This window comes from Deltaproteobacteria bacterium, from assembly GCA_005879535.1.
Lineage (GTDB): Bacteria > Myxococcota > Myxococcia > Myxococcales > 40CM-4-68-19 > 40CM-4-68-19.
In genome coordinates this window covers 105847-163517 of record VBKI01000070.1, presented here as the reverse complement: position 1 = coordinate 163517, position 57671 = coordinate 105847, and the positions used below count along the sequence as shown (strand labels likewise).

Below are 57671 nucleotides of genomic sequence, written 5' to 3'. Positions count from 1 at the left end.
GTGCTGGATGTCCGCGGCCGGCATGAACCCGGCCTTCATCGTGTAGCGGTCGTGCAGCGCCGCGGAAGGATCGTAGAGCACGCAACGGGTCTGCGGCCCGAAGCCGATGCAGCGGACGAAGAGGTCGAATCCTTCCACCGCGGCTTGCGCGTGCATCACCGCCGTGCCGCTGTCTTCGTAAGCCTTCCAGGCGGCCTTCTCGTCGGCGACGCGGTTCACGCCGCGCCAGCCGCCGCCGTCGTAGGGCTTGAGGAAGAACGGCCAGCCGACCGCGTCGCCCACTTTCTTCAGGTCGAACAGCTTGGCGTAGCGGATGAGCGTCGGCTTCAGATCGGGCGTGGGATCGTAGCTCTTGGGCGGAAGCATCCACGTCTCGGGAATCGGCATCCCCAGCCGCATCATCGCGCAGTAGGAGGTGTGCTTCTCGTTGGCCTGGACACTCCACGGATTGTTGAAGACGTAGAGGTCATTCAGGACGATGCACTTCTTAATCCACTCGCGGCTGGTGTGATACCAGTGCGTCAGCCGATCGACGACCACGTCGTACTTGCAGGGTTGGCGCAGCTCGAACGGCTCGATGGTGACGCGCTCGACGTCGAAGAGCAGCGTGTCGCCCTGCCAGGGAATGCGAAGGTCGAGCCGCTTGAGCATGTGCTCGAAGCAGAGAGGCCAGCAGAGGTCGGCCCCGAGCGACAATCCGATGCGACGCGTGACCTCGGCCATGCGATCCTCACTCGTAAATGAAGCTCAACGGCCCGGGGAAGAGCCAGGAGAGACCTTCCCGGAGGCGGTCGCGCCAGTTCTCCCAGTTGTGGCCGTCGCGGGACTCCACGAAGCGGACTTCCATGCCCGTGGCCGCGAGCAAAGGCACCATCGAGCGGTTTTCGTAGATCAGCGATTCGTAGACGCCGCAGCTGAGGAAGACCCGCTCGCTCACCGCCTTCGGCTCCTCCCGATAGCTGTTGACGAACTCGACCACCCGGTCGAAGAGCGGCCCGCGGCGGTTGCGCTTGCCGATGTCCGTGAAGGCGAAGGAGCCGGACTGCAAGAGCAGCCGCCCCCAATGCCCGGGATATCGCCAGGCGGTAGAGAACGCGGCCACCGCGCCGAAGCTGGCGCCCATCAGGCAGCGAGACTGCGCGCGATTGAGCAGCGGGAACGTGCTCGCCAGCTGCGGATGGAGCTCTTCGGTGAGAAACCGCGCGTGGCGCTCGTCGTTGGCGTATTCGGTCAGCCGCTCCGGCGAGTCGGTGAAGGCGACGATCAGCTCCGGGATCTCGCGGGCGTGGATGAGGTTGTCGAGTACCGTCTTCATGCCCGCGTAGTTCAGGTAATCGCTGCCGTCGTGGACCACGAGGAGAGGGTACTGGCGGCTCTTGCGAAATCGCGCGGGCAGGTAGAGGACGCCACCTCTCTTGCCCAGAAAGGCGCTCTCGATCGAGAGCGGCTCGAGCGCGCCCGGCCGCGCATGCGGATCGGGGCGAGTCCAGGAAGGCGCCTCGTACCCTTCGGTCTGGAGCACTGAATTGGCGCCGAACGGATCGCGGGCGCGGTTGGGATTGAGGGGATCCTCCACCCATTCACTGCCGCCGCCGCGGTGGATCTCCAGCTTGTACTCGACGCGCGAAGCAGGCGGGATCTCGAGGGTCAGGTACCAGAGGTCGGTGCCCGGCACGCGCGCGAGCGCGGTGGACGACTCGAGGCCGTAGATCCAGTGGCGGAGGCTCACGCCATCTGCCTGCCCCACCCAGATGACGGTGACGTGGGTTCCCTCGACCAAGGGAAAGCGGTGGGTCTCGAGGAAGCGGCCCGCCTGCTGCGGATCGGCGAGGACCTCTTCGATGGCGAGCTTCCCGCTCATCGGAGCGCCTCCTGCGGCTCGAAAGGAACCGTCTCGCCGTCCGCTCGAAGCCATTGCACTCCGCGGCTGGAGTCGAATCGACCTGCTCGCCAGGTGATCCGCGAGCGCGCCGGCAACGCCAGGCAGAAGCAGGGCGAGAATCGGCGGGCCATCCGCGCGACGAGATCCTTCCGGTCGAGGCGGAGGCGCTTCTCCGGCTCGGGGAAGACCACCGCGCCCCGGCAGATGCCCAGGCCCGTGTCGAGCACTTCGCTGGCGCCGGGACCTTGCGGGGGATCGTCGTGGAAGAGGACCACCTGCTCGCTGACGGCCATCGCTCCGCCCGACCAGGCGAAGACGACCCGCCCGCCGGCCAGCTCGCCGATCCCGAAGAGCTTCATCCGGTTGATCAGCGTGACGACGTGGCCTCCAGCGACGGCAATGGCGGCGCAGTCGGCGACGATCTGGGAGATCTCCTTGCGGTGCCGCGCCACGGTGGGGCGATCGCGCAGGTGCAAGCGGTGCTCGAACGCCTCGTGTTCCCGGGCGCACTGCGCCAGGTGCCAGCGGTCGAGGTCGCGGATGGAGTCGATCGACGCTTCGGTCTGCTCGGCGAGGATCTCCGGCGGGGCGACGCGCTGGCGGATCACGTGGTCGGCATCGAGCTGGTGTTCCAGGCGGATGCGATAGAAGTCCTGGCGATGCCGGAGCGCTTCCTGGCGTTCGCGGTGTGCCGCGCGCAGCTCGGGATCGGCGGCGAACAGCTCCTCGCCGCGGGTGTGCAGCCGCAGGTTCACCGTCTTCCTTCCCAGGTGCTCCGAAAGCTCCTCGTCCTCGAGCTCGCGCTCCTGCCATCCGGCGGTGATGGTGGCGATGCGGCCGGTCACGCCCAGCTCGGCCACCGCCGCTCCCAGCGTGGGATCGAAGCGCTGCGCGCCGAGGAGAACGACTGCGGAGGGGCCCTTCGGGGTCACCGGGCCCGCACCTTGGCGGTCCGGCCGACGAAGTCGAGCATGCCGCGCAGCTCGTCATAGTCGGGGTGCTTGAGGCGCATCCATGCGTTCGCCATGTAACCGATCGCCGAAGCGTCGGTGGACGTCGTCGACGCCCTCGTAACCGGCGATCACGCCGTCCCGGTCGGGCCGCAGCGCAATCAAACCGGCGGCGAAGCGTCGCGACGGTGGCTGGCTCGGCTTGCCGTGCACGACGGCCATCGCCCACTCGCGGTAGAGGTCGAACTCGTTCGCGGCGCAATACAGGTCCCAGGTGCCGACGCCCGGCGGGCGGCAGCCGATCTCGCTGAACTTGAGTCCCTTGGGTCCGGCGAACCACTCCATGTGCGTGGCCGACGTCTCGATGCCGAGCGCCGCGAGCACCTTGCGGCCCATCTGCTTCAGCTCGGTGTATCCCTCGGCGCCGAGGCGGTTGGTGGTTACGAACTGCGGCGAGATCCACCGCGTCCGCATCGCCTCCAGCACCGTCGGGTAGTAGTGCGTGATGAATTCCTGGACGACCCGTCCGCCGATGGCGACGGTGTCGTAGAAGCCTTCGTGGCCCTCGATGAACTCCTCCACGGCGGCGCTCCGCCCGCGACCGACCCCGAACGAAGCCATCGCCTGTTCGAGCTCGGGGGGATTGTCGACCCGCGCTGTGCCGGAGGCGCCCGCCGCGTCACGCGGCTTGATCACCAGCGGAAAGCCGACGCGGGCGGCGAAGCCGCGAATCTCGTCCGGGCTCCCGGAGCCGATCGACTGGGCGCAGGGGATTCCAGCCTGTCTGAGGGCGTCCTTCATCGCAGGCTTGTCGCGGCAGAGAAATGTCGTCCGCACGCTGGTCCCGGGGATTCCGCACATCTCCCGGACCCGCGCCGCGCACATCACGTGCGCCTCGACCACTGCCTCCAGCCGGTCGACGCGCACCTTCGACTGGACGAAGCGGACGGCGCGTTCCACCTGGGCCTCGTCGGTGACGTTGCCGACCTGCTCGTAGTGGGTGAGCCAGTGGCGCAGCTCCGGGTCGAGCCATTCCTTCGGACGCTCGCCGATTCCGGTCACCCGTGCGCCGACGGCGTGCAGCGCGCGGACGAACTCGCGCTGGTTCCGGGGGAAGGACGGCTCGAGGAAGATGACGTCTGCGGGCATTCGAGGAAGCCTATCAGAACCGGGGTCGGGGTAACGCCGCTGGCGCTAAGCTTTGCACGACGACCATCAGGCGTAATGCACCTCGACGGTCTCGATGATCCTCTTCAGCGCCTGCTGGACGACGTCGGTGCTTTCGTCCCGGACGATCACGTAACCGTCCCCTTCGTATCCGTCGCTCTTCAGAGCGCCGACGGAGGGTAGCTTCGCTTCCACGACCAGCCTTCCGACCGCCTGGTGGACCTCGTGGACGCCACCCACGTGAGCCACGCGCCCGTGCCCCATCCCGCGCAAAAAAGCAGAGCCGACCGCGTACTTCCGGTCCCAGGTGCCCTCCAATTCGCCGTCGACCACGGCGCGGACCCAGGCGCGAAAGGCGTCCACTCCGTGCGCCAGTCCGGTCATGGTCGTGATGTTGGCGCCCGGGGGCCTTTGCGCGATCTCGCCAATCACCAGACTGCCATCCGGGCGCTGGAACCATTCCATGTGCGTCATCCCGTCGGTCAGGCCCAGCGCCGCGATCGCCCCGCGCGCCATCTTCCGTGCGCCGTCGTACTGAGCGCCCGAGATGTCGCGGGGGAGCACGCAGCACCACTGGATCCAGGGGTTCTCCAGCACTTCCAGGCAGGTGGGCTGGTACTGCGAGATGGATTCGATCCGGGGAACGCCACCGAGCGTGATGGTCTCGAAGCTGAATTCGCGCCCGCGGAGGAACTCTTCGGCCAGCACCGGTCTCGCTTCGCTGGCGCCCATTCCTGCGCTCCCACGCAGCAGCTCGTCCAGCGAGCTCACCCGCCAGGTGGACTTGGCGCCCATTCCCGCCGGCGGCTTGAGGACCAGCGGAAAGCCGACTTCGTCGGCGAAGCTGCGCGCATCGCCCGGACCGCCGATGAGGCGGCTCCTTGCCACCGGGAGCCCGGCTTCGCGCAGCGCTGTCTTCATCCGCGCCTTGTCGCGGAACAGCTCGGCGATCTTCGGCTGGGTCCCCGGGACGCCGAAGTGCGCGCGGGTCTGCGCGAGCTGCACCATCATCGCCTCGAGAATCCCGATGATGCGGTCGGGATGGCCGTGGCGGCGCCGCAGGATCTCGGTGGCCTCGATCAAGTCCTGCGTCGAGAGCGGGTCGGTGACCCGGACCAGGTCGCGATAGACGGCCGCATCCTCTCCCTCAGGAGGCGTGTGCACGATCCCCAGCAGCCGCACCTCCGGCAGTCGTGCGGCGGCGCGAACGAATCGCATGGTGATGTCGGTGGGGAAGGGCGCCGCGAAGATCACGTTTCGGGGCATGGCGGCGGGAGAATGGCGATCCGCGGCGACTCCGTCAAACCGCTCCGGGTGCTAAGCTGCCCTCGATGCGCGCGGTCTTCCTCTCGCCTGCGTTTCCGCCCGAGATGATCCAGTACACGCGCGGGCTTTCCGAGGTGGGCGCGGAGGTGCTCGGCATCGGCGACACGCGTCGCGCGGCGCTGCCCGCCGAAGTGCGGCCGCACCTGCACGATTACCTGGAGGTGCCGCGCATCCTCGACGAGGACGACGTGATGGCGCGCGCCACTGCCTGGCTGCGTGGCAAGAGTGTCGATCGGGTCCTCGCCAACTGGGAGGTGCTGGTGATGCTGGCCGCCCGGATGCGCGACCGCTGGGGGTTGCCCGGCATGAGCCCGGATACGGTGCGCGGCTTCCGCGACAAGGAGCTGATGAAGGAGCGCGTGCGCGCCGCGGGCCTTCGCGTGCCACGGTCGCGCCGCGTGCGCACCAAGCGCGAGGTGTACGAAGCCGCCGAGGCAATTGGACTGCCGCTGATCCTCAAGCCGATCGCCGGGGCGGGCAGCGCCGATACGTACGCGGTCCGGACCAGGGCGGAGCTGGAGGCGGCCCTGGAGGCGACGCGCGGTGTGCCGGAGGCGAGCTGCGAAGAGTACGTGCAGGGCGAAGAGTTCACGTTCGATACCGTCTGCATCGACGGCAAGCCGGCCTTCGAGAACGTCGCCGCCTACCTGCCCAAGCCGCTCGAGGCGCGCTCGCAGGAGTGGGTGAGCCCGGTGATCATCACCGTGCGCGACATGTACCAGGAGCGCCTCGCCCCTGGCGTCGAGCTCGGCCGCAAGGTTCTCACCGCCCTGGGGATGGGCGACGGCTTCACGCACATGGAGTGGTTCCTCACTCCCAGGGGCGAGGCCATCTTCGGCGAGATCGGTTGCCGCCCCGGCGGCGCGCACCTGGTCGATCAGATGAATTACACCTGCGACATCGACCTCTTTCGCGAATGGGCGCGCGTGGCGACCTGGCAGAAGTTCGAGGCGCCGACCGCGCGGAAGTACAACGTCGGCATCGTCTTCAAGCGCGCAGCCGGCCGGGGCCGCATCGCGCGCATCGACGGGCTCCGCGAATGGCTGCGCGAGGCCGGTCCCTGGGCGGTGGAGGAGAAGCTCCTGCGCGAGGGCACACCGCGGCGGAACTGGAAGCAGACGTTGCTCTCCGACGGCCACGTGATCGTGCGCCACCCGGAGTGGGCCGAGGCGCAGCGGCTTTCCTTCGCCGCCGCGACTGGCATCAAGATCTACGCGGAGTAGGCGATCTGTCCTTGATGTCAGTCAGCCTGTGCGTGTTGCAGGCCTGGCCATCGCCTGAACGTGCTCACCGGGCAGCAGCGGCGGCATCGGACAACCGAGAGAGTCGGAGATGGCGCGGAGCATCTCGCCCTCGGCGATGGTCACTTTCCCGTCCGTCGCCACGGCGGCGACGCAGGCGCCGAGGATCTCGCCGCGGAGCCGCGGCGCCGTCTCGACGAGCCGGTCGAGGGCCCGATCCAGCGCATGCAGGTCGCAATCGCTCCGCGGCAGCAGGGTGAGCTGGAAGCGGCCCGGCGACAACTCCGCCCGTGCCGCCTCGAAGGCTCGCGCAACCTCGCCGGGATCCGTGGCCCCCGCATAGGCGAGCATCGAGAGCAGGAGGGACGACGCTTCGCGGACCTCGACCTGCGGACCCCCGGGCGGTCGTCTCGGCCCGAAGTGCGCGGCCAGATGGCGGAGCAGGACACGCTGCAGAGTGTATTCGAACAAGCCGATGCGCGAGTCGGCGCGGATCAGCCGGCCGACGGCGGCGCGAAGATCGCCGCACTGCGCGCGGGACAACCGCCTCAAAGCCGGCAGCGCGAGGTCGACGACCGGCAGCCGCGCTTCCACTGGACAGGTCCTCAGGGCGCCGGCCACGCGGGACACCTCCTCGGCGAGCTTTGCATCGCCGATCGCGAGCAGGGCTTTCAACTGCGCCGTCCGGATCTCCGGCTTGCCGTCGAGGAGCAGCGCCAGTACGACGGCCCTCGCGACCCACGGCTCCCGGATGGAATCGCGGAGGCGCTGCGGAATTTGCGCCAGCAAGGATTGCGCGTAGGCGATGTGCTGATCTCCGAGCGCTCCGATGCTGGCGACCGCCACGGTGGGCCGCAGCGAGAGTCGCTGTGCGACAGGGACGGCGGCGGCGACGCCTGGAATCTCATCCTCCAGCGCAACAGCTTCGAGCTGCCCTTCCGGCAGCTCTCCGGCAAATTGCGGATCGAGGAGTCGGATGCGCTCCGGCAGCGGAGGATGGGTCGACATCAGCGCGGTGAAACGCGCCATTCCCTCGCTGAAGTAGAAGTGGCTCGCCTCCTCCGCGCGGGGAGCGAGAAGGCGGGAGCCCCGCGAGAGACGGCCGATCTTCTTCAGCGCGCCCGCGAGCCCCGCCGGGTTGCGGGTGAACTGCACTCCCGCCGCATCGGCGAGCAGCTCGCGTTGCCGGCTGACCGCGGCCTTGATGAGCCGCGCGAAGAAGACGCCGATGGATCCAATCACGTACAGCGAGACCCCGACGAAAATCACGGCGCTCAAGCCGCCGACATTGCCCTTGCGGCGGCTTCCGTCGCTCGACCGGCCAAACGACCTCAGGATCGCAGAGCCAATGAGGCCGATCACCAGGATGCCGTGGACCAATCCCAGGAGGCGAACGTTCATCCTCGCGTCGCCGTTCAGAAGGTGGCTGAACTCGTGGGCCACGACGCCCTGCAGCTCGTCACGCGAGAGCAGCCTGAGGCATCCGTCGGTCACCGCGATCGCCGAGCGGGAGGCGTCGAGGCCAACGGCGAACGCGTTGATTCCCGCCTCTTGCGGCAACAGATGCACGGCAGGCACCGGGAGCCCGGACGCGATGGACATCTCCTCCACGACGTCGAGAAGCCGGCGCTCGTGCGGGTCGACCGTGTTCGGATCCAACAGGCGCCCACCGAGGCCGAGAGCAATGGCATCCGCCGAGGCGCTCACCGCCCGCGTCTTGTAGATGCTGACCCCGACGATCAAGATCAGGGTGTTGGCCGCGATCCTCCAGAACAGGTTGGGGTCCCAGAATTGCGTCGGCAGATTGGTCAACAGACGCAGGCCAAGCAAATGCAGGGCGCCCATTGCCACGGCATACACCGCCATCACCGTTCCGCAGACGGCGAGGCTGAACAGCACGACCAGCCATCCCGTCCGGCGTTTCGCCCGTTCCTGCGCCTCAAAGAAGTCCATCTGTCCGTGGCTCAGGCGAAGGAGACTTTCACCGGCTCGCGCTCGACCGTGCGCTCGATCTCGAAGAGCCGCGCCTCGACGAAGCCGGTCGCTCCGGCGATGATCGAGACCGGAAAGATCTCCCGGCCGGTGTTGTAGGACATCACCGCGTCGTTGTAGGCCTGCCGGGCGAAGGCGACCTTGTTCTCGGTCGACGAGAGCTCCTCCGAGAGCTGGTTCATGGTCGTATTCGACTTCAGATCCGGGTACGCCTCGGCCAACGCGAACATGCGACCCAGGGCGCCGCCCAGCGCTGCCTCCGCGCCCGCAAGGTCCCGCATCGCCGTGGCCTCGCCCGGAGTGGCGGCAGCGCGCTGTGCGGCGAGGCTGGCCTGGTTCCTCGCCAGGATCACCGCTTCCAGCGTCTGGCGCTCGTGCTTGAGGTAGCCCTTTGCCGTCTCGACCAGGTTGGGAACCAGGTCATACCGACGCTTGAGCTGGACGTCGATTTGCGAGTACGCGTTCTTGTAGCGGTTGCGCAGCTCGACCAGACGATTGTAGGCGCTCACCAGGAGCACGACGGCGAGAAGCAGAACGGCAAGGACGATCCAGCCCATCATCGATTTCCCCCTGGGTTGAACGACCGGAGACCGGCTCTGCGCACGGTATCGGTGGCCGCAGCGCGCGTCCAAATCTCGTGGCGGAACAGGGCGCATCGAAGTGGCGGCGGATGCGCGGCATCGCCCGTTTCGCGCGCCGCGACCACCCCGCAATACATCCTTGCGGCACGCGAGGACCTGCAAACTTTGACGGGACGCGCGGCTGCAGGATGCTCGTCCTGGTGCGGAGCGAGGCGCGATGCTTCCCAGCGATCTCCTTCAGGCCTTCTTCATTCTCTTCGTCGCGGCGCCGATCGTCGCCGCGATTCTCGCGTTCAAGGGGCCGCCTTTCCTCCGCCAGATCGCGCGCATCGTCCTGCTCTGCGCATGGCTGGCTCAGGCAGCCGCCACGATCGCGTGCGTCCGGTACGCGTTTGCAAAGCCGTCGTCGGGCATCGGCAACGGGGTCTTCCTGCTCGTCGCCATCTTCACCGCCCTGTTCGCCGTCATCTGGTTCGGGATCTGGCGGGGTGCCAGACGGCACGAGTACGTGCAGTCGTTGCCGCCGGACCTCCGCCGGGTCGAGGAGCTGGCGGACATCGAGCGCGCCCTCGAGGCAGCCAACGAGAGCCTGGCGAGCATGGCGCGCAGGGTCAAGAGTTGGTGGATCAGCAGTGACGAGCGCAGCCGCCTGCGGCTGGACATCGCGACATTGGAGGGCGCGATCGCAACGCTGGAGCAGGAGCGGGCAAAGCGGATGTGACCAGGCTCATTTCTTCTTTCGGCCATGCTTTCGATCCAGATGATCGGCGAGAGCATCAAGTCGGGCATTGAAGAAGACCTCGAACTCGTCGATCCAGCTCACCACCTCTTTCAAGGGCATCGGATGAAGCCGGTAGATCCTCTGCCGCCCTTCGCGTCGCTCCGAGACCAGATCGGCATCTTTGAGGACCTTGAGATGCTGTGAGACGGCTGCGAACGAGACCCCAAAGGACTCAGCCAGCTTCCCCGCCGGCTTTTGCCCGCCTTTCAGCAGCCTGAGAATCGTTCGTCGCGCCGGGTGCGCAATCGCGTGAAACACGTCGTTCTGCTGCAAGGGTCGCATGCGTCACTTCGTCCAGGCCGGATATTGGCTGAGAAGCTCGTTGAATCGACCGGTCCAGTCCGGCAGCGGTTTCTTGTCGAGTTGAGCTTCGAGCCGGTCAAGGAACGCATGGGTTCCAGGCAGAAAGCCTGGAGCGGTCTGCTTCGTGATCCGACGGTAGGTGACCGTCAGAAGAGTCGAGCCTCCTCGTGGGGTCAACTCGTAACGAAAGATGGCATTCTGTCCGAGAGGCATCTCGGCGACCGGAGCCACGTTCCATTCGTACTCGAACGCACGCGGCGGATCCCAACTCAGGATCTTTCCCTTCGAGCGGTATCGAGGCGGGCCGGAGACCATCTCGATGGTGCCGCCCGTTCGTCCATCGATCCTGGCCTCGGAGCACATCAGCCATTCCTTCAGACCCTCGGGCGTGGCGATCGCATCCCAGACGTGCTCCGGCGCATGACGGAGAATCCTCCTGAAGATCAGGGTCGCGGTGTCGCCTTCGACGACCACTTGCCCTTTGCGAGACGGGTCATCGTTGCCCATGGGTGGCCTCATGCCTTTGGTTCGTAGACCAGGAAGGCCTTTCCGTTGCGGAACGTGCGCGACTTCGTCAGCGTCAGGTTCAACATCCTGGTGCCTTCGAACATGGTCTTGCCTTCGCCGAGAACCACGGGAATGACTACGAACTGGTATTCGTCGATCAAACCCGCCGGCATCAGCTGCGACACGATGGTGCCGCTTCCCATGATCACCATCTGCTCTCCCGGCTCGTTCTTCATCCTTCGCACTTCCGCCACCGGGTCGCCCTTCGCCAGTCTGGTGTTGTTCCACGACACCTTTTTCAGGGTTCTCGAGAACACGACCTTGGGAAGGCTGTTCATCTGCTTCGCCACGACCGGGAACTGCTCCGCCGCGGCCGGAGTCGGCCAGAAACTGGCCATCATCTCGTAGGTCGTCCTGCCGAAGAGCAGCGCGCCTCCGCCCCGGGCATTGGAGGCGGTGAATTCGTTGAACTCCGCATCGTCGTCCTGCTGGTGCATCCAGGCGGAGTCGCCACCCGCCGTCCTGAAGTAACCGTCGACCGAGATCTGATTGAACACGGTGAGCTTTCGCATGCCGTCGACACTATTAAGTACTAACTTAAATGTCAACCCGACGATCCGCATCCGGGCAGTCGCGAGCGTCGAGTCCCGGACGTCGGTGGCGATGCCGCAGTTGCCCCGGGCCATGGCCATGGCCACCGCGCTGGCATGGCGACGACAGCATCCGGAATCAGGCGGGCCCGGCCTCGGGATCGCCAGGAATTCGCGCCCTGGAACGAGGAGATGGTGCGCCGGTTCGATCCGGATGCGTACCACACGAGATCCGCGCTGCTGATTCGCGCCGTCGAACAGCTGCGGGTCCGGGCCATCCGCCGGCTTCTCGACGCGACGCCGTCCTCGCGCGTGCTCGAGGTGGGCGTCGGCGGCGGGAACGTGCTCGAGCGTATCGGCGGCGTGCAATTCGGCATCGATCTGTCCCCGTTCATCCTGCGCAAGGCGCGCGTCCGCCTCGGCGCTCGCGCAAGCCTCGTGCGCAGCGACGCGATGGCGCTCCCGTTCCGCGACGGCGCGTTCGATCGCGTCTACTGCTCCGAAGTCCTCGAGCATGTCCTCGACCCGGAATCCGTCATCCGCGAGATGCATCGCGTCCTGGCTCCGGGCGGCATCGCGGTCATTTCGGTTCCGAACGAGGTGCTGATCAACCGCATCAAGAGGATCCTCTTCGGACTCCCGCTCGGCAGCCGGCTGGTGGCCGGCGAGTACAGGATGTCCAGGGCAATGGACGAGGAATGGCACCTGCACGCTTTCGGGCGCGCGCGCCTGGAGCAGGCGCTCGCCGGTCGGTTCGGCATCGAGACGCTGGTCGGTGTGCCTTCGCGGCTGATGCCGTTGCGTCTGGTCGCGCGATTGTCGTCGCCTGCCTGTGCGAGGACAGCGGTCTGAGCGAGCGCTAGAGTCGGCTCCGAAGGGAGCCGACCCATGCATGCTTTGACGAGGCGCGATCTCGGACGATGGTTGGGTGCGGGTGTAGCGGCTGCCGCGGTGCGGCCGCTGCTCGCGGAAGCAGTTCCGGCCGCCGTCCGCCTCAGCGCCAACGAGAATCCATATGGGCCTTCGCCGGCGGCGCTGGATGCCATGCGCGCGGCGTGCGCCCGCGCATGGCGATACCCCGACGAGGCCGCCGGCCAGCTGATCGACGACCTGTCACGGCTGCATGGCCTGCCCCGCGAGTGGTTCCTGCTGGGCGACGGATCGAGCGAGATCCTCAAGCTGGCCGCCAGCGCATATCCGGGCAAGCTGGTGATGGCGGAGCCGACGTTCGAGGCGATCGCCGCTTACGCAAAGGCGCGCGGGTCGCCGGTGGTGACCGTCCCGCTCGATTCCGCGTTTGCGCACGACCTCGTTCGGATGCAGGGGGAAGGCGCGGCTCTCGTCTACGTCTGCAATCCCAACAACCCCACGGCGAGCGTGACGCCGAAGGCCCGGATGGGCGCGTTCCTCCAGGCATCGTCGAGCGCGGTGCTGGTCGACGAGGCCTACCACCATTACGCGGACGGTCCGGACTACGAGAGCGTCCTGCCGCTGGTGAAGACGCGCCCCGGCCTGATCGTGACGCGCACGTTCTCGAAGATCTACGGCATGGCCGGAGTCCGGCTCGGATATGCGGTCGCGCAGCCAGCGGTGATCGCGAAGCTCGCAGCGCAGGCGGCGTGGGATTCGGTCAACGTGATCGCCCTGGCCGCGGGGCGGGCGAGCGTGGCCGACGCAGCCTGGGCGGAGCAGGGCCGCAGGCGAAACGCAGCCACCCGCGCTCAGGTCGTTGCGGAGCTGGGCCGTCGCGGGTTCACCATGATCCCCTCGCAGGCGAACTTCGTGATGATCGACACGCGGCGCGAGGTGAAACCGCTGATCGCGGCGTTGCGCCAGCGCGGCGTCGAGGTCGGCCGGCTGTTCCCGGCAATGCCCAAACACCTGCGCGTCACTCTGGGAAGACCGGAGGAAATGGATCGGTTCCTGCGCGAGTTCGCTGCGTTGACGGCCTGAGACGAACGTCCGGCGTCGCGACATTTTGCGTCCCGCTGTCGATCCGGGCCATGTCCCGTTCGACTACAGGGCAAGGAGGAAACACCACCATGAAGTACCTGTTGCTCATCTACGAGAACGAGAAGCGCTGGGAGACGAGCGGCTACGACCCGAAGGAGATGGCCGAGTACCGGGCGTTCGGGAAGGAGTTCGCCAAGGCCATCCTCGGCGGGAACGCGCTCAAGCCGACCGCGACCGCCACCACCGTCACCGTCCGCGACGGCAAGCGGCTCACCACGGATGGACCGTTCGCCGAGACGAAGGAGCAGTTGGGCGGCTTTTACCTGATCGAGGCGAAGGATCTGGACGAAGCCATCCACGTGGCCGGCAAGATCCCCGGGGCTCGCTTCGGATCGATCGAGGTCAGGCCGATCATGACGTTCGATTCATGATCGAGCAGCTGCACCGTGAAGAATGGGGCCGGCTGCTCTCGGCCCTGATTCGCGCAGTGGGCGACTTCGACGTCGCCGAGGAAGCCTTGCAGGACGCGTTCGCGGCCGCCGTCGTCGAATGGACGGCGGCCGCGCCGCGCAACCCGCGCGCCTGGCTGTACGGGACCGCGAGGCACAAGGCGATCGACCGGCTGCGGCGGAGTTCCCGGCTGAGCGCGATGGCGGCCGCGCTTTCGGAGCAGGAGGAACCGCAGATGCCGGCGTTTTCGGACGACGAGGACGTTCCGGACGAACGGCTGCGGCTGATCTTCACCTGCTGTCACCCCGCGCTCGCTCCGGAAGCGCAGGTGGCGCTGACCCTGTGGACCCTGTGCGGTCTCACCACCGACGAGATCGCGCGCGCCTTCCTGACCACCCCCGCCACCATGGCGCAGCGACTGGTGCGAGCGAAAGGGAAGATTCGAGGAGCGGGGATCCCGTACCAGGTTCCGTCGCTGGAGGAGCTGCCGGAGCGGGCGCCGCGGGTAATGGCGGTCCTGTATCTCGTCTTCAACGAAGGGTACTCGGCGGCGCGCGGAGATGCGCTGATCCGGCGCGAGCTCTGCGCCGAGGCCATCCGGCTGGCGAGGCTGTTGCGGGCGCTGCCGCCGGTGGTGGTCCCGGAGCTCGACGCGCTCCTGGCGCTCATGCTCCTGCACGACGCACGGCGCGGCGCCCGCGTCGATGCCCAGGGCGAGTTGGTGGCCTTGGCCGACCAGGACCGCTCGAAATGGGATCGCGCGGAGATCGAAGAAGGGTGCGCTCTCGTTCAGAGAGCGCTGGTGCTCGCGCCGCCTGGCCCATATGCGCTCGAGGCGGCAATCGCCGCCGTTCACGCAGAGGCGACGCGAGCCGAGGAGACGGATTGGGGGCAGATCGCATTGCTCTACGATCGGCTACAGGTGCTGCACCCGTCGCCGGTGGTGGCGCTCAATCGCGCGGTCGCAGTCTCGATGGCATCGGGTGCCGAGAAGGCGCTGCCGATGGTCGACGAGCTGGCCGGTGCCCTCGGCGCATACCACCTCTGGCATTCGACGCGCGCCGACCTGTTGCGGCGCCTCGGCCGCCGCGCAGAGGCAAGGGCCGCCTACCGGAAGGCGCTCGAGCTTGCGCAGAACGAGGCGGAGCGTCGCTACCTGACGCGCCGCCTCGTTGAGCTCAATCAATCCTCGTCGTCGTCCTGATTGCCGTCGTCGCCCTTCTGGCTGGGCTTGCGGCAGTCGAAATTCGCCGCGTCGTCCGTGCTGCCGCTGCCCTTGTAGACCGCCGTCCTCGGATACGCGCAGAGCGGGCGGGTGCGGAGGATGCCCGACGCAGGCTGATCGTTGACGTACTTCACCGCCACGATCCGTGTCGGTGCGACGCCCTTCTCGACCCAGCGCTCGAGCGCGCTGAGGATGTCGTTCTCCGGCGCATTGTTGAGCGGCTTCGCTTGCGCCAGCGACTGGCCGAACGAATTCGGTCCCGGCCCGCCACCGCAGTGCACCATGCCGGGAACCATGAAGAGCCGGTAGAAGTCGGACGCCTCCTCGTTGGCGGCAACCACTTCCCGGTAGTAGTTGATCGAGGTGAGCGCCGAGATCGCGGGATCCTCCCAGCCGTGCCAATGGATGATCTTGCCGTTGTGGTTGGCATGCCGGAAGTCGCCGAGCTCCGGGTCGGTGGAGTTCATCGTCAGAGCGCCGCCCACCGCCTTGCGATCCGCGTTCGTCATGTCGCTGTCGAAGTTGAACGTCGAGAAGTCCCATACCCCGGGGGCCGGGATTTCGTTGATGATGCGGCCGAAGTATGAATTTCCGAAGAATGCCTGGATGGATGCGCCAGGTGTGGCAGGACCCGTGATCCACGCTCCCCAGGACCCTGCCGCTGCTGCTGCGCTCGTGAACCAGCCGGGGAAGATCTGCTTCCCCGTACGCGGATTGCGGGCACCGGACATGATTTTCCGTACCGCACCAACTTGCGCCGGCGTGAGACAGGCATCGCCGTCAGTGCCGGAGGGACAGGCGATGCTGGCCGGATCGAACGTGCAGCGGCGCGGGTCCTCGACCACGCCGTCGCTGACGCCGTCGAGCGCGTCGCAGGTCGCGAGCGTCGCGCTCTGGATCGCGGCAAGCTTGCTGGTTTTCAGGTACGCGCCAGGCGTGTTCCACAGCGCTTGTTCGTTCCAGATGAAACCCGCAAAGAGATGGGACCAGTCGTTAGCCGGCGCGCCGACCAGCACTCCATCGTAGTCCTCCGGAAACCGCTGGATCTCCATCAACGCCTGACGGCCGCCGTTGGAGCACGAGCTGAAATACGAGTGGGAGATCGACTGGCGATAGAAGGCGCGAATGATGTCCTTCGAACGCGCGGCCTGTAGATGCTTCCCGCGCCAGCCGAAGTCCGTGACCTTCTCGGGATGGCCCGGCGCGAAGTCCGCGGTGCCGCCGACGTGTCCGGTATCCGTCGAACCGCCGGCGTAGCCGCGCCGGAGCGCATCTGCGATGCCGCCGTAGTTGATCGCGCCGGCGTAGCCCCCTTCACCTGCCGAGAGGAACTTTCCGTTCCACCCGGTCGCCGGCATCCAGACTTCGAACTGGATGTTGGAGTCGCTGGTCGGGTTGATGGATCCCGCGACGCGGCAGGCGGCGGTATCGATGGGCGGCGTCGCGCCGGGCGGATCGAACGCCCCCCGCGCAACCATCGTGGCGATGGTGATGGTCGTATCTTTCGGCCACTTCAGATCCTTCAGGCTTTCGCAGGTGCGCTGAGCGGCTCCTGCGCTGCGCGACGGCAGGGCCGCCGCGACGAACAACGCGAGTACAGACACTGCTCTTCCAAGGAGCTTCATGATTTTCCTCGTTGATTTCGGTTGCGGGGGTGCGAACCGGCTCCGCGTTTACGCGATTACCCTCGCCGGAGTCAAAAACTGTCGTGCGGACAGCTTTTTACAGATTGGCATCCTGACGACAATCATCGACCGAAACTGCGCAAGGCATCGAGATCGAGAACGGTGATGTGACCGTACTCGGCCTCGAGAATTCCGGCCTTCGCCAGCACCTGCAGCGCCTGGTTCGCTCGCTGGCGGGAGAGGCCGCAGAGGTGGCCGATCTCTTCCTGTGAGAGCTGCAGCCGCTGATGGATGCCGGGATAGAGGTATTCGTTGAACAGGCCTGCCAGACAACGCGCCACGCGCGTATCCGGATCGAGGAGGCGATCCGTCTCAATCATCCCGATGAAGAGCCCAAGCCTCTCGTTGAGCTGGTGCAGCAGGAACCGGTTGAACCCGATGTTGTCGTCCAGGAGCCACTCGAAAGTTTCCCTCGGGACGTAGGCGATCCGGCTCCTGCGCAGCGCGACGGCGTCGAACCGCCACACCCGATCTTTCAATACCGATCCTTCGCCGAACCACCCGCCCGCGGTCACGCACGTGAACGCCGCCGACTTCCCCGCCTGCGAAGCCGGGCAGAGCTTCACGAGTCCTTCGATGACGCCGATCCACGCATCAACGGGCTGGCCGGTGCGGCAAACGTACCCGTCGACAGGCACCGTGCGCTCGATGACCGTGGCTTCCACGCGCGCAAGTTCTTCCGGCGTCAGCGAATGCGCCCAGCGGCTGGAACGAATCGCTTCGCTCACGGTGGGCATGACGGACAGTTCCTTCAAAAATCGTGGCACGGAGCAAGCCGGCGAACAAGGGGGCTCCCGGCTACGGAGGTCGGGTGGCCCGCACCTGTCCGCCGAGAATCGTCAGGTCGACGCGCGCAGATGGAATGTCGTCCTCGGGGATGGCGAGGATGTTCTTCGAAAGCACGACGATGTCCGCGAGCTTCCCCACCGAGAGTGAGCCTTTTTCCTTCTCCTCGAACGCGGCGTAAGCATTGCCGAGCGTATAGGCGCGCAGCGCCTCCTCGCGGGACACGCGCTGCTCCGGCACGAACACCGTGCCGTCCTTCGACTTGCGCGACACCGCGCCATGAAAGCTCGGGATCGGATCGACGTCCTCGACCGGCGTGTCGGTGCCGTTGGTGACCACGGCGCCGGCATCGATTAGCGACCGCCAGGGATACGACGTGCGCCGCGCGCGCTCCTCCCCCAGGCGCTTTGGGACCCAGGGGGCGTCGGAGACGATATGCATTCCCTGCATCGACGCGATCACGCCCAGCTTCTTGAAGCGCGGAACGTCGGCGGGCTCGACGTGCTGCGCGTGCTCGATGCGCCAGCGCAGGTCGCGTTTGCCGGGGAAGTCGCGGAAGATCCTCTCGTAGACGTCGAGGACCTCGCGGTTGGCACGGTCCCCGATGGCGTGGGTATTCACCTGAAACCCGTGCCGGATGGCGATGCGGGCGGTCTTCTCGAAGTCGGGCATCGGCTTGAGCACGAGGCCGGTGCTCGAAGGCAGATCCGCGTATGGCGCGAGCAGCCAGGCGCCGTGGCTCCCGAGCGCGCCGTCGATCTGCTCCTTGATTGCGCGCACCGTGAGGATCCCGTGCCCGTACCCGATCAGGCGGTGTCGATCGAGGTTCGCCTCGAGCGAGGGATCGGACTCGAACCGCACCATCACGTAGAGGCGCAGCGGGAGCTTTCCTTCGTCGGCGAGCTTCTTGTAGCCGTCGATGGTGGCGAAGCTCGCCCCGGCGTCGTGAAAGGTGGTGACGCCTTTGGAGAGCGCATCGGCGCCGGCGAGCTCCACCACCTTGCGGAAACGCGCCTCATCTTCCGCTGGAGAATTCCGCGGCTGATTCGCGATTCCCGCGCGCACCAGTCCCTGCGCCGTCTCCTTGAGCAGCCCGGTGGGCTCCCCGCTGGCGTCCTTCACGATCTCGCCGCCCGGAGGATCGGGCGTCTCGCGGGTCACCCCGGCAAGCTTCAGCGCCTGGGCGTTGACGAACGCCGCATGACCGCTGGCGTGCTCGAGGACCACCGGGTTCGACGGGCTCACACGATCGAGCGAGGCGTGAAGGGGCACCCCTTCGACATTGGGCTGCGGCGGCCGCGCCCATTTCTCCTGATGCCACCCCCGTCCCTCGATGTCCGCCACCTGCGCAACGATGTCGTCCCAGGTCTTTGCCTTCGTTAGGTCGAGGATGAGCTTCGATTCGCCGAGCGCCGTGTAGTGACCGTGGCCCTCGATGAAGCCGGGAATCGCCAGCCGGCCGCGCAGATCGATCACTTTCGTGCCGACGCCCGCGAGCTTCTGGATCTCCGCGTCGCTGCCCACCGCGACGATGCGATCTCCGCGCACGGCGACGGCCTGAGCGCGGGGCCGCTGCGGGTCGACGGTGAACACTTCGCCGTGGAGGAGCACGAGGTCTGCAGGGCGTTGCTGACCGGCCGCCGGTCGGCAAGCCACGGCGGCGAGAAGCGCGACGATGCAGGACTGGAGCGCGCCGCGGGGCGTACGACGTCGCCCGACCGATGAGCGAGGGGCCGCTCGCCTGATCAGCTTCAAAGTAGTATGCTGAACCCGCTTGGGGGTGTGCATGCCCGCTGCGGCCCGTCTCGGGGACAAAGCGCAAGTCGATGCGGATGCGCACGGCTGTCCGGCCTGCCCGCATCCAGCCGTGGGCCCGATCGTCACCGGCTCGCCCGACGTCCTCATCAACAGCAAGCCGGCGGCGCGACAGGACGATCTGGGGATCCATGCCGCCTGCTGCGGCCCGAATACCTTCACGATCAAGAAGGGGTCGCCCACCGTGTACGTGAACGGCAAGCCGTTCGCACGGATGAACGATCAGACGAAGCACTGCGGCGCGTCGGGGCCCATCATCGAGGGCTCGCCGGACGTCAACATCGACGATGGAGCCAGCGCGCAGGGACTTGGATCGTACTTGATGAATGCGCTGCAGATCCTGCTGCAGAGCACGACGGCGGCGAAGCCGCCGAAGCAAAAGAAGAAGAGCGATACGCACACGAGCTCCGCGGGACAGCAGCAGAACCTCGCCGCCACACCTGTCCAGGGCCAGGTGAAGTCGGCGCGGTGGTCGGTCCAGCGCGCCCGCAAGGACCAGGAGGTCCATCTCTGGATCGAGTGCACCGCCAACCTGACCGGTTCCCTCACCATCGAGATCTGGGCGCTCGACGCCGACGGCGCCCAGGGTCAGAAGGCGCAATCGCTGCAGGAAAACGCCGCGCCGAGCGTGAAGCCCAAGTGGAAGGTCGCCATCCCGCCAGCTGCGGCGGGCCGCAACGAAGTCGAGTTCCAGTTCGTGGTCAAGGACGCCCAAGGCGCCCGGGTCACCTCGGACACGCTGTTCGTCGAGCGGCCCCGGTTCCGCTTCTCGCTCTGATCTGCCGTGCCCGCCTCACCGCGCCACATCCCGAATTGCCACGTCTTCGTGGACGGGACCCGCCTCGCGCTCGACGAGGAAGCGCGGCTCGTCTCCGTCGACGTGGATCTCGACGGCGAGCTGTTCGGCCGCTGCGAGGTATCCTTCCACGATCCCTCGCTGAAGCTGATCGACGGGAGACAGTTCCAGAGCGGGACGGCGGTCCAGATCGATCTCGGCTTCGGGTCGCGGCTCAGCCGCATCTTCGACGGCGAGGTGGTTTGCCTCGAGCCGCGCTTCCGCCGCGACGTTCCGCCGGCGCTGCACGTCATCTGCTACGAACGCCTGCACCGACTCGCCCTCTCTCCGGCGACGCGAGCGTTCAACAACGTCGACGACGACGAGATCGTGAAGAACGTCGCGCGCGATCATGGCCTCACCGGAGAGGCTCCGACGGGCAGCAAGAGTCACATCCTCCAGTCCAACGTCACCGACGCCGTCCTGCTGCGTCGGATCGCGCAGAAGGACGGCAACCGGGTCCGGCTCGACGGCAAGAAGATCGTCGTCGCCGCCCCGTCCACCAGCTCTCAGGTGGTGATCGCGCCGGGCGACGGGCTCAAGAAGGTCAAGGTCCGGATCAACGCACTCTCCCAGGTCGAGGAAGTCACGGTGCACGGGTGGGATCCGCAGGCGCGCCAGGAGATCGTTGGCAAAGCGAAGGCCGCAGGAGGGCAGCGCGACGAGGGGGCCAAGAAGTACGGCGCCGGCAAGACGCTCTCCATCGCGGGACATGAGCACGCCCCCACGGACACGGCGACCGCCGACCGGATGGCGAAGGGCCGGCTGCAGAAGATCGCCGACGGATTCGTGACGGCGGAAATGGAGTTGATCGGCGACCCGCGCCTGCGGCCCGAGGTCCAGGTCGAGCTGCAGAAGGTGGGGACGCAGATCGACGGCATCTACCGCGTGGATCGGGCGCGGCATCGCTTCAGCAAGCACGGCTACCTGGTGAGCCTGAAGGCCGTGCGGATTTCGACGCCGCCGCCGCCCGCGCAGGCGCAACAAGCTCCGCCGCCCCAGCAGCCGCAGAGCGCACCGGCGCAACCTGGCGCGGCTGCACCTCCTGCCGCGCTGGCCGCGCCGGCGCCGCAGTCCGCTCCGAAGCCTGCTCCAAAGGCGAAGGTCGATCCGGTCATCACTCCTGCGAAACTCGACGTCGTGGTGAAGAAGTTCTTCAAGGATTCGACGGGAGCGACGAAGCCGTACACGAAGCCCAAGCGGCAAAAGGTCGTCCTCTCCACGAGCGAGTCCTTCGAGGCAGCGGGCAGCGGCACGTTCACGCGCTCGAACGACAGCATCAAGTTTTTCAAGAGCGCCGACAAGGACGACGAGATCAAGTTCGACGGCAAGGACAACGTCTTCAAGGGGTCGCAGCTCAGCGGCGGCGTCGCACTCTACGCCGAGGGGGCAAAGCCCAGCGCCGCGCTCGACGACGTGAAGCTCACGCTCAAGCTCGCTGGAGGATCGAAGACCATCGGCCCCGATGCCGTCTGCAAGGCGACCTCGGTCGAGGTCACGCTCGACATCTGCAAGGGGCGGCCGTCACCGGCCGGCGATCCGCCGCCGCTGTCGCAGGACGACAAGATCGCGGTCGGCCGGAATCTTCTCGTGCAGGACGCTGCGGGTCACTTCGAGCGCGCGCAGCTCATCGTCCGGCAGGTGAAGCCGGCGGCGTTCTCGGGCAGCCTCGTGATCTCCGCGAAGGGCGGCGTCACCGCGTTCACGAACGAAAAGCCGACCCAGGGCGAAAAGGCGGCGCTTCCGTACACGATCGCGGATGCGAGCAAGATCCCGGCCAAGGGCGACAGGACTCTGTGGGCCGAGGGCAAGGCGCCCAGCGTGGACATGCTGGACGCCGGCTTCATCCTCGCCCTCAAGGGTGTCGAAGACGACGCCGACCACGTCGTCGCGACCGCCGTGCAGATCCAGCTCGACATCTGCCAGAGCCGGAAGAAGGCGGACGCCGATCCCGACGCGATGTCGGCGGAGAACAAGGTCAAGGTCGGGCGCTTCGTCCACGAACAGGACACGGGCGCCCACCACGGCCGCGCGCTCCTCGTCGTGCGGAAGGTGAAACCGGAGAAGTTCAAGGGAACGCTCGTGCTCGAGGGGAACAACACCGCGAGGATCGAGCTGTTCCCCAACGAGTTGAAGACGGGCGGCGAGGCGGCCACCGCCGTGCCTCACGAGATCGGGTTCGATCCGAAGGATGCGACGAAGAAGAACGAGGACAAGAAGCTCTGGGTGCAGGGCAAGACGGTGAGCGGCGCGTTGCGCGACGTGTCGCTGTGGATCCACCTCAAGGACGACAACCCGACCAATGCCGACACCGTTCTCATCACGGTGGTCAAGTTCAAGAAGCTGACTGCGGACATTCCGTCCACGCCCGCGATCACGAATCGCGCCGGCAACTCGCCGGTCAATCGCCACGCCTGGAAGATCGCCGATCCGACGCCGGCGGCGAACGACTTCAACGAGGACTATGCCGTCAACAAGCCCATCGTGCTGCTCGAGAACTCGATTCTCGACAAGGACCGGATCAAGCTGTCGGTCGCGATCGATCCCGCCGGCGTTCCGGTGCGCTGGGCCGTCATCCGCGACCGCCGGCCCGCGCCCGACGGCGATCACAAGGACGTGATCGCGCTCAAGGACAATCCCGAGGCTCCCACCCTGGGCAGCGACGCCGAAGGGCTCACGAACACGCTCCTCGCCGGCGCGGTGGGCAGCTTCCACATCTGCCCCTTCGTGAACTGCAACGAAGGCAAGACGTTCGAGTTCATGGCCAAGGACGGCACGAGGATCGACCGTGAGCCGTTCATCATGATGAACCTCGTGCTGGTCCGGGTGCAGGGGGTCAGCAACGACAGCAAGGGTCAGAAGGTCAACTGCAGCCCGTCCCCCGCGGCCGGGCAGACCGCCGCGAACTTCGCGGGCTTCACGACGTCGTCGTCGGGCGGGGGCGCGTGGACCGGAGCGAACAGCGGCTGGCACGCCGACGCGAAGGTCGACGTGATTGGCGGAGGGCAGGACGGGAAGCGCGGCCTGGACAAGGTCTTCGGCGGTTGGATCCAGCACATCTTCCTGAACAACATCAGCTCTGCGTACAACCTGCCGCCCGTCGGCGGCGTGACTCCTCCTGCGAGAAACCACAAGTACGCGTTCATCTCGCACCTGCCCGACAACACGCATTACGGGAAGTATCATTACATCGGTGCCACCGAGGCGCCCGTCAGCGCGGCGGACGCCGCGATGTGCGTCAAAACCGCTCCGGTTGTCGACGCATCGTTCATTCTGGACGTGTCGCCGTTCGGGGGCGAGGGAACCGGAGGAGACTCGGCCGTGGGTTCGACCGGCTTCCAGGGAGGCACAACCGGCAATCACGGCGGCGGCTATCCGGCGCCGACAGCACGCCCCATCGGACAACGCTGGCAGCGAGAGATGTGGGACGCGCCGGGAATCGGCTGCCGCCGCGGACACATCAGCGCCGGCGGCACGCTGGCGCACTTCCGGTTCAACCTCGGTTTCCGCACGGACCTTTGCTTCTGGACCAACACGGACGCCAAGCCAGATCCCACGGCGAACGGAGTCGCGAACCGATTGTACGTCTCCGTATACAAATGCACCTGGACGCCGGACTTCGAGATCAACTTCCACGCGACGACGGGCGTCGGCACGATCGCCACGGCGGCAAAGATCACCGTCACCAAGGACAAGTCCGCGCCCAACGGTCGCGCCGTCGCCGTGGACGGGTTCGGCCTGGAAACGCGCAGTCCATTCGCCCTCGCCTGGTATGCCGTCGATGCCCGCACTTGAGAGAATCGAACGCGACAGATGCCTCCAGCGCGGTTCACGCCGGTCGTGGTCACCGTTCTTGCGTTGGGATTCGTGGCTTGCGCACGGCCAGCGCGCAGATCGAGTCTTCCAAGTGGTGATCGCGCCATGACGCAGTCGACGTCGCGATCGGTCGTCGTGCGCTCGAGCCACATCCTGCTGGTGAAGGTCGTTGCCGCCAAGCCGGGTCCGTGGGTGCCCTTCAAGCCCGGCCTGAAGTCGCGGAAGGTGCAGTTGTCGATAGCGCTCGCGGAAACGCTCCGTGGAAAGGTCGATCCGGCGCCCGACGGACCGGTGGACGTCATCGTCGAACAGACCGATTACGACGGCGAGTTGATGATGCAGCCGCTGCAGGGAAGCTGGTCGCGGGTCCCGCTCGACCCGGGCGCGGAACTGGTGACGTTCTCGGACAGCGCATCCCGGCGCGCGGAGCGCGTGCTGGAAGAACCTGCCTGCAAGCTGGTGGTGCCGGCGGAGCAGGTGCTGCCGGGACTGCGCATCGCGGCGCAAACACTGGTCCGGGATCTTCCGTTGAAACAGACGCTCGATCTCGCCGCGCCGGTCACGGGGAGGCTCGATCCGATCTTCGCCGAGTTCCTGTGGGAGCAGTACGCGGATGAAACGATGGCTTCGCAGCCCGCCTTCGATTCGCTGGCGGAATTTTCCGAGCGCAAGGAACTGACGCCGAAGACGCGGCAGGCGCTCATCGATGGCGCGTACAACCTGGTCTCACTGCGTGGAGACGAGACGCCAACGCGCGGGCAGCGCCTCGCGCTGACCATGTGGCGGGTGCTGCTGATGCCGGACGCCGCCGACCTCCACGAGAACCTGATCGGAACGTACCTTCCAAATCTGCTGGGGATCACGAGCGGCCTGCCGCCGCAGCCGGCATCCAGGGTGTTCGAGAATCGCGAGCCGGAGCGCAACGCGGTGGAGGCGTTCCTGCGCCGCCAGGGGACCGATGTCGATGCCTCGCCGCTGCTCGAGTGGATCCGCATCAAGTGAGCGTCACGGCGGACGTGACCGCGATGTCACAGTCCATCGGGGGAAGTCGTGGATGCTGATACGCCAATCAAGGACGAGAAGGACCTCGACAAGCTCGCGAGCGCCAGCGAGACGGATACCGAAGGGTTTTTTCCAATTGGGAAGAACCGCTTTTGGCACGGGGGACTCCACCTTCACACCGTGAAGCCAGTCGTCGCTGTGCGCGACGGAACGCTCATCGCATATCGAATCGACAAGCAGTTGCAGACGGTCGATCTTCCTGACGGGAAGTACGAGTTCTCGGCGGGGTTCGCGCTCTTGCACCACGAGACGGCCACTCCGCTGGGGCAGAAGATCGGGTTCTGGTCGTTGGCCATGCACCTGATTCCTTGGCAACCATACCGCGATGATCCGACTCGGGAGCCGCCTGTCTTCCTCCGCGCGAGGCGGCCGGAAAAAGTGAAGACGTCCGGCTCCGGGAAAGGCCTCCGCCTTGCGGGCGATGCAGGAGCGGCCTCGTCGGTGGGAGTCGTGCCGCGGGACGCGAGGATCGTGCTCACCGGAGAAGCGCCGCCGGAGGGCCATTGGGCGAAGACGGCGCACGGCTTTGCCAAAGTGAAGTGGCAGGCGCTCGAGGGTTGGCTCAAGATCGACGATGCGACGTCGTCGGCGGAACCGGACTGCACGCGGTTCCTCTCCACGGCGGCGGTCAAGGTGCTCTCGGCGACGGATCCGTCCAAGTTGGAGGGAGAGATCCCGGCGGGAACGATTTTCGAGATCGACGTGGCGATCCCGACAGCGGCCGCCTGGAAGAAACACGCGAAGCGCAGCAAGGCGCGAGGGGTCAATCACGGCGATCTGCACGGCTTCGTGCTCCTGGACGGCGTCGCGACCGCAATCGAGCGGCGGGTGAAGGTCGAGGTCGACGATCCCGGGCCCGACAAGCGTGGCGTCGTCATCCGCGCAGAAGGGAAAGCGACGTCGCCCGTGATCGGGATTCTGCCGAAGGGCACCACCGCTCGCTTCAAGGACCCGTTCAAGGTCCGGTTCGAGGCCAGGACCGCCTACCACGAGATCGCGGAGGGTGGTTTCGCTCCCGTCGACAGGTCCACTTTCGAGGATGACTGGGCCCTCACCGAGCCGGATGCGTGGGGCAAGGTCGTCCAGCCGAAGAGGCCGGTGAAGATCTCCAGAGGAGACGTGCTCGGTTGGGCAGGAGTCTACCTTCGCGATACGAAGGCGGCGGCGGGAGCACCGCCGATCGGTCCCACCAACCTCGTGCACTTCGAGATCTTCGCCGATACGCACGGGTTTCTCTCCAATCCCAACAACGAGCATTGGTTCACGGACGCGACGTACCGCCTCGCACCGGGAGCGCAACCGAAGAAGTGCGAGCTGCTTCCCGAGTCGAAGAACGCGAAGATTCCCGTGGACCTGCCGAAAGGAGCTCTGCTGCGGATCTCCGAGCGGTACGAAGGCTCGGATCATGTGAAGTGCTGGCGCCACGTCGTGCAAGGTTGGAAGCGCACGAGCGAGCTCGGGCACTTCTGCGCCAATGGCTACACGCTGACGCGGGCGCTCGATCCGTTCTACACGGACCATCCAGCAACCTGCTGGTGCGACGAATCGAAGCTCGCCAAGATCGCGCTTGGTGCCAGCCAGGACGACTACGTGACGTCGCGGGGCCGCCACGACGTGCCCGAGACGTTCAAGCTCGTCAGCTACCAGGCGGCGGCGCCGGCGGCGACCGTGACAAAAGGGTGGGCGCGGGAGCACGCGCTCGGCGACTTCTACAAAGACGCGCATCGACCGCCGAAGGACGTCGTGCTCTCCATCGCGGCAACGCCCACCTCGTGGTTCTCAGCGTGGGATGGCGACCCCGCCCAGCGGATCCCACTGCCGGCAAGCACGTGGGTGCGGCGCCACGCCGAGCAGAAGGTTTCGCAGACGTTCCGCAAAGTGAAGCATCGTTCGCTCGAGGGGTGGGTCCCCAGTGAGCGAATCGCCTCCACGGACGCGGTCAGGAAGGTCGCCAAGCTCGGTGGGGAGGCACGCCTGCTGAAAGTCGTCCCGAAGAATCTCGATGAGGCGCTCACGGCAGCTGCCCATGAAGTGCTTCCTGCCGCGACTGAAGTTGCGGATCTCGCCGTGGTGCAGGATGCGTCGGAAAGCTGGGTGCACGTCGGCTTCCGCGACGTCACCGGCGGCGAGGTCAGCGCCTGGGCACGCGCTGCCGAGCTCGGATCGGCATCGAAGAACCGGTACGTCCTCACGGCTCCCTTGCCGGATCTCCTCAACAAGGCGCCAGTGACGCGAACGGATCTGCCGCGAAGCCTCACCCAGATCGAAAAGGGTGACTTCAAGAAACTGCCGATCGCCGCGGCGGCGCGCGATTCCCTGGAGTGGCTGGGCGACACCTACGTGGCCAAGGAACGCTGGGAATGCGTAGGGGTCGATGGAAAGACCGCGCAAGGGTGGCAGCGCTACAGCATCATCGACGATGCCACCAACGCCGCTCCGGATCACTACCGGCTCGAGAAGGATCTCGACTTCGTCATTCCGGTCGCGCCCGCGCAGGTGTCCATCCACGGCGGCCCTGGCGACGTCCTGAATGTACTGGGAGACTGCGTCTCGGACGGCGTCACGTACCAGCACGTCGAGCTCCACGGCAAGAGCGGCTGGTGGCCGAAAGAAGAGCTGGGAAAGAACAGCGGAGCAACCCGCGAGCTCATCGATCCGGTCCCATTCGTCCTGAAAGATCCTCCGAAGGATCCGCCCGACCGCATCCGCGTGCACGCTCGCGCCGGCGACGCGGTCAAGCGCCTCGGCAGCAAGGACGCCTTCACGAGCATCGAAATCGTCGTCACATTCGACAGCGATCGGTGCCACGGCTTCGTACCGGCTGCGGATCTGGATGGACCGCTTCCGGCCGGCAACGGACTCTTCCAGCGCACGTTCACCATCAAGTCAGCCCGCACGGATACGCTCACCTACGATCCCCAGACGACCTTCCTCTTCGACACAAACGCCAGTTCCGTCACGGCGAAGAAAGAGTTCAAGAAGCCGGCGGCAAGCGCGCTCCGCCGTGACAAGGACGGCCACCTCTGGGCCGAGACGGCGCCGGGGACGAACAGCTGGGTGGATCTGCACCTCGACACGACCGCCCGCACCTTCAGCCACGCGAATCTCAGCGCCGTATCCCTCTACGATTGGGAGACGTGGCAACTGCTGGAGGAGAAGGCGAGCAAGAAGGCCGGGGAGGAGTTCTTCAGCGAGGACGGCTTCTGTGACGTTCAAATCCTGCTCGATGCCGTCCAGAAGGACGCTTCCGGAAAGGCCCGGTCCGGAGGGAATGCGGGGATCGAGGGCGATATGCGCGACGCTCTGCGCGATTCCAATCTGCGCGATCGACTTCGGAACACGGTCTGCCTGCATCCGAGCGAGTGGGACGCGGGGACGGACAAGAAGCTGAAGAAGTGGGATCGACTGAAGAAGCCGCCCTGGAACATGAGCAGCGCAGACCTCCAGGCGCAAACCGACTTCATCCAGAAGCTTCAGTTCTGGACCGACGCTTTCGCCGGCGTGACACCAGCGCCCGCTTCTCCGACGATATGGCACTTTCATCCGCTCGGGTTCCTGAAGCAGCTCCGCGGAATGGCGGGTGTGACCGCGGACCAGCTGGAGCGGATCGTGCCGCTGGCCAAGCGCGCGGACATCGACGCGCTGATCGCGCACCTGAACGAGGCGATGGAGCGGTACGGGATCACGACGCCGCTCTTGCAGGCGCACTTCCTCTCGCAGATCGGACACGAGAGCGCGTTCTTCTCCTCGACCGAGGAGGGGAAGTGGTCAGGCCACCCGGCAGGTCCGCATGTGGGCGAGGCGTACGACTTCCGCTTCGATCTGCACAACATCCGACCCGGCGATGGCGCACGCTACAAGGGACGAGGACTCCTCCAACTCACGGGGCGCCTCAACTACTCGGTGTACGGCGCCTACATCGGTGTCGATCTGACGGCGAATCCGGAGCTGCTCGCGACCGACCTGCGTCTCGCCTGCGACGCTGCGGCGTGGTTCTGGCGGCGTGGCGGATGGCGGGACCTCAACGATGTCGCCACCAAGGCGGACGTCGACACGGTCCGGGCAGTGACGCTCGTCATCAACGGCGGCTATAACGGGATCGACCAGAGGATCGAGTTCTTCTTCAACGCCAAACGCGTCCTCCTCGACTGATCAGGCGGCCGCGCAGCGGGAGCGGTTCCGTGCACTGCGCACTTGCTTTCGCCATCGTCCTCGCGGCGGCGCCTGTTTCGCTCGAAGAAGCCGTTCACGACGAGCGCGTCGCGTGTGCCCAGCCTCCGGCAGATCTCGACGGTGATGGCCGTCCGGATCTGGGCTGTGTCACCCGCCGCGGCGACGACGAGCCCCGGCACGTCGTCGTAGTCCTCGCTTCATCGCCGCAAACGCTCGCCCTCGACGTGCCGCTGCTCGGTTGCCCGCGTTGTGGCGGGGCTCTCGGCCTTTCGGTGGAGGTGGACGCGGTGCCCGGCATGCTGAATGTGCGGGAACGGGGAGGCAGCCGTGAGGAATGGACGCGCGGCATCAGCCTCGCGTATCGCTCCGGGACGTTTCACGTGGTCGGAGACTCCTACGCCGTGGTCGATCGGGCAACGAAGGCCGAGGTGGAGATGGGGACGGCCTACGAGAAGGGGAACGCACGGTCGCATCGCATTCTTCGACCGGCCGACGGGGGTGAAACCAGCACCGCCTATTGGCTCGACCTGTACGTTGACCCCGACGGTGGCCCATCTCCCGCGCACGGAGCATTCTCGCCCCCGCACCTCGTCGAGACGGTCGTGGATCGCGCCGACTACGTCATCGAAGGAGACTCCTCGTGGTCCAACCCGGACGATCTTTCGTTCGTCGTCCGGGTGCGGAGCAGCGGGCCGCAGCTTCGGTTCGGAATCGACGTCAAGGACGACGACGTCCAGCTTTCGAGCGTGTCGCAGAAGGGCAGAGTCGGAGACCGCGTCGAGCTCTGGTGGGATCGTGGCGGCGATCCCTGGACGAGCGGATTCGCTCCGAAGCTCGAGCCCGACCCCAGGACGACGGTCGGCGTCTTGATCGAGCTTCTCCCCGGCGGAAAGACGCGCACGACTCGACTCTTTCCCGGAAATGGCGTTCAGCCAGCGTTGTCGGCTTCCTGGAAGCGCACTCCGTCCGGATACTCCGTCGACATCCGTGCCGAGCGGCGTCTCTTCGAAGGACCCTCGAATCGATCGGACCCGGGCGGTAACGGGTCGCTCGTGAACGCTGCGGTGATCGTCCGCGACGTCGACGCTGGGGAAGCGCAGGAGACGGCGTTGGCGACCGCGAAGATCGAACGCCGCGGCGCGCCGTTCGAGATGGGTTGGCTTCATCTCGGCCGCTGGCTGCCAGCGGGCCAGAACCGCCGTGCGGGCCAACGTCCTCGCTGATCCATCCTCAGCCGCCCTCGTTCGTCGACCCTTCATCCTGTCGCACTGCGGGAATCGCCCACACCTGGCCGCCCTGCAACACGAAGACTTCGCCGCAGAAGTCGCAGCGCATGAACCGGGCGTCGCGGTTCTGACCGAGATACTCCAGGCCTGGATGTGGGCATGCGTCGAAGACGTCTTTTGGTCGTTCCGTCATGGCGACTGATTTCGTATCCACCACGGCGCATCGAGACCACGACATCTTTGTAAGGAGTTGGTGACTCACTGCACCTGCGCCGTGCGCGTGATCTCCCCCATGCGCCCGCTCTGGAAGTCGCGCATCGCCTGCAGGATCTCGTCCTCGCTGTTCATCACGAACGGCCCGTAGTGCGCGACGCGTTCGCGCAGCGGCTCGCCCGCCAGCAGCAGCAAGCGTCCCTTGCCACCGCGCAGGCGGACGGCGTCGCCCGCGCCGAGGACGGCGAGTTGTCCCTCGCGCAGATCCTGCTCGCCCACCTTCGCGGACCCCTCGAAGACGTACGCGAGCGCGTTGTGGCTGGCAGGAACCGGAACGGTGACGTCGGCGAGCTCCTCGAGCGACCAGTCCTGGTAGACAATCGGTGTGTGTGTGTCGATCACCGCTTTTGCGCCGAGCGCTTCGCCAGCTACGATCCGCACCCGCGCCTTGCCGTCAGCGGTCACCGCCTCCGGAATCTTCGCGGCCGGGACCTCCTGATAGCGCGGCCGAGCCATCTTCAGACGCGCGGGCAGGTTGATCCAGATCTGGAATCCGTGCACGCGGCCGCCTTCCTCCCGGATCCGTCGCGAAGGCATCTCTGAATGGATGATGCCGGCTCCGGCGGTCATCCACTGCACGTCCCCTGCCCGGAGCACGCCGCGGTGGCCGGCCGAGTCCTCGTGCTCGAACTCGCCTGCCAGCGAATACGTCACGGTTTCGAAGCCGCGATGCGGATGGTCAGGTGCGCCCACCGCCTCTCCCGGACCGTAGTCGACCGGTCCCATCTCATCGATGAGCAGGAAGGGGTCCACCATGTCCACCTCTCCGCTCGGCAACGGGCGACGGACGACGAAGCCGGCTCCCTCGAGCTGCCGGTGGGCGGTGACGATCTGGCGCGGTTCACGGTTCACAGGCACTTTGATGACGCTCGGGTCATTCTGATTCGCTGCCATGCTGCGCCGATGAAAAAGCTCCTCTCGGCGTTGCTTCTCGGCCTTGGGTGTTCCTCCAGCGCGAATCAACGGGCGCTTACTCTCCTCTCGAGCGCGGAGCGGTCCCACCCGGCGAGATCCGCGGCGGCCTCGTACGTGCTCCGGAGGAAGGCAAGCACCGACTCGTCCGGCCGCGCGGCGGTACGGACGGCTTCATACGGAAGAAGGAACTCGCGCATGACGGTGTCGTAGCGCGCCTCCGCGGGAAGAATCCTCGCCCGCGGCAAAGCCGCCGGTTCGGGGTATGCGTACGCGTAGAAGACGGGCTCTTCCACTGGGCCCCCGCCCGGCCAGAAGCCCGCGCTGATGCATTCGTGCGAGTACGCTTCGTGCATCACGTAGTCGGGACAGTTCGGGGCGCCGCCCGGATGCTCCGGCGCGGGTCGGCCCGAGAAGCGGGTGCAGGCGAGATCGAAGCTTCCCCAGAAGAAGTGGACCGGGCTGCACTTGCCGAGGAATGGTCCGCGAAACTCTTTGAGCAGCCGGTCGGCCTGCGTGAGGACGAGGAAGCAGCGCTGCGCGGCGTCCGCGTCATACGAGGCGTGCTCGCGATCCTCGAGGAAGGGGATGGCGCGCGGCACTTCCACAGGCACGGGGCGGATGCGCACGTCGAGCTCGAGGGATTTCAGCAGCGCCATGTACTCCCGATAGAAGTCCGCCACCGATCGGGGACCGAGCGCCAGCGTGCGCGTCACGCCGTCGCTCCTCCGCAGCGCCAGCACGTGATCGAAGAAGTCGAATTCCGCCTCGAACGCGCGGCCGCCGGAGGGCATCGGCGACGTCGAGAGTCCCCGCGCCGTCACGTACAGCGGTACCTGCCACCAGTGGTTCACCATCGGGGCCAGCGCGAGCCGCGTCTTGCCGACGATCTGCGTCCACATGTGCAGCGTCCCGTACGTCTCCTGCCAGTCACGGAGTCGCAGGGTGGGCCACACGTCGCTTGCAACTCGGCTTGTCATGATCTTCTTGTAGCGCGGCCGCTGCGTGGTGGCGATGCTCACGTCCAACAAGGAGGCTTCATGGAACGGGTCTGCAACGATCTCGAAAAGCTCGGCGAGCCCGGTCGCACGGCGGTCAAGCCCAGCGGCGCGGGATGCAAGGAATGCCTGGAATCCGGCGGCGAATGGGTCCACTTGCGGCTCTGCATGAGCTGCGGCCACGTCGGCTGCTGTGACTCGTCTCCGAATCACCACGCGACCAAGCATTTCCACCGGACGAAGCACCCGGCGATCAAGTCGTTCGAGCCCGGAGAGGATTGGGCGTATTGCTACGTCGACGACATGACGGTCGACGGTCTGAGCTTCCTTCCCGGTGAGTCCACGTCGCGTCATTACACCGCGCCCCATCCGTCCCACCCCTGATCGCGCGATCGGCCTGGCACGGTTGTCCTCCAGATCCGGCAGGACCTCGGTCGCGCTGCTGCTCCTGCTCTCGGTGGCGCTGTCGGGCTCCGCGCGGGCGTATCGGCCATTCGACGCGACCGATGCCGCGGTGGCGGAGCAGGGCGACATCGAGATGGAGGTCGGTCCGGTCGGATTCCTGAAGGAAGGTTCCGGACGATTTCTCATCGCCCCGAGCTTGATTCTGAACTGGGGTCTTGCAGCGGACTGGGAGCTCGTGCTCGAAGGCAGGCAGTTCGTGCAGCTCGGAAATTCGGCTTCCGGACGACGATGGGCCGTCGAGGATGCGGCGCTTTCGCTCAAGCACGTCCTTCGCGAGGGCGTCCTGCAGGAGAAGAGCGGCATCAGCATTGCGGCGGAGATGAGCGCGCTGCTCCCGGCAACCGACGGAGAGGGCGGTGCCGGCGCGGAGCTGGCGTTGATTGCATCCCAGCGATGGGACGCGCTGACGCTCCACCTCAACGGCGCTGCATCGTGGACGCGCACGCACACGCCCGGAATGTTTGCGAGCTTGATCGCCGAAGGCCACGATGCATGGGTCGTCCGGCCGGTCGCCGAGCTCTTCGTCGAGGCGGAGCGCAACGCACCGACCACGATCTCGGGGCTCCTCGGTGCGATCTGGCGGCTGCGGGAGAGCTTTTCCATTGACGCTGCGGTCCGGCTGGCGCGGGCGGGACCGGTGAGCACGACGGAGATCCGCGCCGGCTTCACCTGGGCGTTCGGCATCGGACTCCCCACTCTCCGGAGGAAGCAATGAACGTCACAGCGGTCCTCGTCCTTCTCGGCGCAGCAGGTATCCTCACGCCGCTCGCGCTGCCCGGCGGCGAGGGCGGCATCGGCTTCGATGACCTGCGCTTCTCCCCGGAGCTGCACAAGCTGCTCGTGCCTGCCGGAGCATCGGGTCGCCTCGACCTCGTCGATCCGAAGACGCAAGGCGTCAGCGAGATCGCCGGGTTCTCCACTTCGCCACAGCGCGAACGCGGCCATTCGCAGGGGACGACCTCTGCCGACAGCGGCGACGGGCTGATCTTCGCTTCCGACCGCACCGCAGGCACCTTGGCGATCGTCGATCCGGCGGCGAAACGGATCCTCAGCTCGGTCAAGCTCGGCGGCGCTCCCGATTACGTCCGATGGGTGGCGCCGTTGCGCGAGGTCTGGGTGAGCGAACCGGGCTCCAAGACGATCGAAGCATTCCGGCTCGACCGGAAAGGACCGCCGGCGCTCGTGCGCGCCGGGAGCATCGAGGTGGCTGACGGACCGGAGTCTCTCGAGATCGATCCCCTCCGGCGCCGCGCGTACACGAACACCTGGCACGACGCGACGCTCGCCATCGACCTCGCATCGCGGACGATCGTGGCGCGCTGGCCCAACGGTTGCGAAGGCGCACGCGGTCTCGCGCTCGACGTCCCGCACGGATACGCTTTCGTGGGCTGCAAGGAGGGAAAAGCAGTCGTTCTCGATGTCGAGCACGGCGGCACGGTCCTCGGCCACGCTCCGGCGGGGAACGGCGTGGACGTGATCGCATTCGCGGCCAGGCTCTCGCACCTCTACGTGCCCGGCGCCGGGGCGGCGACGCTGACCGTGATCGGCATCGACGGGCGCGGCCGGCCGGCGGTGCTCGGCAGCGCGGAGACCGCGCCCGACGCGCATTGCGTTGCGACGGACGATTCGGGGAGCGCTTACGTGTGCGATCCCGGCAAGGGGCGCCTGCTCGTGTTCCGCGACCCGTACCCGGCGACGCGGTGATGCTTTTACGTCCGCTACTTAGATGCGAATTCGGTGAAGGCGCAGAGCGTTGACGATCACCGAGACCGAGCTGAAGCTCATTGCTGCGCTGGCGATCATCGGGCTTAGCAGCAGGCCGAAGGCCGGGTAGAGAACGCCCGCCGCGAGCGGCACGCCGGCCACGTTGTAGGCGAACGCCCAGAACAGGTTCTGCCGGATGTTGCGCATGGTGGCGCGGCTCAGAATCCGGGCTCGAGCGATGCCGAGGAGGTCGCCCTTCACCAGCGTGATTCCGGCGCTCTCCATTGCCACGTCGGTTCCGCTGCCCATGGCGATGCCGACGTGCGCGGCTGCAAGCGCCGGCGCGTCGTTGATGCCGTCTCCGGCCATCGCGACGATGCGGCCTTCGCGCTTCAGCCGCAGCACGAGGTCTCTCTTCTGCGACGGCAGGACCTCTGCGTGAAGGTCCTCGATGCCCAGCTTCCGCGCCACGGTCTCCGCGGTCGTACGGCTGTCGCCCGTGACCAGCACGACCCGGATGCCTTCAGCTCGCAGTAGCCGAATCGCCTCTACGCTGGATGGCTTGATGGGATCTGCGACTCCAAGCAACCCCGCGAGCTGCCCATTGATGGCGACGAACAGCGTGGTCTGCCCTTCGGCGCGCAGCCTTTCCGCCCGCTCTTTCGCTCCTTCGACGGGAACATGCACGCTTTCCAGAAACCGCGGGCTTCCGACCCAGACCTGGCGGTCCTCGACGTGGCCGCTGACGCCACCGCCGGTCGTCGAGGTGAACTCGCCTGCAGGTCCCAATGACATTCCGCGCTCTCGTGCGCCCTCCACGATGGCGCGCGCGAGCGGATGCTCGCTGGCGCGCTCCAGGCTTGCTGCGAGCCGGAGCACCTCCGATTCGGCGAATGGTGCGAAAGATTGAACGGTCACGATCCGCGGCTTTCCCTCGGTGATTGTGCCTGTCTTGTCGACGAGAAGCGTGTCGACCTTCTCCATGGCCTCGAGCGCCTCGGCATTGCGGATGAGGACGCCCGCGGTCGCGCCCCGTCCCGCGCCCACCATGATGCTCATCGGGGTGGCGAGACCGAGTGCGCACGGGCAAGCGATGATCAAGACGGCCACGGCATTCACCAGCGCGTGCGCGAATCGCGGTTCCGGTCCGACCAGCATCCAGGTCGCGAAGGTCAGCCCGGCGACAGCAACGACGATGGGCACGAACCAACCCGCTACCTTGTCCGCAAGTCGCTGGATGGGCGCGCGGCTCCGCTGCGCCTCGCTGACCATGCGCACGATCTGCGCCAGCAGGGTCGACTCGCCGACGCGCTCGGTGCGCATCACCAGGCTCCCCGTCTGGTTGACCGTCGCGCCGGTGACCCTGCTGCCAGGGCCCTTTTCGACCGGGATTGCTTCCCCCGTGATCATCGACTCGTCGACGCTGCTGCGCCCCTCGATGACGAGGCCGTCGACGGGCACCTTCTCGCCCGGGCGAACCCGGAGCAGGTCGCCGGGCATCACCTCCGCGAGTGCGACGTCGTGCTCGGAGCCGTCCTTGTCGATGCGGCGAGCGACCTTTGGAGCGAGCCCCAGCAGTGCCTTGAGCGCTCCGCGCGTTCTCGCCCGCGCTCGAAGCTCGAGGACCTGGCCGAGGAGGACGAGCGAAACGATGAACGCCGCCGGCTCGAAGTAGACGGGAACCATTCCGCCGCGCCGCATTGTTTCCGGAAGAAGGCTCGGGGCGACGGTCGCGATGACACTGAATACGTACGCGATACCGGTACCGAGAGCGATCAGCGTGAACATGTTGAGACTTCGGTTCACGATCGACGCCCAGCCGCGCTCGAACAGCGGCCAGCCTGCCCAGAGGACCACGGGCGTCGTCAGCACCAGCTCGATCCACGGCAACCAATGACCAAGCGCATGTTGGACCGGCGTTCCCGGCAGGAATTCGGACATGCCGAGCAGAAACACCGGCACCGTGAAGACGAGGCTCGCCCAGAACCGCCGGCTCATGTCGTCCAGGTCGGGATTGCTCTCGTCGAGTGATACGGCGCGGGGCTCGAGCGCCATGCCGCAGATGGGGCACGATCCGGGGCCGTTGCGGACGATCTGCGGGTGCATGGGGCAAGTCCATTCGGTGCCCGGCGGCGGCGGCGATTCGGCCTTCTTCGGACGGAGGTACCTCTGCGGATCGGCCTCGAATTTTGCCTTGCATCTCCCGCTGCAGAAGCCGATCTCGCGGCCCTGGTAGATCACCTTCCCGCCCTTGGGATGATCGAGATCCACCTTCATGCCGCAGACCGGATCGATTCCGGTTCGCGACTGCGCCGCCGTCTCGTTTTTCTTCACATGCCGCTCATGTGGTGTTCGTGGCCCAACGACATCTTCGGCGGCTGTAGCCCGATGAAGACGAAGGCCCCCACGGGAGTCCGCGTCCCATACTGCGCCTCGATGGAGGCGGGCACGATCCCGATGTCCACGGATATGCCGATGACCGGCACGACGGGCCCGCCGGTGAAGCGGTGCACATATCCGAACGAGCCTTGGAACACGTCGTACTTTGCGTCCGGGTCGCCCGGCAGCACGAGGTCATGGCCGAGCTTCTGGACGTATTCGAAGCGCACGAAGGGCACGTTCTTGCCGTCGAGATCGAGATTCGCCTCGACGAGCGCGCTGTCCGATGAATGGCCCGCCTCGACGTTTCTTCCCCAGAGCGCAGTCAATGCGACGTTGCCGTCCGAGAGCATCGGCGCGCTGTAGCTTCCTGACGCGGTCACTCGATGGAGGTTCTCCTGCGGTTGCGCCGCCTCGGGGCTGTTCACGTAGCCATAGGAGACCTGGAAGCTGGTCTGTTGCGTCGGGTTCACGGATAGCCGTCCGGACCAGGAATCGAGCGCGCCGAAGTCGAAATCCCAGCGATTCTCGTCGGGCTCGCGCCCGTGAAAGATGGATCCCTCCAGCTTGACCCATCGGTTGTAGACGCCCGCAGTCAGCACGCCGAAGGAGATGTGCGTCGAGTCCTGCCAGTGGTGGCCGATCGGCGGGAACGGATTGTTCATCGCTGAAGCGCGATGCATGAACGCGGTCGGCCCCAGCGCCGGCTCTCCTGAAAGCGCGCCGTACAATTCGATGCCGAACAGGTCGGCGATGGGACGGCGGTAGATTGCGGCGACTTCCATGAAGAGGTCGTGCGGGTGCTGGCGATCGTGCAGCGGCTGACCGCCATACGTCTCGCCACTCTGGAGCAGCAGCGGAAGCTGCAGCTCGCCGCCCGCGGTGGCAGGCTCGGCCGAGAGCATGGTCCGGAAGGTGACTTGTCCTCCGAGGAGCGGGTGTGCCGCCATCCCCATGACCCAATTCGTCGAGGTGAGGCGGCGCGAACCGCGATCGCTCCATTGATCGTCGTACCCCAAGGTCGCGGCGTAGTGGAGCATCAGCATCCAGTCGCCGGCCATGAAGTGGTGCGCGAAGACGGGCGAGGAGTCCGGCATCCAGCTCGTGCCCGAGCCTTCGCGCGAGTGCGTGAACGATAACGGCTCTGCACCAGGCCCAACCGGCTCGGCGTGTTCCATGCCGGGCATGGATCCGTGCTCGTGCTCTTGCGCGTGCGCGATCCCGGGGCTGACGACCAGTGCGCTCGCTGCGAGCGCAACCGTCCAGTTGTTCAAGACGTACCTCTGCCGCGCGAGCGGCGTTTGAAGTGAAGCGAAGATCAAGACGGACCGACGCGCCGCGGTCTTACAGAAGGCGCATGACGTCCATCTAGATCCGAAGCGGCAGAGGTGGTCCCAGCGCTGGCACGGCGCCGGGAACGGTCCTGCGGCGTGGCGGAATCGAGGTGAGGTAGACGGGTACATCGGTCGGCCGGACGATCACGGCAGGAGGCGCGCTGCTGACGCGGTCCGGGCTGACGGAGTCTTCTCTGTGGATCGCCTGCGGCGGGGCAGGCGTGCAGCACGGTGCCCGGCTGAGCAGCGGAAGGTCCGGAATGTCGGCCGCTCTCGCCTTCGAACAGCAGGCATGCACCGCCGGAGCGCTGCAGCAGGCCAGTACCAAGGGCACGAAGCCCTGCGCACTCAACACCAACGAGGCGACGGTTGCGATCACCCGCACCATTGGCGGGGATTCTGTGCGGCACCGTGGCGGGATGCAACCGCGTGTTCAATGTGGCGCAGACGCGGGCAGGTGAACAATGTCTCGCCGCCCGCGAGCAAGCTTCCAGAGACCCCACATCATGAGGAGGAGAGCGCCATACTGAGCGGGCGTCAAACCGAAGTACCGCGCGTCTGAGTACGGGAGATCGCGTGCGCGCAGGAAGTCGAGAACGAACCTGGAAGATCCATACAATAGCGCGACGACAGCCAGCAGCCTCCCCTGAAGCGCTGTACGTCGGTCAAGCATGTAAACGAGGATCGTGATCCCGGTCAGGACGAGCGCATCGTAGAGTCCCATGTCGTGGCGTGCCCCTCCGGGGAAGGCCACTGCCAGAAAGAAGCTCGTCAAAACTCCCGGATGGTCGTGGACCGAGAAGCAACCGAGTCGCGCGACTGCCCACCCGGGAGGAACAGCGATAGCGAAAGCGTCCGCGTACGTCGCAAACCGGAGGCCGTGTCGCCGCAGGAACGCGATGCAGCAGATGATCCCGCCGACCACGCCGCCGGTCGAAGAGAGGCCGTCCCATACTTTCAGGATCTGCAGCGGCCCGTTCTCCCGCAATTCTTCCGGATGGTAGAGGAGCAGATGCACCAGGTGGGCTCCGACGATGCCGCCGGCAACCGCCCACGTCGCGAGCTTCTCCATCGGCTCGGTCTGGAGTCCGCGCCTGCTCGCCTCGCGTACCAGGAGCCGCGAGGCGAGCAGGATCCCCGCTGCGGAGAGGATACCGAACGGCTGCAGCGCAACCGGCCCGATTCGCAGCGGCGGAATGACGAAGTACGGAATCACGCGGTGACTGCAGGACCCAGGACGCTGGTGACAATCCAATTCATGCTGCTTCTCCTTGAATGGTCTGCGGAAGGCCCCGTCCCTTCCAGATGAGGTACAGCGCGGGGTAGACGACGAGCTCGAGGATGGCAGAGGTGACGACGCCCCCGACCATCGGCGCGGCGATGCGTTTCATCACGTCCGCGCCCGTGCCCTGCGACCAGAGGATCGGCACCAGGCCGACCAGGATGGTTGCCACCGTCATCATTTTTGGCCGGATGCGTTTGACCGCGCCCTGCACGATGGCCTCACGCGCCTCGTCGCGCGTGGATGGTTTGCGTTCCTTCCAGGCCAGGTCGAGGTACAGAAGCATCACGATGCCAGTCTCCGCATCGAGGCCGGCCAGCGCGATGAGTCCGACCCACACCGCGACGCTCATGTTGTAGCCAAGCAGCCAGAGCAGCCAGAACGCGCCGATCAGGGAGAAGGGGACGGCGAGCATCACCATTGCCGCCTCGATTGCGCTCCCCGAGTTGAAAAAGAGCAGCATGAAGATGATGAGCAGCGTAAGGGGCACTACGATTGCAAGGCGCGCCTTGGCACGCTCGAGGTAGCGGTACTGCCCCGCCCAGTCGAGACGGTAACCCGGCGGGAGCTTGACCTTGTCCGCGACCGCCTTCTTCGCGTCGTGGACGTAGTCATCGATAGGGCGGCTCGTGTCGGCGAAAACGTACCCTGCCAGCTGTCCGTTCTCGTCGCGCAGCATCGACGGACCTGTGCGCAATCTCAGATTCGCCACCTGTCCGAGGGCGATCTGCGCTCCGTCCATCGTGGCGACTCGCACGCGCCCGAGCGATTGCAGGTCGGAACGGAAGTCGCGGGCGTATCGAACCGTCACCGGATAGCGTTCGCGTCCCTCGACGGTGGTCGACACCGTCAGGCCACCGATGGCGGTCTCGACGGCATCCTCGACGTCGCCGACATTGAGGCCGAAGCGCGCCGCGCGGTCACGATCGACGTCGAAGTCGAGGAAATACCCGCCGCCGATCCGTTCCGAGAACGCGCTGCGCGTTCCGGGAACTTCGCGCAACGCCGTCTCGATCTCCTCGCCGATCCGATCGATGACCTTCGTGTCGGGGCCGAGCACCAGCACGCCGAGCGGGCTGCGCACGCCGGTCGCCAGCATCTCGGTGCGCGTCTGGATCGGCATCCACCAGACGTTGGGCATGCCCGCAAATTGCAGCGCGGCATCCAGCTTGCGCACCAGCGCGTCCAGGTCTTTCACGCCAGGCTTCAGGTTCACGACGGTCTCGAACATCGAGAGTGGGGCTGGGTCGGTAGGCGTGTCGAAACGTCCCGCTTTGCCGAATACGCTCTCGACTTCCGGGAATCGCTTGATTACCTGATCCTGCCGCTGAAGGACATCTCGCGCGGTGGCGTCGCTCATGCCGGGAACGCTGGTCGGCATGTAGAGCAGGGTGCCCTCGTTGAGCGGCGGCATGAATTCGCTGGCGAGGAACTTCACTACAGGCACCGTGAGAGCCATGAGCACGAGCGCGCCGGCGATCACCGGCCAGCGGAAGCGCAGGGCAAAGCGGCAGACGGGATCGTACAGGCGGCCGAGAAGACGGCTGACCGGATTGTGGTCCTCGTCGCGGATCTTCCCGCGGATGAAGGTGGTCGCGATGGCGGGGACCAGCGTGATCGAGAGCAACGCCGCGAACGCCATCGAGAAGGTCTTGGTCCAGGCGAGCGGCGAGAAGAGGCGGCCTTCAGTACCCTCCAGCGTGAATACGGGTAGAAATCCCACCGTGATGACGAGCAGCGAGAAGAAAATCGGCCGGCCCACCTCCTGAAGCGCGCGCAGCACCACTTCGGCGCGCTGGTCCCCGGGTTTGATCGCCTCCAGCCGCTTGTGGACATTCTCGACGACGATGATCGCCGCATCGACCATCGCGCCGATGGCGATGGCGATCCCGCCCAGGGACATGATGTTCGCGGTCAGACCCATCTGCTTCATGGGAATGAAGGCAAGCACCACCGCGATCGGCAGCAGGAGCGCCGGGACGAGCGTCGAACGGAAATGGAGCAGGAAGAGCAGGATGACCAGCGTGACGACGATCAACTCTTCAATCAGCGTGTGCTTCAGCGTGGCGATGCTCTCGCGGATGAGCCGCGACCGGTCGTAGGTCGGAACGATCTGCACCCCTTCCGGCAGGGTAGGTTTCAGCTCGGCGATGCGCGACCTGACCGCGTCGATCACGTCGAGCGCATTCGTGCCCGAGCGCGCGACGACGACTCCGCCCACCGTTTCGCCCTCACCGTCGAGGTCCGCAAGTCCCCGCCGCTGCGCCGGCCCCATGCGCACCGTGCCGACGTCGCGCAGCAGCACCGGCGTCCCCATGTGCGAGCCCAGCACGACCTTCTCCAGGTCCTTGGGCGATTTGACGTAGCCGCGGCCGCGCACGTAGTGCTCGGTTCCACTGATTTCCAGGACCCGACCACCCACGTCCGCGTTCGACATGCGGACCATGTTCACGACAGTGCCGAGCGGGATGTTGAGCGCCGCCAACCTGTCAGGGTCGAGATTGATTTGATACTCCTTCACGAACCCGCCGACGCTCGCGACCTCTGCCACGCCCGGCACCGCCTGAAGCGCGTAACGGATGTTCCAGTCCTGGATCGACTGGAGTTGCTGCAGCGTCGCGTGTCCGGTCTTGTCGACCAGCGCGTATTCGAACACCCAGCCGACGCCGGTAGCGTCCGGGCCGAGGATCGGTGTCACGCCTCGCGGCAGCTTGTTCGAAATGCTCGACAACTTCTCCAGCACGCGGCTGCGCGCCCAGTACAGATCGGTGCCGTCCTCGAAGATGACGTTCACGAACGACATGCCGAACATCGACTGCCCGCGGACTGCGGTGACGCGCGGCGAGCCGAGCAGCGACGACACCACGGGATACGTGATGTTGTCCTCGACCAGGTCGGGGGCACGGCCCATCCATTCCGAGAAGATGATCACCTGGACGTCGGAGAGGTCGGGGATCGCATCCAGCGCAGTGTGCCGCAGCGACAGCACGCCCCACGCACTCGCGAGTGCGACGAGCAACAGCGTCGCGAGGCGGTTCTTCGCGGACCAGGCGATGACCCTGGTGATCACGGATTGTTCCAGCGCGGAAGGGCACTGCGTAGCTGCGCCTCGCTCGACAAGAGAAACGTTGCCTGTGTCGCGACCTCCTCGCCCTCGCTGAGGCCAGCGAGGACCTCGTCGTAATCGCCGAGCGCGCCGACCTTGACTTCCCTGGCCTGCAGCTCTCCTTCACCGCGCTTCACGAATGCGTAGCGGTGTTCGCCGGACGCGAGAAGGGCATCGTCGGGGACTGAAAGCCGGGAGCCCAGCGGCACCTCGATTTTCACGTCGGCGAACATCCCCGGCTTGAGCGAGAGCCGCGCGTTGGGAAAGACCAGTCGCGCCCTGACCGATCGCGTTTTTTCATCGACGGTCGGATACACGAACTGGACAGTGCCTTTCAGCGAATGGCCGCCCGCGAACGGTAGCGCCAGCGTCGCGGGGAGACCCGGCTCCATATATGGAGCATCCGATTCGAACAGGTCCGCTACGACCCAGATCCGTCCCAGATTTCCGATTCGATAAAGCACGTTCCCGGCCATCGCCCTTGTTCCGGCGACGACGCTCTTCTCCAGCACGGTTCCGTCGGCGGGACTGCGGATGACGACGCGCGGCTCCGCGGTGCCTCGCTTGCGCAGCCGCGCGATTTGCGCCTCACCGAGGTTCCACAGCTTGAGACGCTCCTCGGCCGCCCGGACCAGCTGCTCGCTCCCCGGGACGCCGGGGGTACGGAGCGCGACGAGATAATCCCGCTCCGCCGAGAGCAACTCGGGGCTGTACAGGGTGAGCAGCGGGTCACCCTTCTTTACCGGCTGCCCGGTCTGGTCCACGAACAGCTGTTCGACGTACGCGTCGTACTTGAGCACCACCTCGCTGACCTGCGTCTCGTCCACCTCGACGCGGCCGGTCGCCCTCAGGGTGATGGTCAACGGTCTTCGCTCGACCCGGGCGTAGACAACGCCGATCAGCTGCTGCCGCTCAGGTGCGAGCTCGATGGTCTGCGCCCCGCCTTCGCGCGCCGGCATCGCCCCGCGCGTCTCGACCGTGTAGCCCTTGTGCGGCGGCGATACCTTCAGACGCAACTCGGTGTGAGAGTGTCCGGGAGCGTCGATTCCGAGGGTGAGTGTCCAGTCGCCCAACATCGAGAGCGGATACGTGATCCCGTACCTTCCGCCGCCCTTCGCCTTGACGTCGCCGCCGCCTTTCATCTCGGGCATGGCGCCCATCGCGGCCATGTCGTAGATGAACCCGATTTGTGCGCCGTCGATGCCCTTGCCCTGCGCATCCATCAGCTCGATCCACAGGACGTTGTCGCCGGCCACCGGCGGGTCGGGATCGAGCTGGACACGCACCAGCATGTCACCGGCGTGCAGCGCACCCGAACCGTCCTTCTTCGCGCAGGCACCGAGAAGGACCAGCGCCGCGATGCTAATGACGCTCTTCATGGCCTGCCTCCGCTGATCGCTCGAGTCCCAGATCCGCCCCGACCGCCCGCTGCAGTTCGGCGAGGCGCTGTTCGTACATCGCGAAGTGCGTCGCCAGATCTAGCTCGTGCATGCGCAGCTCGCGCGCGCTGTCGAGGACCATGACGAAGGCCGTGCGCCCCGCGGCGTAGCTCGATTGCGCGCTCTCGACCGTCTGGCGCGCGATCGGAATGAGCTGGTGGTGCAGGTCGATCTGATGCTGCTCCGCGAGCAGGTGTGCGTACGTCTCGGCGATCTCCGAGGCTACGCGGTTGCGCAGCGCATGCGTTGCCTCCTGCGCCGCGATGACCAGGGCCTGTGCGGAGGCGATGCGCGGGCGGTTCTTGCCGCCGCTGAAGATCGGGAGGTTTACTTGCACGCCCGCGAAGAGAAAATTCGACGGGCCGCCAGGGTTCCTGAATACGTGCATCTCGGCCGCGAAGACGCCCAGGTCAGGTACCGTGGAGGCCTTGGCCAGCCGCGCCTGGGCCTCGGCCGCTGCGATCTGCGCGCGGGCGGCGGCGAGCTCCGGCCGCTCGCGCAATGCGCGCTGCTGCAATTCGCTCACCTCCGGCAGTGACGTCAGCATTCCGGGCTGCGTGGTCGTTCCGGTGGGCGCGGCCAGATCGCGGTCAAGCAAGGACGCCAGCCGCGACCACGCGGATCGGCGGTGATCGACTGCGGTCTCCCGATCCGATTTGAGCTGGACGAGCGAACCTTGCGCGCGCAAGAGCTCCACCTGCTCGCCCTTGCCGGTCGAGACGCGCGCCTCCGACGACTGCAAGAGCACCTTCAGGAGGCCCTCCAGCTCGTCGTCCACTTCCAGCGTCCGCTCGGCGAGGAACAGATCGAAGTAAGCGGAGGCAACCTGCGTTTCGATCTCCCGCCGTTTGCCGGCCAGCTCGGCCTCCGCCATCGAAGCGTCGGCGCGGGCGGCATCGGTACGCGCGGCTCTTTTTCCACCGAGCGGAATCGGTTGCGTGAGCTGGACCATGACCGGGATGGAAGAGAAATCCACCGGCGCGTTCCAGAGCTGCACCATCAGCATCGGGTCATCGAGAGCCCCGGCCGGCGAAACGCTCTCTCTCGCAGCCTGCGTGCGCGCCTCTGCGGCCTTCAGATCGGGATTCTTTTCCCGTGCCTCCCGGAGCAACTCCGCCAGGCGAAGCGGGGAGGGCGCTGCGAGCGCAAATGCAAACAACACTGCGACCATTGAGTGCCTCCCGTCGGCAAGCGACGGCATGGGTGGACAGCGAACCGTGCCGCACACGAATGCGCGGCAGGGCAGCGGACAATCCAGCCCGAAGGCTCAGATGAGCAAGGCGCGGGTGATCAGAAAGACGGGTGGTCCCACGGCCCCCGCGGGCGAGACCCGCGCAACAACGGCAAACGCAATTGCCGGCGTATCCGCTGCGACCGAGACGGGAAGCGCGCAAACCATCGGCGACGCCAGCTCGTATCGCTCGGCACCGATCGTGGCGGCGAGAGGCCGAGTCATTTGCGGGTCGCAGCAGCCGTCGGTTCGTAGAACCGACTGACCAGGCAGCTCCTGCTCGGCGCAGTCGGTGATTTCGACGCCCGTATAGCGGCAGAGAAGCCGCGTCCGTCCGACGACCGGCGCGGACGCCAGGCCGAGAAGCGCGACTGCAGCAATTACGCGGCGCAGCACAGACAGAGCCTAACCGGCCAGAATCTGTTCTGCAAACACCGCACTGCCTTCTGGGGTCCGACGGGAAGCGCACTACATGGTGGAAATTCTCGAACATGCCGTGACGCAACTCGTCTTGACGGGAACGTGTGAGCGGAGCATCCGCTGTCTCGCCGGTCGGTCCCGACCGTGCTGAGGGGGCAGTCTCCGCAGTCAGCAGATGTTCGTCGGAACGGCTTTCGCCGGGCCGGCCACAACCACAGGGGGAACCAATGTTGATCTCTGGAACCGGGCGCAAGCGCGTTCTCGCGAGCATGGCTGTTGCCGTCACAGCAACGCTGGCCGGACGAGCGGTGGCGCGCGACGATCGCGGCATCAGTCAGAGCGGGGAGCAGAGGAACATGCGGCGCGTGGGTCACGTCGACCTGCAAGGCCGTCCATCCTATCAGCCGAACGTGATTCTCTATCCCGACGGCCGGACCATCGCCTTCGCGGGGACGCACTCGTCTGCCGCTCCGAAGCCGAATCCGCTGAACGGCGGAGCGCTCGAGCTGAACGGAACGATGATCATCGACGCCACCAATCCTTCGCGTCCGGTCGAGAAGTTCCACATCCCCGTACCGGCGGCCGGCGGCCAGGCGCAGATGGTGCGCTTGTGCCTGGGCAGCGACCTGCCGCGCGGCACGCCGAACCACGTCTACCTGATGCGCAACATCCAGGGGAGCTCGTTCGCAGGGTACGAGGTCTGGGACGTCACCAACGTGACCAGCCCGTTCCTCGCTAGCGCGCTGCGCGGAATCCGCAACACGCACAAGGTCTGGTGGGAATGCAAGAGCGGTATCGCGTACTTGCCGGGCAGCAAGGACGTCGCTGCAACCACCGGGATGAGGTGGCGGCAGGGGCAGTCGATGGTGATCGCGGACTGGAGCAATCCGAACGCAACACCCACCATCATCCGTACCTTCGGCTTGCCGGGCTCGCAGCCGAACGGAACGGGTCCGGTGCCGCCCTCGCTGCACGGCGCGATCTCGGCGTTCGAACATCCGCAGGCTGCCGCCTTTTTGGCGCGCGCTCCGGACGTGATCGGCAACCGTGTCTACGCCGCGTGGGGAGTGGGGGACGACGGCGTCATGCAGATCCTGGACCGCGCGAAGTTGCTCACGCCCGCCGCGAACACCGACGACAAGCTGACGAACGCCGACCTCGAGGCGCCGCAGGTCGGCATCCTCTACATGTCGCCGGATCAGGGCGGCCACACCAGCATGCCGGTGTTCGGGCTCCAGCCGGCGAGCTATGCCAACTTCACCGAGTTCAAGACGCGCGACGTCGTGCTGCTCGCCTCCGAAGCCACCGCCGATCTGTGCCAGGAAGCGCCGCACTGGAGCTTCGTCGTCGACGTGACCGTGGAAAACTCGAAAACTGCTCCCCCGGGCACGCGCGTCGAGCAGAACCCGTGGCAGGGCCCGATGGTGCTCTCGACCATGTGGGTGGATCCGCGCGCAGGCGAGAGGTATCCCCGCGGGAACTACTGCAAGCGAGGCGCGCGCTTCGGCGTGCACTCCAGCGAGGAGAACTTCAGGAACCCGTTCTACGGCCGGGTGACGTTCCTCGCGTACTTCACCGGTGGAATCCGCGCATGGGACATCCGCGAGCCGCAGGGGCCGGTCGAAGTTGGCTTCTACGTCCCGGTCTCGAATGCCAATACCGTTCAACCCGACGGCTACATGACGAACAACGTCGAGGTCGACAATCGCGGCTTCATCTACGCCACGGACCGCAACGGTTCCGGTCTCGACATCCTGCAGCTGACCGGAAAGGCGAACTGCATCGGGCGCGGAACGGCCTGCCACGACGACGACGACGACGATTGACCGGACCTGATCCCGGTCCTTGCAGCGAAAAGGCGGCCGCCGGGCCGCCTTTTCCCTTTCGCGCCTCTAGCGCGGCGTCAGCAGGACCGCCTGGAACGCGCCGCCATTGTGATTTGCGGTGACGGCGATCTGCCCGCGGTCGTTGATCGCGCGCGCCGCACCGATGAACCAGGACGGGTCGCTGATCGCGTCGTTCAGGTCGATGAAGGCGCCATCGTGCCAAAGAACGCCGTGATTGACCTTCTGGTCGGGGGTGCAGTAACCCACCGCGTCGCCGCTGTTGTTGACGGCGAACAGTCCGCAGTTCGCGCTCGGTGAGACGTCGCGCATCGGGCCGTCCGGCAGATCGTAGACGAAGGCGTGGATGTCCTTTCCCGTCGCGGTCATGGCACTGCCGACGACCCGCCCCCGATCGTTGATGGCGGACGCCGTCGACCATCGGTTGCCGAGCGTGCCGAGGTCCTTCACGGTGCCATTCTGGAAGACCGCGGCATGCGTGTTGAACGGGTCGCTCGCCACGCTGCTCGCGCCGGCGACGACGCCGTCGATGTTGATGGCGTACGCGTAGCTCCAGTTGTCGTTTGCAGAGCCGAGATCGTGGAGAGTGGATCCGTCCCAGAGGACCGCGCGCTGGAAGTTCTTCGGGCCCAGCGACCAGCCCGCGATGGAGCCACGCTGGTTGATGGCCGTGGCCGCCGTCTGCGGGCCGTTCGTCCCGGCTAGAAGGGCACCAATGTCCGTCTGATTGCCGTCGCGCCAGAGGAACCCATGCTGATGGGTTCCGGGCCGGGCGTTGGTTGCGAGAGCGACTGCCAGGGAATCGTTGACGCCGTTCGCCATCTGGCTGCTGCTTCCGTCGTTGCCTCCGATGCGGCGAGTCGCGCCCGTGCCCACGTCATAGAAGAAGGCGTGCGCGTCGACGATGCTGCCGTTCGTGATCCAGTAGCTCCCAACGAGGTCGCCACGGCTGTCGATCCCGCTGGGCATGAGGGACGAGTTTCCCTCGACGCCGGGGATTTCCGTGATCGTGTACGCGAGCTTCTGCGGCGGCGGCGCGACGGGCTGGAAGCGCACCGCGACCACTTGCTCGCGATCCATCGTCACCGTGCAGCCGGCCGTTCCGGTGCAGGCGCCGCCCCATCCGCCGAACTGCGAGCCGGCGGCGGCCGCAGGAGTGAGAGCCACGCCGGTGCCATTGTCGAACGTCGCCGAACAAGTGCCGCCACAATCGATACCCTTCGGCTGCGACGAGACGGTCCCGCTGCCTGTGCCGGTGAGAATGACGGTCACGGCGTGCTGGGTGGGCGGGATGGCTACGAACGTTGCCCAGACCTGGGTTTCGGCCTTCATCGTCACCGTGCACCCGCCGGGTCCGCTGCAGGCGCCGCCCCACCCGTCGAATCGGAAGCCGCTCGCGGGAGCCGCGGTGAGGGAGACGGACGTGCCTTCGTCGAACGAGGCCGCGCAGACCTGGCCGCAGTCGATGCCCGCTGGGATGGACTGGATAGCGCCCTGGCCGTTCACGCCGATGCGCAGTCCAAATTGCTGGATGGGCCGTCCGCCGTCGATTCCTCCGTCCGTGTCCGGGCCGGCATCGATCGAAGGGCCGCCGGTCGAACCGGTGCCGGAGGCGACCGGTCCGCAAGCGACCAGGAGAGCGCAAAGCAGCATGACAGCGCGCATGGGTCCTCCCGAGGCGTCGCAATGTCCGCATGGCCACCAGCGATGAAAAGCCTGTCGGAGAGCTGAAATGCGCCGCTGAAGGAACCTTTTGCGAAGCAATACGCTCATGACGACCAAACAGCTCGCGCGCGCGAGCGACTGGAAAGGATTGCATCAATGGCGGTGATGGATTCAGCAGGCGGGACGGCAGACGACACCATCCGGCGGACGCTGAAGCTGGTGTTTGGGCTCGTCCCGATCGTCGCGGGTCTCGACAAATTCACGGATCTGCTCGTTCAGTGGGACAAATACCTCGCTCCTCCGATTGCGCATCTGCTCCCGATGACGCCCCGGTTCTTCATGCACCTCGTGGGAATCATCGAGATCGTGGCCGGCGTCGGCGTGTTGCTGACCCCCTGGACGCGGTTGTTCGCCTGGATTGTGGCTCTGTGGTTGCTGGGGATCGCCCTCAACCTCGTCATCGGCGGGTACTACGACATCGCCGTCCGGGACATCGTGATGGCGATTTCGGCGTTCTGCCTGGCTCGGCTGTCGGCATCCGGTGTCACGCGACAAACTTTCGTCGCGCCCGGTACGGCAGCCCCCTGATTCGGAATTCGCGAATGTGCGATGTTGCGCGGCCACAAGGGGTGTGGCCGTGAAGAATCCGCTCGGATTGCTGGGTTCGTTGGCACTGCTCGTCTCGTCACCCGCAGCGAAACAACCCGTCGCCACGAAGGATGCTCCACCTGCCGCGGGTCCGTACTCGCAGGCGATCAAGGCGGGCGGCTTCGTCTTCGCCGCCGGCCAGGTCGCGCGCGACCCCGCGACGAACAAGGTCATCGAAGGCGACATCAAGGCGCAGACGGAGCGGGTGCTGAAGAACCTCGCAGCGGTGCTCACCGCCGCGGGCACCAGCCTGGATCGCTCGGTGAAGACGACCGTGTTTCTCCGCAACATCGGCGACTTCCAGGCGATGAACGAGGTGTACGCGAAGTTCTTCACCGGCGCTCCGCCGGCGCGATCGACCGTGCAGGCAGTGCTCCCCAATGAGGCCGCTTTGGTGGAGATCGACGTCGTCGCCTTGGAGTAGAAGTCCGACCAGGAGGCGGCGACATGGAGCTGGCGTCGATCACCGAGCGCACCTTTCTCATCGATCCCGCAGGCAACCGCACCGAACAAGAGATCGAGCAGCGCATCGATCCGCTCACCGGCACCGTCGCCTCCGTGAACCTCGCGCTCGGCGAGAAGGCCAAGGCCTTCCTCGGGACCGCGGACGTGGAAATGTTGCGCGACTTCGAGACCCGATCGAAGGCCGGGTGCCCGTTCTGCAGCGCGAAAGAGAAGGGGACGCGCTTCTTGCCCGATCTGGTCGAGGAGGGACAGCTCTCCGTCGGCAAAGCGCTCGCGCTGCCGAACCTGTTCTCGAAATGCCGCTACGACTCGGTGGTGATCGTCGATCCGTCGCGGCACGTGCTCTTTCCTTCCCAGCTCTCCAGGGAGGCATTGGGCGATGCCATCCGCACCTGCGCTGACCTGGCCCGGCGCACGCGAGCGCAGGACGCTTCCCTCGTCCATCACCTCGCCGGCATGAACTTCCTCCAGCCGGGCGGCTCGAGCGTCCCTCACCCGCATCTCCAGATGCACGTGAGAACGGTCCCGTTTTCCGGCGTGGCGCGCGTCGTCCAGCGCAGCGCCGAATACTCCCGTGTCCAGGGCCGCAACTTCTGGGTGGAGTTGCTCGAGCAGGAGCGCAGGGACGGCGCGCGGTACATCGGGTCGACGGATCCGGTTGAATGGATCGCCGCGTTCGCCCCGGCGCACCAGAAGGAGATCTGGGGCGTGCTTCCCGGCGTCGGAAGCCTCATCGAGCTGGACGATCGCGCCGCCGCCTCCTTCGCCGAAGGGCTCTCACGGATCCTTTCCTTCTACGAGAAGTCGGGCGTGCACCCGTTCACGTTCGCGCTCTTCTCCAGCCCCGATGCCGGCAGCGGCCAGTTCTATTCGCTCCATCTCCGGATCTGCGCCCGGCCTCCGTTCAAGAGCCTGTACTCGAACTACGACTCCTGGTTCGGCCCCAAGCTCGTCGGCGACGAGGCGCACACCGAGCCGCCCGAACGGTACGCGGAACAGCTCCGCTCCGCGTGGTCCGGCCGCTGATCGGCGAAGCGAACCGAGCCTACCGCGCTTCCGTCATTGGCCTTCCGGCAGCAAGTCGTCGCGCCGGTTTTCGTGCCAGGCGGCCTCGTCCTCGCCCCTCGCGCGCGGCTTCTCCTTCCCGTTGCTGATGGTCGTCATGCGCGATCCCGGAAACCCGAGGTCCGCCAGGTATCGCTTCGCCGCGTCGGCCCGGCGCTGCCCGAGCGCCAGGTTGTACTCGGCGGTGCCGCGCTCGTCACAGTTTCCTTCGATCCGGACGCGGAGGTCGGAACGGTTCTGGACGGCGGCGAAGAACGACTGCAGCTTCGATCGCGAGTCGTCGGAGAGCGTCGAGCTGTCGTAGTCGAAGTAGATGCTGGCGGCCGCGACCGTCTGGCGCACCTCGGGAGGCGGCGTTTCGCGCGGCGGAGGCGCGGGAGCCGGAGGCGGAGCGGGCTGCGCTATGGGCTGGGGTTGCGGCGTGGGCTGCGGACCACTGGGGCAGCCGATCAGCAGGCAGGCAAGGACACCGGCGGCCTTCGGAAACGAACGCATGGGACCTCCTCGGCGGTTCAATGGATGCGCCCGCCGGGCCTTCAAACCCCCCTCTTTCGCGCTCGCCGGGCGCGAGCGCAAGAGGGAGCCGACGATTTGCGACCGGGACGGTTCTCGGGCATCGATAGCCGGGATGCGGATCCCCGGGAGGGATCCCTTGCGACGGAGAATTCATGACTGAAGTTTCGAGCGTATCGCCCCCCGTCCATGCGGACCAACGCCGTTCCTGGCTTTGGGCCGGGCGGATTGCGTCGGCGCTGCCGGTCCTCGGAATGCTGTTCAGCGGCGTCGTCAAGCTGACCGGAAACCTGAACGTGATCGAGGTGTTCACGGGCAAATTTGGATACCCGCAGCAGACCCTGGTTCCCATCGGCATCGTGGAGATCGCCTGCGTGGTCGTGTATGCCATCCCCCGAACCGCAGTCCTCGGCGCGATCCTCACGACGGCGTATCTCGGCGGCGCGGTGGCGACGCATATCCGCGCCCAGGACCCGTTCATTCCCCCCATCCTGTTCGGGATCCTCGTCTGGATCGGACTGTACTTGCGGGACGATCGGATCCGGAGGCTGCTGCCTTTGCGGCGCAACGCCTTGCAGGGGTAGGGTGGGTGCGTCTCCTCGTTCGAGGAGTGCGCGATGAACAACCTTGAGCGGGCCGTCGAATTCTATGCGCGCACGTCAGGGAGGTACGCGCGCCGCCGGCCCCATGGCATTCGCGAGCCGGTCCTGGCGTGGCAGCGCAAGGGGATCGTCGAGCTTGCGGCGCCTCGCACCACCGACTCCGTGCTCGACGTCGGCTGCGGAGCGGGCCAGATCGCCGCACTGTTGCGGCCGATGGTCGCCTCGATCTGCGGCGTGGACGCCTCGAAGGAGATGGTCGCGCTCGCGCGGCGGTGGCTCGACGAGGAGGCGCACGCCTCGCTGGAGACTCTCCACCTGGGGCGGAGATTCGATCTGATCGTCTGCTGCGGGGTATTCGATTTCGTCGAAGACCCCGCCGCCGGTCTCGACGCCATCCGCCGCCACCTCGCGCCGGGCGGCCGCGCCGTGGTCTCCGCCGCCGCGGTTTCGCTGGTGGGAATCGGATACGCGCTCGTCCGCCGCTTGCAAGGAGTGCGCGTGCGCCTCTTCACCTCGCGCCGCCTGCGCGCTCTCGCCGCGGGCTGTGGCCTGCGCTGCACCGCTGTTCGCAGGCTGCCGGGAGGAAGCGTCGCAGTCCTGCTGCAGCCTTGACTGCTCGCGCCCCGGGCCGGACTGCTGCCCGGAGCGCGACCGCCCGAATCAGGGCGCAATCACGCCCATCGGGTCCACGTACAAGATCGTGACCTGCGCCCGGGACGTGCCCGAGTCGCTGTCGGTGATCGAACCCTCTCCCGCCCAGGACCCGACGCGGGAATCCTGACCCTGCTTCTTCACCGACGCGCCCGCGCACGCGAACGCGAACGCGGTCAGCGCCAGCGCTACCAAGATCATGTTCTTCATTGTGAGCTCCCGTGACCGGAAGGGACCGGTCTCTGCAAGTGGGTGCCGCGCGCACCGGAAGCGTTACGCACGAAACCGACGTGTACGACGCCGCCCACCTTTCTCGATGCGGGCGCCGTTGTGGAGCCTCGGGGTGTCCGGTACCTCTGATAGATGGCGGTGGACCTGCTGCCGGCGCGCACCATCCTCGTCGTCGACGACGAGCTTCCCGTGCGCCTGGCGCTCACGCGCGTGCTGGGCGAGGCCGGTTACAGCGTCCTCGGCACGGACAGCGGCCGCGAGGCGCTGGAGCTGTTCGAGAAACATCCGATCGATCTGGTGATCAGCGACCACCACATGCCGGAGATGTCCGGGATCGATCTGCTGAAGCTGGTGCGCGTCCGCCATCCGCACGTGGTCCGGATCATCGTGACCGGCGACAAGGATCCCGAGCTCACCCTCCGTTCCATCAACGAGGGCGAGGTCTATCGCTTCATCCGCAAGCCCTGGGACAACACGGACCTGCGCACGATGATGCACTTCGCCTTCGAGACGGTCCGCCTGGAGCGGGAGAAGAGGAAGCTGCTCGCGCAAGTCCGCGACGAGCGTCTCGCCGTCCTCTCCAGAGGATCGCCGGACGATCCCGCCGGGCTGGAGCGGGAAGTGATGCTCCTCGCCGAGGAGGAGCTGCGCGGCCGCTGAACGTCGCCTGCCCGCGCAGGGCCGCGGCGCTACGCACACCCGCGCTCCTTGCAGACCTTCACCGCGGTCGCCCTAGGCTCGCGCGCATGTTCAACGAGATCAAAGCGTGGGTGCCGGGCCTGACCTTCTACGTCCTCGGCGCCATCGCGCCGGCGCTGATGATCGTGCTCATGACGCACTGATCTTCGCGCGCAGCCGCAGCGCGGATTCATGGCCCGGCAACGTGCGCGAGCTGGAGAACGCGATCGAGGGCATCGTCGCGCTCTCCACCGACGGCGAATTGGACCTCTCGCTGCTTCCGCATCACGTCTCCGTGGGCAGCCCGCCGGTGGAAACCGCGACCGGAGCGGGCCTGAAGGAGCGCGCGCATTCCAAGCTGCAGAAGTATGGGTTGGCGCGTCCCGACGAAGGCGACGACCAGCTGACTCCAGAAGGTTGATTGGCAGGAAATTGGCACGCCCAATGCTTCCGGGCGCGACATGTCCACGCTGCTGGTCGGGATCATGCTGCTCGCCCAGGCGGGTGCCGGTACGCCGGAAACGCCGCCCATCCAGCTGCACGGCTTCATCGATGCGTTCTATGCGCTGAATACGAATCGGCCCTTCGACGGCGCCAGCTTCCTTCAAGGGACGGGAACGACCGCGCGTCGCGCCAATGAGATGAGCCTGAATGCTGCCGCGCTCGACGTCGTGGTCGACCCTGCGCCCGTGGGCCTCCACCTTACGCTCGCATTCGGCACCGGAACCGAAGTGCTGCACGCGGGTGAAATGTCGGGTTCCGGGATCGGGCCGGCCGTCTGGCGTTCCGTGTACCAGGCCAGCCTCAGCTACGTCGTTCCGATCGGATCCGGACTCCTGCTGGAGGCGGGCATCTATCCGTCGCACATCGGCTTCGAGACTTTCTTCTCCAAGGACAACTGGAACTATACCCGCGGTTGGATGGGAGAGTTCTCACCGTACTACCAGGCGGGAGTGAAAGCGGCATACACCATCGACGCGCATTGGTCCGCACAGCTCCATTTCCTCAACGGTTGGCAAACGATCGGCGACAACAACCGCGCAAAGGCGGTCGGGACGCAGGTCGCCTGGACGGGCGAACGCGGCTCCGTCAGCTTCAACACCTTTGCCGGACCGGAATTGCCCGGGGACGACTCGCATTGGCGGCTGTTCGGTGATCTCACGGCGCAGTTCAAGGCCACGAACAGGTTGACGCTGGGGGCGACCGCCGATCTGGGATGGCAGGATCGGCCGCAGGGCGCCGCGCTCTGGCATGCGGCAGCATTGTTTGCCCGGATCACTTTGTCCGAGCTCGCCGCGATCGCGGCCCGCGCCGAGTACTACGACGATCGGGATGGCTTCTTCTCGGGCGCGCCGCAAGTGCTGCGCGAGGGCACCCTGACGCTCGAGCTGCATCCGGCGAAGCAGCTCATCGTGAAGCTGGAAGCCCGTCACGACATCGCCGGCGCCGCACTGTTCACGTCGCAGCGCGACGCATCGGGAAAGGCGATCCTCTCGACGACCCAGACGCTCGCGCTCGCCAGCGCCGTGGCCGCGTTCTAGGGACCGGTTGCAGATTGCAAGGGCAGGGCTGGAATCGCTGCGCAGTTTGCAACCGCATTCTCTGCCAGTCCTCGAATCGGCGGCCCATTTCAACGCACGGAAACGGCACGGCGCATGCTTGACGGTGCGGCCGGAGACATTCATGGCCGACTTCCTGCTCGTCCTGGCAACTGCCGCGTTCTTCGCCCTCTCCTGGGGCTACGTGCGCCTCTGCGAGAAGCTCTGATGAGCCTCGAATACGGAATCGGACTCGCTCTCTCCGTGCTTCTGCTCGTCTACCTCTCGTGGGCGCTGGTCAAACCGGAGCACTTCTGATGACGGCCATCGGCTGGGTGCAAATCATCTTGTTCTTCGCCGTCGTGCTGGCGCTGACGAAGCCGCTCGGCGCGTACATGTTCTGCGTCTTCGAAGCCGAGCGACAGCCGCTGCCCCGTTCGTTCGGACGACTCGAACGACTCACGTATCGCCTCTGCGGAGTGGATCTGGCGCACGGGCAGACCTGGCCCGTGTATGCGTTCTCCTTGCTCGCATTCAGCTTCTTCGGCGTGCTGGTGACCTACGGCATCGAGCGTCTGCAGCACCTGCTGCCCCTGAATCCGCAGCACCTAGCCGCAGTGGAGCCGGCGCTCGCGTTCAACACCGCCGCGAGCTTCACGACCAACACCAACTGGCAGGCGTATGTGCCGGAGACCACCGTCAGCTACCTCACGCAGATGGCCGGGCTGGCGTGGCACAACTTCACCTCCGCCGCCGCGGGAATCGCCGTGGCCCTTGCCATCGCGCGAGGCCTGACGCGCAAAGCGGGGTCTCTTGGCGGCAAGACGATCGGCAACTTTTGGATCGACCTGGTGCGCTCCACGATCTACGTGCTCTTGCCCATCTCGTTCTTCTACGCGCTCTTCCTCGTCTCGCAGGGAGTGCTGCAGAACCTGCTCCCGTACCGCGAGCTGACGACGCTGGAAGGCGCGAAACAGGTCCTCGCCATGGGCCCGGTCGCCTCGCAGGAGGCGATCAAGATGCTGGGCACGAACGGCGGCGGCTTCTTCAACGCGAACAGCGCCCATCCGTTCGAGAACCCGACACCCCTGTCGAACTTCGTGCAGATGGTCTCCATCTTCGCCCTTCCCTCAGCGCTGACCTACACGTACGGCCGCATGGCCCGCGACCAGCGTCAGGGCTGGGCACTGTGGGCCGCGATGGCGGTGCTTTGCATCGCCGGCGTCGTCACCGTCTATTGGGCCGAGGCGCACGACAATCCCGCTCTGCGGGGCCTTGCGCAGCCGCTTCGGTCTTTCCGCCTCGGCGCTCTTCGCCACGGTCACGACCGACGCTTCCTGCGGCGCGGTGAACTCGATGCACGACAGCTTCACGCCGCTGGGCGGTCTGGTGTCGCTGATGAACATCCAGCTCGGGGAGGTCATCTTCGGCGGCGTCGGCGCCGGGATGTACGGGATGCTGATCTTCGTGGTCCTCACCGTCTTCATCGCCGGCCTGATGGTCGGCCGCACGCCCGAGTACCTGGGCAAGAAGATCGAGGCGCGCGAGATGAAGCTGGCGATGCTCTATGCGCTCATCTTCCCGCTGCTCATCCTCGGCTTTGCGGCCTGGGCGGTGGTCGTGCCCTACGGGATCTCTTCGCTGAACAACGCCGGCCCGCACGGCCTCTCCGAGATCCTCTACGCATTCTCGAGCGGCGCGGGAAACAACGGGTCGGCGTTCGCCGGTCTGAACGCGAACACGCCATTCTTCAACCTGGCCCTCGCGGCCGACATGCTCATGGGCCGCTTCCTGATGATCATTCCGGCGTTGGCCATCGCCGGATCGATGGTGGACAAGAAGGTGACTCCCGCCGGACCGGGCACCTTCCCGACCAATGGCT

The 57671-nt window shown here is 66.4% G+C and carries 48 protein-coding genes and 2 pseudogenes (1 of these 50 running past the window's edge); 25 read left to right on the top strand and 25 right to left on the bottom strand.

The window, feature by feature from the left end; genetic code table 11:
- The 5 genes and pseudogenes from E6J58_16110 to E6J58_16090 all read right to left on the bottom strand — a co-directional run.
- Positions 1 to 723: the 5' portion of a hypothetical protein gene (locus tag E6J58_16110; protein TMB35710.1), read on the bottom strand. Its footprint begins 513 nt before the window's first position; only the first 723 of its 1236 coding nucleotides appear in the window; its start codon is at positions 721 to 723; its stop codon lies off the left edge, out of view.
- A gap of 7 nt (positions 724 to 730) precedes the next feature.
- Positions 731 to 1861: an enterochelin esterase gene (locus E6J58_16105; GenBank protein ID TMB35709.1), complete on the bottom strand. Its 1131-nt coding sequence runs from the start codon at positions 1859 to 1861 to the stop codon at positions 731 to 733.
- Complete coding sequence (locus tag E6J58_16100) at positions 1858 to 2814, bottom strand: hypothetical protein (GenBank protein ID TMB35708.1); 957 nt, start codon at positions 2812 to 2814, stop codon at positions 1858 to 1860. The genes E6J58_16105 and E6J58_16100 overlap by 4 nt, the downstream gene beginning before the upstream one ends.
- Positions 2811 to 3981 (bottom strand): annotated as a pseudogene (locus E6J58_16095) (ATP-grasp domain-containing protein). Before E6J58_16095 ends, E6J58_16100 begins: the two are co-directional and overlap by 4 nt.
- 66 nt (positions 3982 to 4047) lie before the next feature.
- Positions 4048 to 5265 (bottom strand): ATP-grasp domain-containing protein, encoded by a 1218-nt coding sequence (locus E6J58_16090; protein ID TMB35707.1) that lies wholly within the window; start codon positions 5263 to 5265, stop codon positions 4048 to 4050.
- Positions 5266 to 5330: 65 nt separating this feature from the next.
- Between E6J58_16090 and E6J58_16085 the strand changes: the two genes are divergently transcribed.
- Positions 5331 to 6548: an ATP-grasp domain-containing protein gene (locus tag E6J58_16085; protein TMB35706.1), complete on the top strand. Its 1218-nt coding sequence runs from the start codon at positions 5331 to 5333 to the stop codon at positions 6546 to 6548.
- 21 nt (positions 6549 to 6569) lie between these two features.
- On the opposite strand, the gene E6J58_16080 is transcribed toward E6J58_16085, so the two are convergent.
- Both E6J58_16080 and E6J58_16075 read right to left on the bottom strand, forming a co-directional pair.
- Entirely contained in the window at positions 6570 to 8519 is a 1950-nt protein-coding gene (locus tag E6J58_16080) for a hypothetical protein (GenBank protein TMB35705.1), read from the bottom strand.
- Positions 8520 to 8530: 11 nt separating this feature from the next.
- Positions 8531 to 9118 (bottom strand): LemA family protein, encoded by a 588-nt coding sequence (locus tag E6J58_16075; protein ID TMB35704.1) that lies wholly within the window; start codon positions 9116 to 9118, stop codon positions 8531 to 8533.
- A 238-nt stretch (positions 9119 to 9356) separates the two neighbouring features.
- Between E6J58_16075 and E6J58_16070 the strand changes: the two genes are divergently transcribed.
- The gene (locus E6J58_16070) at positions 9357 to 9860 is read left to right on the top strand and encodes a hypothetical protein (GenBank protein TMB35703.1); all 504 of its coding nucleotides are present in this window, start codon (positions 9357 to 9359) and stop codon (positions 9858 to 9860) included.
- 6 nt (positions 9861 to 9866) lie between these two features.
- Here E6J58_16070 and E6J58_16065 read toward each other — a convergent pair whose 3' ends face one another.
- The 3 genes from E6J58_16065 to E6J58_16055 are packed head-to-tail and all read right to left on the bottom strand — an operon-like array spanning position 9867 to position 11302.
- The gene (locus tag E6J58_16065; protein TMB35702.1) at positions 9867 to 10202 is read right to left on the bottom strand and encodes a winged helix-turn-helix transcriptional regulator; all 336 of its coding nucleotides are present in this window, start codon (positions 10200 to 10202) and stop codon (positions 9867 to 9869) included.
- 3 nt (positions 10203 to 10205) lie between these two features.
- Positions 10206 to 10730 (bottom strand): SRPBCC family protein, encoded by a 525-nt coding sequence (locus E6J58_16060; protein ID TMB35701.1) that lies wholly within the window; start codon positions 10728 to 10730, stop codon positions 10206 to 10208.
- Between the two features lie 8 nt (positions 10731 to 10738).
- Positions 10739 to 11302: a dihydrofolate reductase gene (locus E6J58_16055; GenBank protein TMB35752.1), complete on the bottom strand. Its 564-nt coding sequence runs from the start codon at positions 11300 to 11302 to the stop codon at positions 10739 to 10741.
- 135 nt (positions 11303 to 11437) lie between these two features.
- On the opposite strand from E6J58_16055, the gene E6J58_16050 reads away from it, so the two are divergent.
- From E6J58_16050 to E6J58_16035, 4 genes are all read left to right on the top strand, one after another.
- A complete protein-coding gene (locus tag E6J58_16050; protein ID TMB35700.1) occupies positions 11438 to 12172 on the top strand; it encodes a methyltransferase domain-containing protein in 735 nt (244 codons plus the stop codon).
- A 36-nt stretch (positions 12173 to 12208) separates the two neighbouring features.
- Positions 12209 to 13273 carry an aminotransferase class I/II-fold pyridoxal phosphate-dependent enzyme gene (locus tag E6J58_16045; GenBank protein ID TMB35699.1) on the top strand — a complete coding sequence of 355 codons (1065 nt, stop codon included), beginning with the start codon at positions 12209 to 12211 and terminating at the stop codon, positions 13271 to 13273.
- A gap of 89 nt (positions 13274 to 13362) precedes the next feature.
- On the top strand, positions 13363 to 13704 hold the full coding sequence (locus E6J58_16040; protein TMB35698.1) for a YciI family protein: 342 nt from the start codon (positions 13363 to 13365) through the stop codon (positions 13702 to 13704).
- Positions 13701 to 14927 carry an RNA polymerase subunit sigma-24 gene (locus E6J58_16035; GenBank protein ID TMB35697.1) on the top strand — a complete coding sequence of 409 codons (1227 nt, stop codon included), beginning with the start codon at positions 13701 to 13703 and terminating at the stop codon, positions 14925 to 14927. Before E6J58_16040 ends, E6J58_16035 begins: the two co-directional genes overlap by 4 nt.
- Here the strand turns inward: E6J58_16035 and E6J58_16030 are convergent.
- From E6J58_16030 to E6J58_16020, 3 genes are all read right to left on the bottom strand, one after another.
- Positions 14906 to 16573, bottom strand: a complete 1668-nt coding sequence (locus tag E6J58_16030; GenBank protein ID TMB35696.1) for a tannase/feruloyl esterase family alpha/beta hydrolase — start codon at positions 16571 to 16573, stop codon at positions 14906 to 14908. The two genes, E6J58_16035 and E6J58_16030, sit on opposite strands and share 22 nt — an antisense overlap.
- A 122-nt stretch (positions 16574 to 16695) precedes the next feature.
- A complete protein-coding gene (locus E6J58_16025) occupies positions 16696 to 17370 on the bottom strand; it encodes a Crp/Fnr family transcriptional regulator (protein TMB35695.1) in 675 nt (224 codons plus the stop codon).
- Between the two features lie 61 nt (positions 17371 to 17431).
- Positions 17432 to 19207, bottom strand: a complete 1776-nt coding sequence (locus tag E6J58_16020; GenBank protein ID TMB35694.1) for an amidohydrolase — start codon at positions 19205 to 19207, stop codon at positions 17432 to 17434.
- Between E6J58_16020 and E6J58_16015 the strand changes: the two genes are divergently transcribed.
- From E6J58_16015 to E6J58_15995, 5 genes are all read left to right on the top strand, one after another.
- Positions 19206 to 20012, top strand: a complete 807-nt coding sequence (locus tag E6J58_16015; protein ID TMB35693.1) for a hypothetical protein — start codon at positions 19206 to 19208, stop codon at positions 20010 to 20012. The genes E6J58_16020 and E6J58_16015 overlap by 2 nt on opposite strands.
- 6 nt (positions 20013 to 20018) lie before the next feature.
- Positions 20019 to 23864, top strand: coding sequence for a hypothetical protein (locus E6J58_16010; GenBank protein ID TMB35692.1), 3846 nt, complete (start codon positions 20019 to 20021; stop codon positions 23862 to 23864).
- Positions 23865 to 23990: 126 nt separating this feature from the next.
- Positions 23991 to 24887 (top strand): hypothetical protein, encoded by an 897-nt coding sequence (locus tag E6J58_16005; GenBank protein ID TMB35691.1) that lies wholly within the window; start codon positions 23991 to 23993, stop codon positions 24885 to 24887.
- 180 nt (positions 24888 to 25067) lie between these two features.
- Positions 25068 to 29099, top strand: coding sequence for a hypothetical protein (locus E6J58_16000; protein TMB35690.1), 4032 nt, complete (start codon positions 25068 to 25070; stop codon positions 29097 to 29099).
- A gap of 29 nt (positions 29100 to 29128) precedes the next feature.
- The gene (locus E6J58_15995; GenBank protein TMB35689.1) at positions 29129 to 30343 is read left to right on the top strand and encodes a hypothetical protein; all 1215 of its coding nucleotides are present in this window, start codon (positions 29129 to 29131) and stop codon (positions 30341 to 30343) included.
- A 7-nt stretch (positions 30344 to 30350) separates the two neighbouring features.
- On the opposite strand, the gene E6J58_15990 is transcribed toward E6J58_15995, so the two are convergent.
- The 3 genes from E6J58_15990 to E6J58_15980 form a co-directional block, all read right to left on the bottom strand.
- On the bottom strand, positions 30351 to 30539 hold the full coding sequence (locus E6J58_15990) for a hypothetical protein (GenBank protein TMB35688.1): 189 nt from the start codon (positions 30537 to 30539) through the stop codon (positions 30351 to 30353).
- Positions 30540 to 30604: 65 nt separating this feature from the next.
- A complete protein-coding gene (locus tag E6J58_15985; protein ID TMB35687.1) occupies positions 30605 to 31513 on the bottom strand; it encodes a pirin family protein in 909 nt (302 codons plus the stop codon).
- A 65-nt stretch (positions 31514 to 31578) separates the two neighbouring features.
- The gene (locus E6J58_15980; GenBank protein TMB35751.1) at positions 31579 to 32511 is read right to left on the bottom strand and encodes a hypothetical protein; all 933 of its coding nucleotides are present in this window, start codon (positions 32509 to 32511) and stop codon (positions 31579 to 31581) included.
- A 60-nt stretch (positions 32512 to 32571) separates the two neighbouring features.
- On the opposite strand from E6J58_15980, the gene E6J58_15975 reads away from it, so the two are divergent.
- From E6J58_15975 to E6J58_15965, 3 genes are read left to right on the top strand one after another with little or no spacing between them, the layout of a single operon-like run.
- Positions 32572 to 32913, top strand: a complete 342-nt coding sequence (locus tag E6J58_15975) for a UBP-type zinc finger domain-containing protein (protein TMB35686.1) — start codon at positions 32572 to 32574, stop codon at positions 32911 to 32913.
- A 22-nt stretch (positions 32914 to 32935) separates the two neighbouring features.
- Positions 32936 to 33709: a hypothetical protein gene (locus tag E6J58_15970; GenBank protein ID TMB35685.1), complete on the top strand. Its 774-nt coding sequence runs from the start codon at positions 32936 to 32938 to the stop codon at positions 33707 to 33709.
- Positions 33706 to 34698: a hypothetical protein gene (locus E6J58_15965; protein TMB35684.1), complete on the top strand. Its 993-nt coding sequence runs from the start codon at positions 33706 to 33708 to the stop codon at positions 34696 to 34698. The genes E6J58_15970 and E6J58_15965 overlap by 4 nt, the downstream gene beginning before the upstream one ends.
- An 18-nt stretch (positions 34699 to 34716) precedes the next feature.
- On the opposite strand, the gene E6J58_15960 is transcribed toward E6J58_15965, so the two are convergent.
- From E6J58_15960 to E6J58_15935, 6 genes are all read right to left on the bottom strand, one after another.
- Positions 34717 to 36975 (bottom strand): heavy metal translocating P-type ATPase, encoded by a 2259-nt coding sequence (locus E6J58_15960; protein TMB35750.1) that lies wholly within the window; start codon positions 36973 to 36975, stop codon positions 34717 to 34719.
- Positions 36976 to 37028: 53 nt separating this feature from the next.
- The gene (locus tag E6J58_15955; GenBank protein ID TMB35683.1) at positions 37029 to 38351 is read right to left on the bottom strand and encodes a hypothetical protein; all 1323 of its coding nucleotides are present in this window, start codon (positions 38349 to 38351) and stop codon (positions 37029 to 37031) included.
- Between the two features lie 493 nt (positions 38352 to 38844).
- A complete protein-coding gene (locus E6J58_15950; protein TMB35682.1) occupies positions 38845 to 39627 on the bottom strand; it encodes a prolipoprotein diacylglyceryl transferase in 783 nt (260 codons plus the stop codon).
- A 40-nt stretch (positions 39628 to 39667) separates the two neighbouring features.
- Positions 39668 to 42763 (bottom strand): efflux RND transporter permease subunit, encoded by a 3096-nt coding sequence (locus E6J58_15945; GenBank protein TMB35681.1) that lies wholly within the window; start codon positions 42761 to 42763, stop codon positions 39668 to 39670.
- The gene (locus tag E6J58_15940) at positions 42760 to 44178 is read right to left on the bottom strand and encodes an efflux RND transporter periplasmic adaptor subunit (protein ID TMB35680.1); all 1419 of its coding nucleotides are present in this window, start codon (positions 44176 to 44178) and stop codon (positions 42760 to 42762) included. The genes E6J58_15945 and E6J58_15940 overlap by 4 nt, the downstream gene beginning before the upstream one ends.
- The gene (locus tag E6J58_15935) at positions 44162 to 45439 is read right to left on the bottom strand and encodes a TolC family protein (protein ID TMB35679.1); all 1278 of its coding nucleotides are present in this window, start codon (positions 45437 to 45439) and stop codon (positions 44162 to 44164) included. Before E6J58_15935 ends, E6J58_15940 begins: the two co-directional genes overlap by 17 nt.
- A 677-nt stretch (positions 45440 to 46116) precedes the next feature.
- Here E6J58_15935 and E6J58_15930 point away from each other — a divergent pair.
- Positions 46117 to 47715 carry a hypothetical protein gene (locus tag E6J58_15930; protein ID TMB35678.1) on the top strand — a complete coding sequence of 533 codons (1599 nt, stop codon included), beginning with the start codon at positions 46117 to 46119 and terminating at the stop codon, positions 47713 to 47715.
- 66 nt (positions 47716 to 47781) lie between these two features.
- Here E6J58_15930 and E6J58_15925 read toward each other — a convergent pair whose 3' ends face one another.
- The gene (locus E6J58_15925) at positions 47782 to 49506 is read right to left on the bottom strand and encodes a hypothetical protein (protein ID TMB35677.1); all 1725 of its coding nucleotides are present in this window, start codon (positions 49504 to 49506) and stop codon (positions 47782 to 47784) included.
- Between the two features lie 57 nt (positions 49507 to 49563).
- Here E6J58_15925 and E6J58_15920 point away from each other — a divergent pair, with 57 nt between their 5' ends.
- The 3 genes from E6J58_15920 (at position 49564) to E6J58_15910 (ending at position 51537) form a co-directional block, all read left to right on the top strand.
- Positions 49564 to 49986 carry a DoxX family protein gene (locus E6J58_15920; protein ID TMB35749.1) on the top strand — a complete coding sequence of 141 codons (423 nt, stop codon included), beginning with the start codon at positions 49564 to 49566 and terminating at the stop codon, positions 49984 to 49986.
- Positions 49987 to 50071: 85 nt separating this feature from the next.
- Complete coding sequence (locus tag E6J58_15915) at positions 50072 to 50470, top strand: RidA family protein (GenBank protein TMB35748.1); 399 nt, start codon at positions 50072 to 50074, stop codon at positions 50468 to 50470.
- Positions 50471 to 50493: 23 nt separating this feature from the next.
- Positions 50494 to 51537 (top strand): hypothetical protein, encoded by a 1044-nt coding sequence (locus tag E6J58_15910; GenBank protein TMB35676.1) that lies wholly within the window; start codon positions 50494 to 50496, stop codon positions 51535 to 51537.
- A gap of 33 nt (positions 51538 to 51570) precedes the next feature.
- Here E6J58_15910 and E6J58_15905 read toward each other — a convergent pair whose 3' ends face one another.
- Positions 51571 to 52071: a peptidoglycan-associated lipoprotein gene (locus E6J58_15905; GenBank protein TMB35675.1), complete on the bottom strand. Its 501-nt coding sequence runs from the start codon at positions 52069 to 52071 to the stop codon at positions 51571 to 51573.
- 173 nt (positions 52072 to 52244) lie between these two features.
- On the opposite strand from E6J58_15905, the gene E6J58_15900 reads away from it, so the two are divergent.
- Together E6J58_15900 and E6J58_15895 are read left to right on the top strand one after the other, a co-directional pair.
- A complete protein-coding gene (locus E6J58_15900) occupies positions 52245 to 52673 on the top strand; it encodes a DoxX family protein (GenBank protein ID TMB35674.1) in 429 nt (142 codons plus the stop codon).
- A gap of 33 nt (positions 52674 to 52706) precedes the next feature.
- Positions 52707 to 53303, top strand: coding sequence for a class I SAM-dependent methyltransferase (locus E6J58_15895; GenBank protein ID TMB35673.1), 597 nt, complete (start codon positions 52707 to 52709; stop codon positions 53301 to 53303).
- A 48-nt stretch (positions 53304 to 53351) separates the two neighbouring features.
- Here E6J58_15895 and E6J58_15890 read toward each other — a convergent pair whose 3' ends face one another.
- The gene (locus E6J58_15890) at positions 53352 to 53552 is read right to left on the bottom strand and encodes a hypothetical protein (GenBank protein TMB35672.1); all 201 of its coding nucleotides are present in this window, start codon (positions 53550 to 53552) and stop codon (positions 53352 to 53354) included.
- Between the two features lie 153 nt (positions 53553 to 53705).
- Here E6J58_15890 and E6J58_15885 point away from each other — a divergent pair, with 153 nt between their 5' ends.
- The 5 genes and pseudogenes from E6J58_15885 (at position 53706) to kdpA (ending at position 57671) form a co-directional block, all read left to right on the top strand.
- A complete protein-coding gene (locus tag E6J58_15885) occupies positions 53706 to 54233 on the top strand; it encodes a response regulator (GenBank protein ID TMB35671.1) in 528 nt (175 codons plus the stop codon).
- A gap of 106 nt (positions 54234 to 54339) precedes the next feature.
- Positions 54340 to 54672 (top strand): hypothetical protein, encoded by a 333-nt coding sequence (locus tag E6J58_15880; protein ID TMB35670.1) that lies wholly within the window; start codon positions 54340 to 54342, stop codon positions 54670 to 54672.
- Positions 54673 to 54712: 40 nt separating this feature from the next.
- Positions 54713 to 55792 carry a porin gene (locus E6J58_15875; protein TMB35669.1) on the top strand — a complete coding sequence of 360 codons (1080 nt, stop codon included), beginning with the start codon at positions 54713 to 54715 and terminating at the stop codon, positions 55790 to 55792.
- A gap of 114 nt (positions 55793 to 55906) precedes the next feature.
- Positions 55907 to 56107, top strand: coding sequence for a potassium-transporting ATPase subunit F (locus E6J58_15870; GenBank protein TMB35668.1), 201 nt, complete (start codon positions 55907 to 55909; stop codon positions 56105 to 56107).
- Positions 56107 to 57671: pseudogene (gene kdpA / locus E6J58_15865) on the top strand (potassium-transporting ATPase subunit KdpA). Before E6J58_15870 ends, kdpA begins: the two are co-directional and overlap by 1 nt.

Coding starts and splice junctions, on each gene's coding strand:
- E6J58_16105 (TMB35709.1), bottom strand. CDS start 1,861: ATGAGCGGGAAGCTCGCCATCGAAGAGGTCCTCGCCGATCCGCAGCAG.
- E6J58_16090 (TMB35707.1), bottom strand. CDS start 5,265: ATGCCCCGAAACGTGATCTTCGCGGCGCCCTTCCCCACCGACATCACC.
- E6J58_16085 (TMB35706.1), top strand. CDS start 5,331: ATGCGCGCGGTCTTCCTCTCGCCTGCGTTTCCGCCCGAGATGATCCAG.
- E6J58_16080 (TMB35705.1), bottom strand. CDS start 8,519: ATGGACTTCTTTGAGGCGCAGGAACGGGCGAAACGCCGGACGGGATGG.
- E6J58_16075 (TMB35704.1), bottom strand. CDS start 9,118: ATGATGGGCTGGATCGTCCTTGCCGTTCTGCTTCTCGCCGTCGTGCTC.
- E6J58_16070 (TMB35703.1), top strand. CDS start 9,357: ATGCTTCCCAGCGATCTCCTTCAGGCCTTCTTCATTCTCTTCGTCGCG.
- E6J58_16065 (TMB35702.1), bottom strand. CDS start 10,202: ATGCGACCCTTGCAGCAGAACGACGTGTTTCACGCGATTGCGCACCCG.
- E6J58_16060 (TMB35701.1), bottom strand. CDS start 10,730: ATGGGCAACGATGACCCGTCTCGCAAAGGGCAAGTGGTCGTCGAAGGC.
- E6J58_16055 (TMB35752.1), bottom strand. CDS start 11,302: ATGCGAAAGCTCACCGTGTTCAATCAGATCTCGGTCGACGGTTACTTC.
- E6J58_16050 (TMB35700.1), top strand. CDS start 11,438: ATGGCGACGACAGCATCCGGAATCAGGCGGGCCCGGCCTCGGGATCGC.
- E6J58_16045 (TMB35699.1), top strand. CDS start 12,209: ATGCATGCTTTGACGAGGCGCGATCTCGGACGATGGTTGGGTGCGGGT.
- E6J58_16040 (TMB35698.1), top strand. CDS start 13,363: ATGAAGTACCTGTTGCTCATCTACGAGAACGAGAAGCGCTGGGAGACG.
- E6J58_16035 (TMB35697.1), top strand. CDS start 13,701: ATGATCGAGCAGCTGCACCGTGAAGAATGGGGCCGGCTGCTCTCGGCC.
- E6J58_16030 (TMB35696.1), bottom strand. CDS start 16,573: ATGAAGCTCCTTGGAAGAGCAGTGTCTGTACTCGCGTTGTTCGTCGCG.
- E6J58_16025 (TMB35695.1), bottom strand. CDS start 17,370: ATGCCCACCGTGAGCGAAGCGATTCGTTCCAGCCGCTGGGCGCATTCG.
- E6J58_16015 (TMB35693.1), top strand. CDS start 19,206: ATGCCCGCTGCGGCCCGTCTCGGGGACAAAGCGCAAGTCGATGCGGAT.
- E6J58_16020 (TMB35694.1), bottom strand. CDS start 19,207: ATGCACACCCCCAAGCGGGTTCAGCATACTACTTTGAAGCTGATCAGG.
- E6J58_16005 (TMB35691.1), top strand. CDS start 23,991: ATGACGCAGTCGACGTCGCGATCGGTCGTCGTGCGCTCGAGCCACATC.
- E6J58_15990 (TMB35688.1), bottom strand. CDS start 30,539: ATGACGGAACGACCAAAAGACGTCTTCGACGCATGCCCACATCCAGGC.
- E6J58_15985 (TMB35687.1), bottom strand. CDS start 31,513: ATGGCAGCGAATCAGAATGACCCGAGCGTCATCAAAGTGCCTGTGAAC.
- E6J58_15980 (TMB35751.1), bottom strand. CDS start 32,511: ATGACAAGCCGAGTTGCAAGCGACGTGTGGCCCACCCTGCGACTCCGT.
- E6J58_15975 (TMB35686.1), top strand. CDS start 32,572: ATGGAACGGGTCTGCAACGATCTCGAAAAGCTCGGCGAGCCCGGTCGC.
- E6J58_15965 (TMB35684.1), top strand. CDS start 33,706: ATGAACGTCACAGCGGTCCTCGTCCTTCTCGGCGCAGCAGGTATCCTC.
- E6J58_15960 (TMB35750.1), bottom strand. CDS start 36,975: ATGAAGGTGGATCTCGATCATCCCAAGGGCGGGAAGGTGATCTACCAG.
- E6J58_15940 (TMB35680.1), bottom strand. CDS start 44,178: ATGAAGAGCGTCATTAGCATCGCGGCGCTGGTCCTTCTCGGTGCCTGC.
- E6J58_15935 (TMB35679.1), bottom strand. CDS start 45,439: ATGCCGTCGCTTGCCGACGGGAGGCACTCAATGGTCGCAGTGTTGTTT.
- E6J58_15930 (TMB35678.1), top strand. CDS start 46,117: ATGTTGATCTCTGGAACCGGGCGCAAGCGCGTTCTCGCGAGCATGGCT.
- E6J58_15925 (TMB35677.1), bottom strand. CDS start 49,506: ATGAGCGTATTGCTTCGCAAAAGGTTCCTTCAGCGGCGCATTTCAGCT.
- E6J58_15920 (TMB35749.1), top strand. CDS start 49,564: ATGGATTCAGCAGGCGGGACGGCAGACGACACCATCCGGCGGACGCTG.
- E6J58_15910 (TMB35676.1), top strand. CDS start 50,494: ATGGAGCTGGCGTCGATCACCGAGCGCACCTTTCTCATCGATCCCGCA.
- E6J58_15905 (TMB35675.1), bottom strand. CDS start 52,071: ATGCGTTCGTTTCCGAAGGCCGCCGGTGTCCTTGCCTGCCTGCTGATC.
- E6J58_15900 (TMB35674.1), top strand. CDS start 52,245: ATGACTGAAGTTTCGAGCGTATCGCCCCCCGTCCATGCGGACCAACGC.
- E6J58_15895 (TMB35673.1), top strand. CDS start 52,707: ATGAACAACCTTGAGCGGGCCGTCGAATTCTATGCGCGCACGTCAGGG.
- E6J58_15890 (TMB35672.1), bottom strand. CDS start 53,552: ATGAAGAACATGATCTTGGTAGCGCTGGCGCTGACCGCGTTCGCGTTC.
- E6J58_15885 (TMB35671.1), top strand. CDS start 53,706: ATGGCGGTGGACCTGCTGCCGGCGCGCACCATCCTCGTCGTCGACGAC.
- E6J58_15875 (TMB35669.1), top strand. CDS start 54,713: ATGTCCACGCTGCTGGTCGGGATCATGCTGCTCGCCCAGGCGGGTGCC.
- E6J58_15870 (TMB35668.1), top strand. CDS start 55,907: ATGCTTGACGGTGCGGCCGGAGACATTCATGGCCGACTTCCTGCTCGT.